The 54,269-nt window shown below is 65.1% G+C and carries 41 protein-coding genes; 16 read left to right on the top strand and 25 right to left on the bottom strand.

Going from position 1 to position 54,269, the window contains the following annotated elements; all coding sequences use genetic code 11:
• The 3 genes from NDO48_RS27090 to NDO48_RS27080 all read right to left on the bottom strand — a co-directional run.
• Positions 1-623: amidohydrolase family protein (locus tag NDO48_RS27090; RefSeq protein ID WP_267322752.1), on the bottom strand; the 623-nt coding region annotated here is incomplete at its 3' end.
• Positions 624-773: 150 nt separating this feature from the next.
• Entirely contained in the window at positions 774-2,024 is a 1,251-nt protein-coding gene (locus NDO48_RS27085; protein WP_267322751.1) for a Zn-dependent hydrolase, read from the bottom strand.
• A gap of 200 nt (positions 2,025-2,224) precedes the next feature.
• Positions 2,225-3,553 carry an aspartate aminotransferase family protein gene (locus NDO48_RS27080; RefSeq protein ID WP_026227330.1) on the bottom strand — a complete coding sequence of 443 codons (1,329 nt, stop codon included), beginning with the start codon at positions 3,551-3,553 and terminating at the stop codon, positions 2,225-2,227.
• A 238-nt stretch (positions 3,554-3,791) separates the two neighbouring features.
• Between NDO48_RS27080 and NDO48_RS27075 the strand changes: the two genes are divergently transcribed.
• Entirely contained in the window at positions 3,792-4,427 is a 636-nt protein-coding gene (locus tag NDO48_RS27075; protein WP_267322753.1) for a TetR family transcriptional regulator C-terminal domain-containing protein, read from the top strand.
• Positions 4,428-4,541: 114 nt separating this feature from the next.
• Here NDO48_RS27075 and NDO48_RS27070 read toward each other — a convergent pair whose 3' ends face one another.
• The 8 genes from NDO48_RS27070 to NDO48_RS27035 form a co-directional block, all read right to left on the bottom strand.
• Positions 4,542-5,135: an EF-hand domain-containing protein gene (locus NDO48_RS27070; protein ID WP_267322750.1), complete on the bottom strand. Its 594-nt coding sequence runs from the start codon at positions 5,133-5,135 to the stop codon at positions 4,542-4,544.
• Between the two features lie 1,077 nt (positions 5,136-6,212).
• Complete coding sequence (locus NDO48_RS27065; RefSeq protein ID WP_267322749.1) at positions 6,213-6,590, bottom strand: DoxX family protein; 378 nt, start codon at positions 6,588-6,590, stop codon at positions 6,213-6,215.
• 69 nt (positions 6,591-6,659) lie between these two features.
• The gene (locus NDO48_RS27060) at positions 6,660-7,118 is read right to left on the bottom strand and encodes a carboxymuconolactone decarboxylase family protein (protein WP_018428653.1); all 459 of its coding nucleotides are present in this window, start codon (positions 7,116-7,118) and stop codon (positions 6,660-6,662) included.
• 4 nt (positions 7,119-7,122) lie between these two features.
• Entirely contained in the window at positions 7,123-7,647 is a 525-nt protein-coding gene (locus tag NDO48_RS27055) for an RrF2 family transcriptional regulator (RefSeq protein ID WP_018428654.1), read from the bottom strand.
• Positions 7,648-7,738: 91 nt separating this feature from the next.
• Complete coding sequence (locus tag NDO48_RS27050; RefSeq protein WP_018428655.1) at positions 7,739-8,146, bottom strand: AprI/Inh family metalloprotease inhibitor; 408 nt, start codon at positions 8,144-8,146, stop codon at positions 7,739-7,741.
• A 92-nt stretch (positions 8,147-8,238) separates the two neighbouring features.
• Complete coding sequence (locus tag NDO48_RS27045) at positions 8,239-8,625, bottom strand: nuclear transport factor 2 family protein (protein WP_018428656.1); 387 nt, start codon at positions 8,623-8,625, stop codon at positions 8,239-8,241.
• Between the two features lie 10 nt (positions 8,626-8,635).
• Complete coding sequence (gene preA / locus NDO48_RS27040) at positions 8,636-9,949, bottom strand: NAD-dependent dihydropyrimidine dehydrogenase subunit PreA (RefSeq protein WP_018428657.1); 1,314 nt, start codon at positions 9,947-9,949, stop codon at positions 8,636-8,638.
• 11 nt (positions 9,950-9,960) lie between these two features.
• Entirely contained in the window at positions 9,961-11,313 is a 1,353-nt protein-coding gene (locus NDO48_RS27035; protein ID WP_267322748.1) for an NAD(P)-dependent oxidoreductase, read from the bottom strand.
• A 268-nt stretch (positions 11,314-11,581) separates the two neighbouring features.
• Between NDO48_RS27035 and NDO48_RS27030 the strand changes: the two genes are divergently transcribed.
• A complete protein-coding gene (locus NDO48_RS27030) occupies positions 11,582-12,358 on the top strand; it encodes a VOC family protein (protein WP_267322747.1) in 777 nt (258 codons plus the stop codon).
• A gap of 495 nt (positions 12,359-12,853) precedes the next feature.
• Positions 12,854-13,672 (top strand): arginase family protein, encoded by an 819-nt coding sequence (locus NDO48_RS27025; protein ID WP_267322746.1) that lies wholly within the window; start codon positions 12,854-12,856, stop codon positions 13,670-13,672.
• Between the two features lie 57 nt (positions 13,673-13,729).
• Here the strand turns inward: NDO48_RS27025 and NDO48_RS27020 are convergent, their stop codons facing one another.
• From NDO48_RS27020 to NDO48_RS26995, 6 genes are all read right to left on the bottom strand, one after another.
• The gene (locus NDO48_RS27020) at positions 13,730-15,850 is read right to left on the bottom strand and encodes an ABC transporter ATP-binding protein (RefSeq protein ID WP_267322745.1); all 2,121 of its coding nucleotides are present in this window, start codon (positions 15,848-15,850) and stop codon (positions 13,730-13,732) included.
• A gap of 222 nt (positions 15,851-16,072) precedes the next feature.
• Positions 16,073-17,230, bottom strand: a complete 1,158-nt coding sequence (locus NDO48_RS27015; protein ID WP_018428662.1) for an ABC transporter permease — start codon at positions 17,228-17,230, stop codon at positions 16,073-16,075.
• 12 nt (positions 17,231-17,242) lie between these two features.
• The gene (locus tag NDO48_RS27010; RefSeq protein WP_026227332.1) at positions 17,243-18,277 is read right to left on the bottom strand and encodes an ABC transporter permease; all 1,035 of its coding nucleotides are present in this window, start codon (positions 18,275-18,277) and stop codon (positions 17,243-17,245) included.
• A gap of 104 nt (positions 18,278-18,381) precedes the next feature.
• Positions 18,382-20,034: an ABC transporter substrate-binding protein gene (locus NDO48_RS27005; RefSeq protein WP_267322744.1), complete on the bottom strand. Its 1,653-nt coding sequence runs from the start codon at positions 20,032-20,034 to the stop codon at positions 18,382-18,384.
• Between the two features lie 352 nt (positions 20,035-20,386).
• Positions 20,387-24,556, bottom strand: coding sequence for a translocation/assembly module TamB domain-containing protein (locus NDO48_RS27000; protein ID WP_323848129.1), 4,170 nt, complete (start codon positions 24,554-24,556; stop codon positions 20,387-20,389).
• Positions 24,557-24,566: 10 nt separating this feature from the next.
• Entirely contained in the window at positions 24,567-26,429 is a 1,863-nt protein-coding gene (locus NDO48_RS26995; RefSeq protein WP_267322742.1) for an autotransporter assembly complex protein TamA, read from the bottom strand.
• Between the two features lie 447 nt (positions 26,430-26,876).
• On the opposite strand from NDO48_RS26995, the gene NDO48_RS26990 reads away from it, so the two are divergent.
• From NDO48_RS26990 to NDO48_RS26950, 9 genes are all read left to right on the top strand, one after another.
• Entirely contained in the window at positions 26,877-32,345 is a 5,469-nt protein-coding gene (locus NDO48_RS26990; RefSeq protein ID WP_267322741.1) for an alpha-2-macroglobulin family protein, read from the top strand.
• A 165-nt stretch (positions 32,346-32,510) separates the two neighbouring features.
• Positions 32,511-34,610 carry a penicillin-binding protein 1C gene (gene pbpC / locus NDO48_RS26985; protein WP_267322740.1) on the top strand — a complete coding sequence of 700 codons (2,100 nt, stop codon included), beginning with the start codon at positions 32,511-32,513 and terminating at the stop codon, positions 34,608-34,610.
• A gap of 141 nt (positions 34,611-34,751) precedes the next feature.
• Entirely contained in the window at positions 34,752-35,138 is a 387-nt protein-coding gene (locus NDO48_RS26980; RefSeq protein ID WP_267322739.1) for a DUF7674 family protein, read from the top strand.
• 288 nt (positions 35,139-35,426) lie between these two features.
• The gene (locus NDO48_RS26975) at positions 35,427-36,455 is read left to right on the top strand and encodes a sulfate ABC transporter substrate-binding protein (RefSeq protein ID WP_267322738.1); all 1,029 of its coding nucleotides are present in this window, start codon (positions 35,427-35,429) and stop codon (positions 36,453-36,455) included.
• An 18-nt stretch (positions 36,456-36,473) separates the two neighbouring features.
• Positions 36,474-37,325 (top strand): sulfate ABC transporter permease subunit CysT, encoded by an 852-nt coding sequence (cysT, locus tag NDO48_RS26970; protein WP_018428671.1) that lies wholly within the window; start codon positions 36,474-36,476, stop codon positions 37,323-37,325.
• The gene (cysW, locus tag NDO48_RS26965; protein ID WP_018428672.1) at positions 37,318-38,202 is read left to right on the top strand and encodes a sulfate ABC transporter permease subunit CysW; all 885 of its coding nucleotides are present in this window, start codon (positions 37,318-37,320) and stop codon (positions 38,200-38,202) included. Before cysT ends, cysW begins: the two co-directional genes overlap by 8 nt.
• Positions 38,203-38,215: 13 nt before the next feature.
• Positions 38,216-39,262 (top strand): sulfate/molybdate ABC transporter ATP-binding protein, encoded by a 1,047-nt coding sequence (locus NDO48_RS26960; RefSeq protein WP_018428673.1) that lies wholly within the window; start codon positions 38,216-38,218, stop codon positions 39,260-39,262.
• Between the two features lie 139 nt (positions 39,263-39,401).
• The gene (locus NDO48_RS26955; protein ID WP_267322737.1) at positions 39,402-40,136 is read left to right on the top strand and encodes a 3-keto-5-aminohexanoate cleavage protein; all 735 of its coding nucleotides are present in this window, start codon (positions 39,402-39,404) and stop codon (positions 40,134-40,136) included.
• Positions 40,137-40,335: 199 nt separating this feature from the next.
• Positions 40,336-41,388, top strand: a complete 1,053-nt coding sequence (locus NDO48_RS26950; RefSeq protein ID WP_267322736.1) for a DUF2806 domain-containing protein — start codon at positions 40,336-40,338, stop codon at positions 41,386-41,388.
• Between the two features lie 101 nt (positions 41,389-41,489).
• Here the strand turns inward: NDO48_RS26950 and NDO48_RS26945 are convergent, their stop codons facing one another.
• From NDO48_RS26945 to NDO48_RS26930, 4 genes are all read right to left on the bottom strand, one after another.
• Entirely contained in the window at positions 41,490-42,662 is a 1,173-nt protein-coding gene (locus NDO48_RS26945) for a Gfo/Idh/MocA family protein (RefSeq protein WP_267322735.1), read from the bottom strand.
• A 79-nt stretch (positions 42,663-42,741) separates the two neighbouring features.
• A complete protein-coding gene (locus NDO48_RS26940) occupies positions 42,742-43,800 on the bottom strand; it encodes a sugar phosphate isomerase/epimerase family protein (protein ID WP_267322734.1) in 1,059 nt (352 codons plus the stop codon).
• A gap of 110 nt (positions 43,801-43,910) precedes the next feature.
• Complete coding sequence (locus tag NDO48_RS26935; protein ID WP_018428679.1) at positions 43,911-44,162, bottom strand: DUF2087 domain-containing protein; 252 nt, start codon at positions 44,160-44,162, stop codon at positions 43,911-43,913.
• Positions 44,163-44,165: 3 nt separating this feature from the next.
• Complete coding sequence (locus NDO48_RS26930) at positions 44,166-45,458, bottom strand: amidase (RefSeq protein WP_267322733.1); 1,293 nt, start codon at positions 45,456-45,458, stop codon at positions 44,166-44,168.
• A 123-nt stretch (positions 45,459-45,581) separates the two neighbouring features.
• On the opposite strand from NDO48_RS26930, the gene NDO48_RS26925 reads away from it, so the two are divergent.
• The gene (locus tag NDO48_RS26925) at positions 45,582-46,688 is read left to right on the top strand and encodes an NADH:flavin oxidoreductase/NADH oxidase (protein WP_267322732.1); all 1,107 of its coding nucleotides are present in this window, start codon (positions 45,582-45,584) and stop codon (positions 46,686-46,688) included.
• A 102-nt stretch (positions 46,689-46,790) separates the two neighbouring features.
• Positions 46,791-47,849 (top strand): succinylglutamate desuccinylase/aspartoacylase domain-containing protein, encoded by a 1,059-nt coding sequence (locus tag NDO48_RS26920; protein WP_267322731.1) that lies wholly within the window; start codon positions 46,791-46,793, stop codon positions 47,847-47,849.
• A gap of 57 nt (positions 47,850-47,906) precedes the next feature.
• Here the strand turns inward: NDO48_RS26920 and NDO48_RS26915 are convergent, their stop codons facing one another.
• Complete coding sequence (locus NDO48_RS26915) at positions 47,907-48,776, bottom strand: LysR family transcriptional regulator (RefSeq protein ID WP_267322730.1); 870 nt, start codon at positions 48,774-48,776, stop codon at positions 47,907-47,909.
• A gap of 148 nt (positions 48,777-48,924) precedes the next feature.
• Between NDO48_RS26915 and NDO48_RS26910 the strand changes: the two genes are divergently transcribed.
• On the top strand, positions 48,925-49,158 hold the full coding sequence (locus NDO48_RS26910) for a hypothetical protein (RefSeq protein ID WP_267322729.1): 234 nt from the start codon (positions 48,925-48,927) through the stop codon (positions 49,156-49,158).
• A 97-nt stretch (positions 49,159-49,255) separates the two neighbouring features.
• Here NDO48_RS26910 and NDO48_RS26905 read toward each other — a convergent pair whose 3' ends face one another.
• The 3 genes from NDO48_RS26905 to NDO48_RS26895 all read right to left on the bottom strand — a co-directional run bounded on the left by NDO48_RS26905 (position 49,256) and on the right by NDO48_RS26895 (position 52,277).
• On the bottom strand, positions 49,256-50,545 hold the full coding sequence (locus tag NDO48_RS26905) for a metal-dependent hydrolase family protein (RefSeq protein WP_267322728.1): 1,290 nt from the start codon (positions 50,543-50,545) through the stop codon (positions 49,256-49,258).
• A 306-nt stretch (positions 50,546-50,851) separates the two neighbouring features.
• Positions 50,852-51,469 carry a LysE family translocator gene (locus NDO48_RS26900; RefSeq protein WP_267322727.1) on the bottom strand — a complete coding sequence of 206 codons (618 nt, stop codon included), beginning with the start codon at positions 51,467-51,469 and terminating at the stop codon, positions 50,852-50,854.
• A gap of 154 nt (positions 51,470-51,623) precedes the next feature.
• Positions 51,624-52,277, bottom strand: coding sequence for a response regulator (locus NDO48_RS26895; protein WP_018428687.1), 654 nt, complete (start codon positions 52,275-52,277; stop codon positions 51,624-51,626).
• 111 nt (positions 52,278-52,388) lie between these two features.
• Between NDO48_RS26895 and NDO48_RS26890 the strand changes: the two genes are divergently transcribed.
• Positions 52,389-54,134, top strand: coding sequence for a hybrid sensor histidine kinase/response regulator (locus NDO48_RS26890; protein ID WP_267322726.1), 1,746 nt, complete (start codon positions 52,389-52,391; stop codon positions 54,132-54,134).
• Positions 54,135-54,269 lie beyond the last annotated feature (135 nt).

Below are 54,269 nucleotides of genomic sequence, written 5' to 3'. Positions count from 1 at the left end.
CCCCCCCCCCCCCCCCCCCCCCCCCCCCCCCCCCCCCCCCCCCCCCCCCCCCCCCCCCCCCCCCCCCCCCCGCCCCCACCCCCCCCCCCCCCCCCCCCCCCCCCCCCCCCCCCCCCCCAGCGCTTGAACGACGAGTACATCTCGTCGTCGTCGACCATCAGGGCGCCCTTGTAGGCCATGAAGTGCTTGAACGAGGTGATGCCCTTGTCGACGACCTGGGCCATCTCGTTGAACACCTGTTCGCCCCACCAGGTGATCGCCATGTGGAAAGAGTAGTCGGAACAGGCCTTGGAGGTCTTGTTGTCCCACATCTGCAGCGCTTCGAGCAGCGACTGCCCCGGCGACGGCAGGCAGAAATCGACCACCATCGTGGTGCCGCCTGACAGCGCCGCACGCGTGCCGCTCTCGAAGTCGTCGGCCGAGTAGGTGCCCATGAACGGCATTTCGAGATGGGTATGCGGGTCGATGCCACCGGGCATGATGTAGCAGCCGGTAGCGTCGAACTCGTGGTCGGCGTGCAGATTCTCGCCGATGGCGACGATCTTGCCATGCTGGATCAGCACGTCGGCCTTCCACGTCCGGTCGGCCGTGACGATGGTGCCGTTTCTGATGACTTTGCTCATTTCAGTTCCCCAATTTCTGCCGCGCTTCTTGTGAGCGCTTCGGCATGGTTCAGATCATGTAAGGACAGCCACTCCGCGCAGGCAAAGCGCAGAAAGCCCTTCCCCAACAAGGGAAAAGGCTGCCGGCGCGGCAATGTCGGTCGAAAAAATTCACTCGACGATCTCCGCCGTCTCGACCACGGCGTGGAACAGCACGTCGCAGCCGGCGGCGGCCCATTCCGGATAGATCTCCTCGGCTTCGTTGTGGCTCAGACCTTCGACGCACGGGCAAAACACCATTGCCGTCGGCGCCACGCGGTTAATCCAGCAGGCGTCGTGGCCGGCGCCCGAGACGATGTCGCGGTGGCTGTAGCCGAGCCGTTCGGCGGCATCACGCACGGCCTTGACGCAATCCTTGTCGAAGGCGACCGGATCGAAATGGCCGACCTGCTCGATCTCGTAGGAGATATCCAGCGCCTCGCAGATGGTGGCGATGCCCTCGCGGATGCGCGCATCCATCGTGTCCAGCACCTCCTTCTCCGGCGAGCGGATGTCGATAGTGAAGACGGTACGGCCGGCGATGATGTTGCGCGAGTTCGGATAGACCTCCATGTGGCCGACAGCGCCGACGGCATCGGGCTGGTAGTCCATGGCGATCTCGTGCACCAGTTCGGTCACCCTGGCCATGCCGAGGCCGGCGTTGCGGCGCTTGGGCATCGGCGTCGAGCCGGTGTGGCTCTCGCGGCCCGTCAGCGTCACCTGCAGCCACTTCAGGCCCTGGCCGTGGGTGACGACACCGATCTCGATGTCCTCGTCCTCGAGGATCGGCCCCTGCTCGATATGCAGCTCGAAGAAGGCTTTCATCTTGCGGGCGCCGACCTTCTCGGTGCCCTTCCAGCCGATGCGTTCGAGCTCGTCGCCGAACAGCTTGCCATGCGCGTCCTTGCGCTCATAGGCCCAGTCCTGGCCGAGCACGCCGGCAAACACGCCCGACGCCAGCATGGCCGGCGCAAAGCGGGTGCCTTCCTCGTTGGTCCAGTTGGTCACCACGATCGGATGCCTGGTCTTGATGCCCAGGTCGTTGAGGCTGCGGATCACTTCGAGGCCACCGAGCACGCCCAGCACGCCATCGAACTTGCCGCCCGTCGGCTGCGTGTCGAGATGGCTGCCGACATAGACTGGCAACGCCTCGGGATCGGTGCCCTCGCGGCGGGCAAACATGGTGCCCATCTCGTCGACGCCCATGTCGAGCCCGGCTTCGTCGCACCACTTCTTGAAAAGATGACGGCCCTCGCCGTCTTCATCGGTCAGCGTCTGGCGATTGTTGCCGCCGGCGATGCCGGGGCCGATCTTCGCCATTTCCATCAGCGAATCCCACAAACGGTCTGAATTGATTCGCAGATTTTCGCCTGGGGCGGCCATGGTGACGTCCTCTCATTCTCTTGTTCTGCCCGGAAATCCCAGCGGTTCCCGGCGCTGGCTTTCCGTTGTCAGGCTTTCGCCCGAAGCCCCGCCCGCAAGGAGCGGAACTCCTGTCCTTGTCGGAGCAAGACCCTGATGACGGCGCCATCAGGGTCCGGGCTCCATGCGCCGCGCGCCCACCAGGGGCGCGCGGGCAAAAATCAGTCGATCATCCTCAGCACTTCGCGGACATGATCGATCAGCTCGTTGATCTGGCCCTTGGTGATGATGAGCGGCGGCGACAGCGCGATGATGTCGCCGGTGGTGCGGATCAGCGCGCCGCGCTCGAACGCCTTCACAAAGGCCGAGAAGGCACGCTTGGTCGGAGCGCCGGCAATCGGCTGAAGCTCGATCGCCCCGATCAGGCCGATGTTGCGGATGTCGATGACATGCGGCTCGCCCTTCAGCGAATGCAGCGCCTCTTCCCAGTAGGGTGCAAGTTCGGCGCCGCGGGTGAGAAGCCCCTCTTCCTTGTAGGTGTCGAGGGTCGCAAGTGCCGCGGCCGAGGCGATCGGGTTGCCCGAATAGGTGTAGCCGTGGAAGAACTCGATGAGATGCTCCGGGCCAGTCATGAAGGCGTCGTGGATTTCCTTCTTCACGAACACCGCGCCCATCGGGATCACGCCGTTCGACACGCCCTTGGCAGTGGTGATGATGTCGGGGACGACGCCGAAATAGTCGGCCGCAAACGGCGTGCCGAGACGGCCGAAACCAGTGATGACCTCGTCGAAGATCAACAGGATGCCGTGCTTGGTGCAGATGTCGCGCAGGCGCTGCAGATAGCCCTTCGGCGGGATCAGCACGCCGGTGGATCCGGCGACCGGCTCGACGATGACGGCAGCGATGGTCGAGGCGTCATGCAGGGTGACGATGCGCTCCAGCTCGTCGGCCAGCTCGACGCCATATTCCGGCTCGCCCTTGGTGAAGGCGTTCTTGGCCGGCAGGTGGGTATGCGGCATGTGGTCGACGCCGCCCAGAAGCGTGCCGAACATCTTGCGGTTGGTGACGATGCCGCCGACCGAGATGCCGCCGAAATTGACGCCGTGATAGCCGCGCTCGCGGCCGATGAGGCGGGTGCGCGCGCCCTCGCCCTTCACGCGCTGGTAGGCGATCGCCATCTTCAGCGCGGTGTCGACCGATTCCGAACCGGAATTGGTGAAGAACACATGGTCCATGCCTTCGGGCGCGATGTCGACGAGGCGGTTGGCCAGTTCGAAGACGATCGGATGTCCCATCTGGAAGGCCGGCGCATAGTCGAGCTCTGCGGCCTGCTTCTGGATCGCTTCGGTGATCTTGGGCCGGCAGTGGCCGGCATTGACGCACCACAGGCCTGCGGTGCCGTCGAGGATTTTGCGTCCGTCGCTGGACGTGTAGTGCATGTCCTTGGCGGCGACCATCATGCGTGGCGCCTGCTTGAACTGCCGGTTCGAGGTGAACGGCATCCAGAATGCACTGAGATCGTTAGGCGTGACTTTCAGCCTGTCGGACATGGACCAAGCTCCCTTTCTTCCCCTGTTAGGTTTGGCCAACGCTTGGTCTTTGGCGCGCTTTCGTGCTACGCAATTTTTTGACCGATTGGACAAACGTTAGCACCGCCGCATCGGCGGTCAAGGGATTACTATCGGAAATGAAGCGTCCGGGGCGCGCTCCACAGGTCGGCAAGAACTGGTCCAGCGGATTGGTCCAGATCGCTCCGGTTTTCCTCCCCCAACACGAAATGTGGTGACCATGGAAGGCTCGACACCCCGCGGCCGCACCCGCATCCAGCAGGAGAAGCGAGAAGTCATTCTCGAAGCGGCACTCGAGGTGTTCTCGGCCAACGGCTTCCGCGGCTCGACCATCGACCAGATCGCCGAGGCGGCGGGCATGTCGAAACCCAATCTGCTCTATTATTTCCGCCGCAAGGAAGACATCCACGAAACGCTGATGCACCGGCTGCTGGAAACCTGGCTGGCGCCGCTGAAGGAGTTCGACAACATCGGCGACCCGATGACCGAGCTCAGGAGCTACATCAGGCGCAAGCTCGAGATGGCGCGCGACTTTCCGCGCGAAAGCCGGCTGTTCGCTAACGAGATCCTGCAGGGCGCGCCGCGCATCATGCCGATGCTCGAAGGCGAACTGAAGGAACTGGTCGACGAAAAGGTCGAGGTCATCAAGGGGTGGATGCGGGCGGGCAAGATCGCCAGGACCGACCCCTGGCACCTGATCTTCGCCATCTGGGCGACGACCCAGCACTACGCCGATTTCGACGTCCAGGTCCGCGCCGTGCTCGGCCCGAACCGCGGCGGCGACGGCCGCTTCGAGGACGCGGCACGCTTCCTCGAGCAGCTGTTCCTCGAGGGCCTGCGCCCGAAGGCGGACTAGGCGCAGCCACCTGCCGGCCGGACCCTGCCCTCGCCGCTTCGAAAACCTGTCGTCCTGAAAAGGCGGAGCGCCGCGCATCCGCCTGGACACGCGGCACAGTCTGTTCCCTCGCCCTTATTCCCTGGGCGCCATGAACTCGTCGCGCGAAAGCCTGCCGTCGGCATCGCGGTCGAAGGCAGCGATCACGGCGGGACGATCGCCGTCGCCGCCGACTTCCCGGGCCGATAGGAAGCCGTCCTTGTCGGCGTCGACGGCTGCAAACGCCCTGTCCACCAGCGCCCGGTGATGCGCCTCAAACTCGCTGAAGTTCAGCCGGCCGTCGCCGTCGAGGTCCATCTGCTTGAATTCACCGGCGCGATCCTGATTTGGTCCGCCTGCCGGCACGCGCAGTGACAGCGCCACGGGCTTGCTGCCCGCTTCGGGGGCAACGCGCATGACGAACATCAGGCCGGGCTCCGCCTTGTCGGCCTTGGGTTCGGCCGGCGGCTCGGCTGCGGCGGTTGCGCCGCGTGCAAACTTGCTGATCAGCTTGCCGCCGAACTCGTCGGGGCTGAGCGCGCCATTGCCGTCGGCGTCCAGCTGCGTGAAGGCAGCCTGCAGGTCGGGCAGCGCGGTTGCCGGCGACACGGCGAGGCCGACGCCGCCGACGGCGACGAGTGTGGCAAACAGGGCCATCGAGGGCCGTGCGTAGAGGCGAAGTCTGGTCATGTTTCTTTCCCATGCTGTCGGGCCCGATCCGGGCTGGGTTGGACATGCCGCTTCGGCCAGATAGGCGTCGATGAAACTGCGCACGACCTCGCTGGCCGGCTTCCCCTCGGCCCGGCTGCGGGCCATCAGAGCCTGCTTGGTCTCATGAGGAATCCGGATTTCCAGCGTTTCGCTTTTCTTGGGGGCTCGGGTCATGGCGCATCTCATCTTCGCCGTCGGCTTGGCGGCCCGCCGATCAGGACAGGCCGCAGCATTCATTGAAACACCAGAGGCGTCCCGATGCAGGCGTTTTCGTGTCCGGACAGGCTGATTTCATCTCGTTTGAAGACACGACCGCTGTGCGAACACCGTCCACGGAAGCAGAAGAAAGTTCTTTGATCAGAGCAACTTGGCAGGCAAGGCTGAATCAACATCTTCGCCGCCGACCGCACCAGCCACCCGCTGCGATCACCGGCGGAAGCCCACCAGCGCCACGTTGCTGACGTCACCGTTGATTCGAGATGTCGCTTCGTCCGTCACCTTCGGGAGAACCAATTCAAGGCTCGACCGAGAGGTCCTGGCATTCTGAGTTGAGGGGAATTGGATGACCGCGTTCCGCCATATCTTTCGAATGCCCAGTTGCCAGCCACAATCTCGAGCGTGTCATCCCGAAAGTAAAACAGGAACTGGCGCGAGTTCGGCGCGTCCGGCGAGATTGTTTCCCAATCGCCGGCCCTGACTGGCCTGGCATCGCCACTCACCTCATAGAATTCGCCCCATTCGGGCGCGGCCCCGCTGAACAATCCCTCTCCCGCGAACCATGCGTGATCGTTCGTGCTGTCCCAGCGCCAACGACTGCAGCTTCCAAAGGCCAGGACGCCAATGTCTCCGGCGCGGGCATCATAGGCCCAATGGTTCAGCAAAAATTCTATTCGGACCGTGTCGCCTTCGACAGATAGCTCGACGCAGGGAGCATTTGGGTCCGCGTTCCAGTCAAGGTTCAGATGCTTGAAGGTCAGTCCCACCATAAGAGATTGGTATTCGAAACATAGCGAGGCTGCCAGCCCGCCGAGCTATAGTTTCTCATCTCCTCGATTTTTAGTTTCCCGCTGCGATCACCAGGAGAAAACTGCCCGCCAGCGCAACATTGCTGACCACGCCGTTGATTCGCTGGGCGCGATCCGCCCCCTGGTGATCCCAGAAATTGTTGAACATCAGCGTTCCGGCGATCAGGAAGACGATCAGGGCCGCCGCCGCATAGACCGCATGGAAGCCGGCCGCCAGCATCAGTCCGGCAACGATCTGCAGCACGATGCCGGCCCACAGCACCAATCGAGCCTGCGGCACACCGCGCGCCGTCATCATTCCCGACAGAAGCCTTGAGTTGGCGATGTTGCGCAGGCCGGCAAAGACGAAGGCGCCGCCGAGCAGGAGGCGGCCGACGACAGCCAGCGCCGAAATATCACTTTCGAACATGACAGCTCCTTGTGCGGCCGCCATCGGCGACCGCTGAAAATGACTCTGATGTTGGGAGAATTGCTAAGGTCAGGCGGCCTTGGCGGCCGCGACGGGGTGCAGGGCGTGGAAAGCCACGCAAAGCCGGTTCCAGGTGTTGATCATGCCGACCGCCAGCGTGAGCTTGACCAGCTCTTCGGCCGAGAAATGCTTGAGCGCTTCCGCATAAAGCTCGGCCGGCACGCCGGCGTCGGCGATGTTGGTCACCGTCTCGGTCCAGGCAAAGGCCATGCGCTCGCGGTCGCTGAACAGCGGCGATTCCTTCCAGGCAGCGACCAGCCACAGGCGCTGTTCGGTCTCGCCATCCTGCTTGGCCTCGCGGTTGTGCATGTCGACGCAATAGGAGCAGCCGTTGATCTGCGACGCCCTGAGCTTGATCAGGTGAAGCAGGCCGTGCTCCAGCCCGCATTCGTTGATTGCCGTGTTCAGCGCCACCACCTGCTTCATCAGTTCAGGCGCGGCGGCGAAGAAATTGAGCCTCTGCTTCATGGTATCATCCTCTTGCTTGTGTCTTGGGTCGGGTATTCTGCGGCCGCTGGTTCGACGCGACGAAGGCGCAGCTGGCGGCGACGATGCGCTGGTCGGTGTTGGCGGTGAAGTCGGCGACGATATCGGAGAGCCGCGTCTCGCCGAGTGCTGTGCGATAGGCGCGCTCGGCCTTGAGCATGGCGACATTGATGCCGCAGGGTTTTACATAGGCCGCAGGCTCGAGTGCGTAGTTGCCCTTCTGCCTGATCTCGCCGCAGCGAAATGCCGGTTCCCTGCCCTCGATCGCCAACACGATGTCGAGCAGCGTGATCCTGTCGGCCGACCGGGCCAGCCGGTAGCCGCCATTGGGGCCCGGCACCGACTCCAGCACCTTCGCCGCCGTCAGCGCCTTGAGATGCTTGAGCAGGTAGCTCGGCGACAGGCCGAAAGCCTCCGCCATGGCATTGCCCGGCAGGGTGCCGTCGCCGTCGACGCCAGCCAGCATCGCCGCGCAATGGATCGCCGCCTCCACGCCGTCACCAAGCTTCATCGCCACCTCCTTAATCGTGGATAATTCATATCGTGGATAAATTTTATCCGCAATAGGCCCATGTGAAAATCTTGAAAGAACGACCGGATGCTCAGTCCTTCGGCAGCTGTTCGATGGTGAAGATGCCGTCGATGTCCTGCATGGCGACATAGGTAACGTCTGGCACTTCGAAGCGCAGGCGCATCTGCCTGACGGCATCGACAAGATCGATCGCCCAGCCCTCCTTGAGGCGCCAGGCGGCGATGTCGTCCATGACAGGGAAAACCTTGGCGCAGGCCGGATCGACCTCGATCTGCATGCCGCCGATGGTCATGTCGCGCTTGAGCACGACGTCGCAGCGCTTGTCGCCGCTCTCGTCGCGGATTTCCCATTTGCCGAGAAAGTCCTCGACCTCGGCCTTGTCGAGCGTATCGAGGTCCAGTGACTTGAGATCGTCGGCCAGAGCCGCGCCGGTCAGCAGACCTGCCGCGACCAGAATTCCCGCCCCCATCAGACGCATTCCAGGCCCTCCCGCCTCACAGCCGGACGATATCGGCATGCGTGCGCCTTTGTCGCGATTGTCGGGCTGGCCGGGATCGGCCCTCGAGACGATCAGCCGGGATCGGGCGCACCTTGCGCCGGCGTCACGTGGCTGAGAACGCAGGTCCAGCCCATATCGTGACGGACGAAGACGTCGGTGGTCCATTCGTCGGCAGAGAACCGCCGGCCGCGAAAGTGGCCGCTGTTGATCACCCGCGCCGTGCAGACCGCCATCGTGCCATGGATCGCCACCCTGGGCTCGCCGACGCTGCGCATCATGTCGTGAGTGAGGTCGCCGGAGGCCACCTGCGCGAGAAAATCCGCCTTCGCGGTCGCGCCGTCGGGGCCGACGATGATCCAATCGTCGGCCATGAAGCCGCCAATGGCGACAGCGTCGTTGGAGACGATCGCACCCGCCCAGGCAAGAGCGAGTTCAACGATCTCGCTCCTGTCGCCCATGGCTCGCTCCCTATTCCGCGGCCACCTTGGCCATCGGGTTGTTGGGATGGGTCGTCCAGTTGGCGTAGTTGGGCGACACAGGCTTGCCGGTGCGCTTGTCCATGGCGCCAACGGCCAGCGGCTCCATGGTGATGCAGCCCTCGACCGGGCAGACATTGACGCACAGATTGCAGCCGACGCACTCTTCTTCGATCACCTCGAAATGCCTGGCGCCGTCGAGCATGCTGGTGATCGCCTGGTGCGAGGTGTCCTCGCAGGCGATGTGGCAGCGGCCGCACTTGATGCAGGCGTCCTGGTCGATATGCGCCTTGGCGACATAGTTGAGGTTGAGATACTGCCAGTCGGTGACATTGGGCGTGGCGCGGCCGACGATGTCGTCGAGCGACTTGTGGCCCTTCTCGTCCATCCAGTTTTCGAGACCGGCGATCATCTCCTGCACAATCTTGAAGCCATAGGTCATGGCCGCCGTGCAGACCTGAACGTTGCCGGCGCCCAGCGCCATGAATTCGGCCGCATCGCGCCAGGTGGTGATGCCGCCGATGCCGGAGATCGGCAGGCCGGCGGTTTCAGGATCGCGCGCGATCTCGGCCACCATGTTCATGGCGATCGGCTTGACCGCCGGGCCGCAATAGCCGCCATGCGAGCCCTTGCCGTCGATGGTCGGCTGCGGCGCAAAGCTGTCGAGATCGACGCCTGTGATCGAGTTGATGGTGTTGATCAGCGACACCGCGTCGGTGCCGCCGGCAAGTGCTGCCCGCGCCGGCTTGCGCACGTCGGTGATGTTGGGCGTGAGCTTGGTGATGACGGGCATGCGGGTGTTTGCCTTGCACCAGCGCACCACCATCTCGATATATTCGGGCACCTGACCGACGGCCGCACCCATGCCGCGTTCCGACATGCCGTGCGGGCAGCCGAAATTGAGCTCGATGCCGTCGGCGCCGGTCTCCTCGACCACGGGCAGGATCGCCTTCCAGGCCTCCTCGACGCAAGGCACCATCAGCGACACGACGATGGCCCGGTCGGGCCACTCCATCTTGGTCTGCTTGATCTCGCGCAGATTGGTCTGAAGGTCGCGGTCGGTGATCAGCTCGATGTTGTTGAGGCCGAGCAGGCGCCGGTCGGCGCCCCAGATCGCGCCATAGCGCGGACCGTTGACGTTGACGACGGGCGGGCCTTCCTCGCCAAGCGTCTTCCACACCACGCCGCCCCAGCCTGCCTTGAAGGCGCGGACGACGTTGTAGGCCTTGTCGGTCGGCGGCGCAGACGCCAGCCAGAACGGGTTGGGCGACTTGATGCCGACGAAATTATTGCGAATGTCTGCCATCTCAGCCTCCCTTAGCTCATCAAGGCGCGGTTGATGGATTCAGCCGCGTCGCGGCCTTGCGCCACCGCCGAAACCGTCAGGTCGTCGCCGCCGAAAATGCAGTCGCCGCCGGCCCAGACCTTGGCCAGCGACGTGCGTCCCTCCCCGTCGACCTTGATGCGGCCGCCTTCCATGGCAACCGAGGGCCCGCTGCCATTGAGCGTCGAGGCCTCGAAGCTCTGTCCGATGGCCTTGAACACCTGATCGGCCACAAGCCGCACCGTCTCACCGGTGCCCGACAGCTTGTCGCCCTTCATGGCGGTGTATTCGAGCTCGATGGCGACGACCTTGCCGCCTTCGGAGACCACCTTCCTGGGCTGCAGCCAGTGACGGATGACGACGCCGTTGGCCGCCGCCAGATCCTGTTCGAAGACCGAAGCGTTCATGTGCTCCTGGCCGCGGCGATAGCAGATCGTCACCTCCTCGGCGCCGAGCAGCTTGGACTGCACGGCGGCGTCGACCGCCGTCATGCCGCCGCCGATAACGACGACACGGCGTCCGACCGGCAGGCTCGCAAGGTCGCTTGCCTGGCGCAGGGTCGAGATGAAGTCGACGGCATTGGCAACGCCATCGGCGTCCTCGCCTTCGGCGCGCAGCGCGTTGACGCCGGCGAGGCCGAGGCCGAGGAACACGGCGTCGTAAGACGCGGTGAGGTCGGCGAGATGGTAGTCGCGCCCGAGCGCCTTGCCGTTCTCGGTCGTGATGCCGCCGATGGCGGTCACGTAATCGACCTCCGCCTGGGCGAAGTCGTCGGTGCTCTTGTAGGCAGCGATGCCATATTCATTGAGGCCGCCGGCCTTGGGCCGGGCCTCGAGGATGGTGACCTCATGGCCATGGCGGGCGAGCCTGTGGGCCGCGGCAAGACCTGCGGGGCCGGCGCCGACGACGGCTATCTTCTTGCCGGTCGCAGCGGCGCGCTTGTAGAACTGCTTGCCCTCCTCCATCGCCACGTCGGTGGCGTAGCGCTGCAGGCGGCCGATCTGCACCGGCTTGCCTTCGGCGACCTCGCGGACGCAGACCTCTTCGCACAGTGTCTCGGTCGGGCAGACGCGGGCGCACATGCCGCCGAGGATGTTCTGGTCGAAGATCGTCTTGGCCGACCCCATCGGATTGCCGGTCGAAATCTGGCGGATGAACATCGGAATGTCGATCGATGTCGGACATGCCTGCATGCACGGCGCGTCGTAGCAGAAATAGCAACGATCGGACTCGACCAGCGCCTCGTGATGGTCGAGCGGCGGGTGCAGGTCGGAGAAATTCTCGGCGTATTGAGCTGACTCAAGGCGGCCGCCGACTATGCCTTCCTTGAAAAGACCTTCTGCCATTCCAGTTCCCCAGTTTTTATTGATTTTGAGGAAGCGTAGCACTTTCTATTTTTTTATCAATTGGTCAATTTTCAAGCTAAGTGATTGAAATCGCCTAAAATTAACATGACTTTTGTTGTCATGATTTGTTCCCAATAGTTGCTGCATCGCAGTAAATTTCACGATCCTGTCGGAATTCCGTCGGGGTCGGCGTCCTATGATGGTCCTGCCGCACCACGGCGATCGATGCGCCGACCAAAGACGGCAGCAAATGCAAGGGAGCCGGATCATGCCGCATACCCCGCAATCCTTCTTCTGGTACGAATTGATGACGACCGACCTGGACGCCGCTGAGGCCTTCTACACCTCAGTCGTCGGCTGGCGCGCCGAACCCTTCGACAAGACGCCGGGCATGCCCCGCTACATCGTCGTCCATGCCGGCGACCGCGGTGTCGGCGGCCTGATGAACCTGCCTGACGAAGCCAGGAAGATGGGCATGCCACCCGCCTGGATCGGCTACATCAACACAGGCGATGTCGACGCCTCGGTGGCGTCGTTGACAAAGGCCGGCGGCGCCGTCTTCAGGGCGCCTGACGATATCCCCGGCGTCGGGCGCTTTGCCGTCGTCGCCGACCCGCAGGGCGCGGCTTTCATGTTCCTGCGGCCAAACGGTCCCGACCAGCCGGCGGTGCCGCTGGACACGTTGGGGCATGTCGGCTGGCACGAACTCTTCACCACCGACTGGCAAAAGGCCCTCGACTTCTATTCGACCGAGTTCGGCTGGGGCAAGGACGAGCAGTTCGACATGGGTGAAATGGGCATCTACCAGATGTTCAACGCCGGCGAAGGCATGATCGGCGGCATGATGAATAAGCCCGAGCAGATGCCTGCGCCGGCCTGGCAGTTCTACTTCAACGTCGCCGCCATCGACGCTGCCACCAAGCGCGTCACCGACAATGGCGGCAAGACGCTGATGGGACCGATGCAGGTGCCCGGCGGCCAGTGGATCGTGCAATGCCAGGACCCGCAAGGTGCCCACTTCGCCTTGCTGGCGCCGGTGAGGTAGGCACGGAGGTGCGCTCTGCTGCCTTCTCCCCTTGTGGGGTGAGGAGTGGTGGCCGAAGGCCAGGAAAAGCCAACGATTTGGCTTTTCCAACAACGAACGCCCGGAGCCTTAGCGGAGGGCCGGGAGAGCCGGCGGATGAGAGGTGCTGGACGGAGTGCCACCTTTGAGGTTGTGCGCCATTCCTGCACTTCCTTTTGCGGCCTCTCATTTCGTCCAGCACCCCTCATCCGTCTCGGCGCTGCGCGCCAATCCACTTCTCCCACAGGGGGGAGAGGGCAAGTGCGCGCACGTCATCCCAGGCGAGACGTCAAGGCAAGGACCCGGCCGTGCTCGATAACGGTCCAGTCAATTGGTCCCTGCCAACCTGCTTCCCTCCTGGTTCCGGGATGACGACTTTCGGTGCTTCGCGGCCCGTCGCGGCTGCTTGCCATAAGCGCCGAAAATGAAGATTGATGGCACCAGAGCGCAACGGGGCGCGGCAGCGAGGATCTACGCTTGGCAACACATGCGGCATATACGGTGTTCCAGGGACGCGCGGGCGATCACAACGATCTTGCCATGCCGGGAGCCAAGGCCATCGGCGATGCCCTGGCGAAGCGCACGGGCGTCTTGCCCGTCGTCATCGGCAAGCCGCAGCCCGCCTTGAATGTGGGCTGGCGCAAAGAGCTGGACGCGGCGATGCCTGCGCTGCAGGCGATGCAGGCGCGGCTCGACGAGGTGTTTTCAAGCGGCGCCTACTCCGTTGCGGCGACCAGCCGGTGCGCCGTTTCGCTGGCCACGCTTCCCGCCGTGGCAAGGCATCATCCGTCGGCTTGTATCGTCTGGTTCGATTCCCACGCCGACCTGAACACGCCCGAGGCCTCGGCGACGGGCTATCTGGGCGGGCTGGCGCTGGCGGCTCCATCCGGGCTCTGGCAATCCGGCCTGGGCTCGGGCTTCGGGCTCGACCAGATCGTGCTCGTGGGCCAGCGCGATATTGATCCCTTCGAGCAGGACCTGATCGACACGCACGGCATCCCGCACATCAAGCCCAAGGACGATCTCGCCATGCGCCTGCGCGCGGCGATCTCCGGTCGGCCGGTCTACGTGCATCTTGATTGCGACGTCCTGAGCCCTGGCATCGTGCCCACCGACTATGTCCATGACGGCGGATTGTCGCTCGACGACCTCAGGGATTGCTGCGACGTGATTGCCGAGCATGAGCTCATCGGCATCGAGATTGCCGAGTTCCAGAATTCCTGGACAGCCGGCGGCGAGCCCGTCTCGCCCGAACCGCTGCTCGATGCCCTGGCGCCGATCCTGTCCAGGCGTTGACACCGCGCCTGCCACTGCGCTGGTCCGACGTCACGTCATGGCCCGGACCGCCGCCTCTCACCTCTCCGACGTCGCATCAGGCGCGCCGCCCTTGCCCAAGCTGATGACCGGCTCCATGGCGTCGAAGGCACTGGGTGGCAGGTGACACTTGATCTGGTGGCCGCTGCCGAGTTCGCGCACCGGCGGCACCTGGGTTTCGCAGAGATTGCCCGGCACCTGGCTCTTGTAGCGGCAGCGGGTCTGGAACGGGCAGCCCGATGGCGGGTTCATCGCCGAGGGGATGTCGCCTTCGAGCACGATGTGCTTTTTCACCACCGACGTGTCGGCGATCGGGATCGCCGACAGCAATGCCTCGGTATAGGGGTGGTAGGGCGGCGAGAAGATCTGGTCGGTCGTGCCCTGCTCGACGATATGGCCGAGATACATGACCACGACGCGGTCGGCGATGTAGCGCACCACGCTGAGGTCGTGGCTGATGAACAGCATGGTGGTCTTGGACCGCCGCTGGATGTCCATCAACAGCTCGGTGACCGCCGCCTGCACGGAGACGTCGAGCGCCGAGACAGGCTCGTCGGCGACCACGACACGGGCATTGCCGGCGAAGGCGCGCGCGACGCCGATACGCTGCTTCTGCCCGCCCGACAGCTGTCGCGGCATGCGCTCGGCGAAAGCGCGCGGAAGCTTCACGAGGTCGAGCAGTTCCAGCATGCGCTGCTTGCGCTCGCCGGCATTGCGGCCGACCTTGAATTTTTCCAGCGTGCGGATGATCTGCGACCCCACCGAATGGCTGGGGTTCAGCGTGTCGAACGGGTTCTGGAACACCATCTGGATCGACGAGACGGTATCGACGTCGCGATCCTCGATGCCGATCGACTGGATTTCCTTGTTGCCGAGCAGCACTTTGCCCGAGCTTGCGGTCTCGAGACCGAGCAGCACCTTGGCGAGCGTCGACTTGCCGCAACCGGATTCGCCGACGATGGCGACGGTCTCGGATTCGCGGGCCTCGAAGCTGATGGTCTCGTTGGCCTTGACCACCCTGCCCTCGCTCGAGCCGAACACCTCGCTGCCGCCGACGCGGTAGTATTTCTTGAGGTCGTCGATCTTGAGCACGGGCGCGCCCGGCTCGACCGGCTCCTGCGCCTTCTTGGCGCCGGGGGGCAGCGCTGCCCAATCGATCTCGTTGAAGCGCACGCAGCGGCTGACATGGCCGTCATGGCCGGCAACCGGGATCATCGGGATCTCGTCGGCGTTGCACAGCCCCTCGACGAAATGGTGACAGCGCGGGCCGAAATTGCAGCCCTTGGGGCGCTGGTGCGGCAAGGGCAGCTGGCCCGGGATGGCGACCAATGGGCGCGAATTCTTGTCTGCGCCCGGCAGCGGGATCGAACGGAACAGCCCCTGCGTATAGGGGTGCCGCATGCGGTCGAAAACGTCCTTGATCGAGCCGGACTCGACCGCCTCGCCGGAATACATGACCGTGATGCGGTCGCAGGTCTCGAGGATCAGGCCAAGATTGTGCGACACGAAGATCATCGAGGTGCCGAACTGCTTACCAAGCCCCTTGACCAGTTGCACGATGCCGGCCTCGACGGTGACGTCGAGAGCGGTCGTCGGCTCGTCGAGCAGAAGCAGCGCCGGCTTCGACAGCAGCGCCATGGCGATGACGATGCGCTGCTGCTGGCCGCCTGACAGCTGGTGCGGATAGGACCGCATCATGCGCTCGGGGTCGGGCAGCTTGACTGAGCGCACCATTTCGAGCGCGCGTTTGTAGGCCTCGTCCTTCGACACCTTGTCGTGGATCATCGGCACTTCCATCAGCTGCTGGCCGACCTTCATGGCCGGGTTCAGGCTGGCCATCGGCTCCTGGTAGATCATGGCGATCTTGTTGCCGCGGATGGAGCGCAGCTCATCCTCGGACATGTCGCCCATGTCCTTGCCCTGGAACTTGATGCGGCCGCCGACGATCCTGCCGATGTTGGAGAGGTCGCGCATGATGCCGAGCGAGACGGTCGACTTGCCGCAACCGCTCTCGCCGACGATGCCCATCGCCTCGCCCGGCATGACGGTGCAGGAGAAGTCCATGACGGCAGGGATTTCGCCGGCGCGGGTGAAGAAGGAGATGGAGAGGTTCTCGATCTCGAGGATGGGTTCGGCGGGAGTTCGAACTGCCTCATTCATGGGTCGCTCCTTCTCGCATTGCCGGTTCAGGTCGCGTTCCTTCGCGCCCCCCTCTGTCCTGCCGGACATCTCCCCCATGTGAGGGGAGATTGGCTGTCAGCTCCGCTCTCGCCAATCCCCAACGTCGCAGGACTGGTGCCAAGACCGCGGCCGGCTGATCTCCCCCCATGTGGGGGAGATGTCCGGCAGGACAGAGGGAGGCAACGTAGCGCGCTGACATCCTCAATCCTTCATCGACTGTTCGCGCAGCGCATCGGCGAGCAGGTTCAGCCCGAGCACGAAGGACATCAGCGCGATCGTCGGCGGCAGTGCGGGGTGGATGAAGGAGCGTAGCAGGCGGCTGGCGTCCTTGATCGCCGTGCCCCAGTCGGGACTTTCGGGCGCGAGGCCGAGGCCGAAATAGCCGAGCGTGCCGAGCAGGATTGTGGTGTAGCCGATGCGCAGGCAGGCATCGACGATCAGCGGCCCGCGCGCATTGGGCAGGATCTCCCACAGCATGATGTACCACGGGCTTTCGCCGCGGGTCTGGGCGGCGGCGACGTAGTCGCGCGTCTTGATGTCCATGGTGAGACCCCGGACGATGCGGAACACGCCGGGGCTGGAGGCAAAGACGACGGCGACGAAGATGTTGAGCTGGTTGGGGTCGATGGCCACGATGCCGAGCGGATCGGCGTTGAAAACGAGGCCGGCATAGATCCAGCCGCCGATGACAAGCGTCAGCCCGACCAGCAGATAGAGCCGCTCCGGCCGTGCCTTGAAGCGCGTGTAGAACAGCACCGTGAAGAAGATGATCGGGAACAGGAAGAACACGCCCGCCAGCGCATAGGGGATCGGCGTGTCCATGATGCCCGGCGTGACCAGCAGGTAGAACAGAAGGATGACCGGGAAGGCCAGCACAAGATTGGCGAGGAACGACAGGATCGCATCGATCCGGCCGCCATAATAGCCCGCCGGCAGGCCGAGCGTGATGCCGACCATGAGCGCGAACGCGGTCGCGGCCGGTGCGATGATCAGCACGATCTGGCTGCCGAACACCATGCGCGAGAACACGTCGCGGGCGAGCTTGTCGCCGCCGAAGAGATAGATCTGCTTGGATGCCGGCTCGATGGCGCCAGGCAGTGCGTCCTTCATGATCGGGATCTGGCTGAGCGGATCGAAGGGCGCGATGCGGGCAGCGAAGATCGCCGTGAACAGCCAGAAGAAGCAGATCAGCACGCCTGATATGCCGACGCCTGAATCATAGAGCTGGCCGTAAAGGCCGAGCTTGCGGCGGAAGTTGAAGCTGGCGCCCATGACGATCGCCATGGCCAGCCACACCGGCCAGAAGCGGGCGAGCACGCCCAGGAAGATCTGGAAGGCGCCGATATATTCGATCTGCATGCGGCGCGCTCCCTATTGAACCCTGATGCGTGGATTGAGGTAGGCGTAGCCGATGTCGGAGATGAGCTGGGTGATCAGGACGATAAACACCGAGACCAGCGAGCAGCCGAGCAGAAGGTCGATGTCGTTGTTGCCGGCGGCCTCGACCAGCGTGTAGCCAAAGCCCTGGTATCGGAACATCACCTCGACGATGACGACACCCGTGAGCAGCCACGGGAACTGCAGCATGATGACGGTGAACGGCGCGATCAGCGCATTGCGCAACGCATGCTTGATGACGACGCTGGAGAAGCTCAGGCCCTTCAGCCGCGCGGTGCGGATGTATTGCTGCGTCATCACCTCGACCATCGAGGCGCGCGTCATGCGGGCGATGTAGCCGATGCCGTAGATGGCGAGCGTCATGACCGGCAGGGTGAAATTGTAGAAGGTGATGCCCTGGCTGGCGGAGGCGGCAGAGCCGTTGAGCCAGCCGAGCCACGAGGCGAAGATGACGGTGAAGATGACGCCCGAGACATATTCTGGCGTCGCCGTCGTCGCGATCGAGGCGATCGACAATGTGCGGTCGGTGCGTGAGCCCTCGCGCATGCCGGCGAGGATGCCGATGAGAAGCGCTATCGGCACCATCGTCGCCAGCACCCAGAACATCAGGATGCCCGTGGCGCCAAGGGCCGGGAACAGTTTCACCGCAACCGGTGTCTTGAACTTGGTCGAGCAGCCGAAATCGCCCTGCAGGATGCCCGAATAGGTCGGCACCGCAGCCTCGTTGCAGAAGCGGAAGCGCGGCACCGCCTGGCCGGAGGCCGGGTCGATATTGGGCTGCTTCTGGACGACGCCGAGCCATTGGCCGTAGCGGATGAAGAAGTTCTGCCGATAGCCGTTGCGCTGCAGCCAGCTTTCCAGCTGGTCGGAGGTGGTGCGCATCTCGGTCTGGCTGATCGCCAGCTTCTTCAGGTTCGGCTCGAGATTGATGAGGAAGAACACCACGAGCGTCAGGCACAGCATGGTGAGTGCCATGGTGCCGAGGCGGCGCATTATGAAGGATAGCATTGGCGTCCCCTGCCTTTGTGGGTTTGGGGTCCGTGGTGGCGATCAACCCTGTTGCGGAAAGGAGGAGGAGCGGAAGCCGCCCCTCCCCGATTGGCCACCCAGGCTTACGCCTTGAGCCACACCTTGCCGTAGTCGTGCTCGAAGGTCGGGTGCATGCCCCCGCCCTGAACGGCTGCGACCGAGTGGTTGTAGAGCTTGCGCCAGAACGGCTGGATGATGATGCCGGAATCCTGCAGCGTCTGCTCGATGTCCTTCATCATCTCCTTACGCTTGGCGACGTCGGCAACCGCGAGCGCCGCGTTGAGCTTCTTGTCCCATTCCGGGTTCGACCAGGCGCTTTCGTTCCAGGCTTCACCGGTGCGATAGGCCAGCGCCAGAACCTGCACGCCGAGCGGGCGCATGTTCCAGTTGGTCATCGAGAACGGGTACTTGGTCCAGTCGTTCCAGAAGGTCGAACCGGGCAGGACGGTGCGCTTGACCTTGATGCCGGCCTCGCGCATCTGCGCGGCGATGGCATCGCCGGTGTTCTTGTGCCAGTCCTCGTCGACCGTGATCAGCTCGTGCTCGAAGTCGGCGTGGCCGGACTCTTCCATCAGCTTCTTGGCTGCCGCGATGTCGCGGGTCTGCTTCGGCAGCTCGAAATATTCAGGATGGATCGGCGCGACGTGGTGGTTTTCGGCGACCGCGCCGGCATTGCCATAGCCGAGCTGCAGCACCACAGCGTTGTCGACGGCCTTGTGCAGGGCCTGACGGACCTTCTGGTCGTCATAAGGCTTGTTGTTGACGTTGGTGCGGGCAACGATGGTCGCAGCGGTGACGACTTCCGACTTCACCAGGCCGAGACCGTCGAGGATCGACACGTAGTCGGCCGAGGTTTCGAAGTTGGTGTGCACTTCGTTGGCCTCGAAGGCGCTGACCATGGCGGCCGGGTCGGTGCCGTAGTCGATCAGCTCGACACCGTCGAGATAGACATCGCCATTCCACCACTTGTTGTCTTCACGGCGCTTGTAGACCACCTTCTGGCCGACATCGTAGGAGACGAGCTCGAACGGGCCGGTGCCGATCGGGCAGGCTTTGAAGTCGCCGCCCTTCTCGTCGAAGGTCTTGTGGACGATGAGGCCGGGATAGTCGGTCAGGTTCGGGATGATGGCGATGTCGGACGTGGTCAGCTTGAGCTTGACCGTCGCGTCGTCGACCTTCTCGATCGAGCCTTCGCGCAGCTTGCCGGTCTTCTCGTCGACCAGGCTGCCGAGGCGGCCCGGCATCGAATTGCCTTCGGCGCTCTTGTCGGCCCAGCGGGTGAAGTTGAAGATCACGTCGTCGGCGGTGAACGGATCGCCGTTCGACCAGGTCACGCCAGGGCGGACGTGCAGGACGTATTCGGTGGCGTCGTCGTTCACTTCCCAGCTTGCGAGCAGATAGGGCTCGAAAGTGTATTTGGCGGTGTACTTGACCAGCGGCTCGAGCGCCTGGCGCTCGGCATTGGCGATTTCGGACCAGTCGGCCTTGCGCGGATCCTTGGGATCCTTGATCCACTGCGCGACCTTGAGCACGCCGCCCTTGGTCGGGGTTTCCTGCGCCTGGGCCTCCATCGGGACGGAGAGGCCGATCATGCCGTAGGCCATTGCCGCGCTGGCGCCGAAGGTGGTCGCCATCGCCAGGAATTCGCGACGGTCCATCTTGCCGTTGACGACCTCGCGCGCCAGCTCACGGATGTGGCCGGGCACAACGTCGGAGTTGCTTTTGTAGAATGTCATTTCCGTCTCCCATTGTTTTGGTCTTTGACGCTACAATTCCGCATCCTATTGCCGTTGTCAAAACGGTTGGATGTCGACGTTCCCGAAGGCAAGTCTGCAATTTTGGGAGAGGTGCAGTTCGCGTGATTCCGACAGGATTGACGCAAAAACGCTAATGGTCGCCGGATTCATCTGAATCTTCGACGCTGCGTAAGCTGAGCACGCCGCAGACCCCGGCGACAGGGCCACGGCCGCGCCGCAATGATGTCAGCAAAGGTTAGAGGTCAGGCCAAAGCGTCGTGGATTGCGGCATAGCTTGCCCAAAAAATGTGCGCTTTCAACGTGTTAAGGCACACGCCAATATGGCGGAAAACTAATATTCTTTTTCGTAGAAGATACCGCCCTTGGCCTCGCCCGCATCGGTCGCCTGGCCGCGCAGCTTGACGCCGCGACCGACACTGAGGTCGATCGTGGCCTTGCCCGAGCCCGGCTGGTCGCCCTTTTCGATGGACAGGTAGGTGCGGTCGTTGAGGTATTTTCCGACAGCGACCGAGGTGTCGCCCTTGTCGTTGGTGCGGATGTCCAGATCGTCGACGCCGAGCGTGGCGCGCAGGCTCGACAGAAGCGACGTCGAGCCGCCGATGCCGGCCATCTGGGCTGCCGCATCCGCGAGCTGGGCGATCTGCAGCGGCGACAGGTTGGACATCGAGCGGCCGAAGATCAGGCGCGCCAGCACCTCGTCTTCCGGCAGCGCCGGCACCGACGAGAAGGAGAATTTCGGATTGTTGGCCTGCCCCGTGATGCCGATGGTGACGGTGGCGTCGCTGGCCGTGGTTTCGGCAGCGAAGTTGATCGTCGGCACCAGCGAACCGGCGAAACCGACCGAACCGGAGGTGAAGTTGAGGCGCTTGCCAAGGATCGACAGGCGGCCGCGCCGAAGCGTGAACTCGCCCATGGCCTGCGGCGATGCCGACGACCCGGTGAGGCGCAGCGAGCCGCCGAGTTCGGCGTCGAGGCCGCGGCCCTGGACGAAGATCTGGTTCGGGGCGTTGACGGTGATGTCGAGGGTCAGCGCGCCGCTGCCGCCGCTGGCCTTTTCGGCCGGGCGCATGGCGTCCTGCTGGACGATGACGGCCTTGGGGGCGTTCTTGTGCTTGACGTCGACCGCGCTCAGCGCGCCCGGGAATTTTTCCGGGATGCTGATGACGGTGCGGGCGAGATTGATCGTGCCCGACAGCACGGGCGCCGAAACCAGCGGCCCCTTGATGGCGATATCGCCGCCGAGATTGGCGGTGACCACGCGGCCGTCGGTGTAGCGGCCGTCGGTCAGCTTGATCGAAATGTCGGCCGGAAAACCCTGCGCGGCATCGGTGCCCACGGTGCCGCTGGCGGTGAGCTGGCCGCCGGTCGAGAGATTGCCGGTCAGGCGGTTGATGCGCGCCACGCCCTGCGCCATCGCGATGTCGAGATTGATGTCGTTGATGGCAAGGCCCATCTGCGCTGCCAGAAGCCGCGCACCCGAGGCGCGGACGCTGCCGCCGATGACGGGCGAAGACGCCGGGCCGCGAACTTGGACGCTGACATCGGCGGTGCCGGTCAGCTGCATGCCTTGCGCCGCCAGCGTGCGGGTCAGGAATGCGAATGGCACGGGGCCGGAGAAATTGAGGTCAAGCGCGACAGGCGCATTGGTGACGACAGTGCCGCCGCCGCGCAGAGCGAGCCCCGTCCCGTCGGTGATGGCAGACTGGAAGGTCAGCCTGCCGCCGGCAAAGGTGCCGTCGGAGGCGATGTTCATCGGCCCGAAGCCGGCGCCCGTGGTCTGCGAGGTCGCGGCATTCGCAACCTTGAGGTCGTAGCCGACGGTCGGATTGGCGGCGGCGCCCGAAACCTTGACCGTACCCGAGATCGAGCCGGCCGCACCGAGGCCCGGCGAGAAGGAATTGGCAAGCGACGCCGGCACATTGGCAAGCGCCACATCGAGATTGAGGGCAGCGCCCGCGGTGCCCGAAACGGTCGCCGTGCCGCCCCCGAGATTGAGCGCCAGCCTGTCGAGCGTGGTGGTGCCGCCTGCAATCTGCACCGTCGTCGGACGGGCGATGGCAGCCTTGATGCCGCGCATGACAGCTTCGCCCGAGGCGAGTTCGATGGTGGTCGTGCCGCCGCCGACCTTGAGGCGACCGGACGCCTTTGCCGGAATATCGGCGACGGTGGCACCGCCGGAGAAGCCGGTCCATTCGCCGTCGCGCTTGAGATCGACGTCGATGCCGGAAATGACGGTCTTGCCCGAGGTGACCGACTTTGCCTTGACCGAGCCGGAGATCGCCGGCGCCTTGAGATAGCTCAGCACGTCGGCGCTGACGGCGACCGAATTGGCGGCGAGGTCGCCGCGCCTGAGCTGCGCCGTGTTGAGCTCGACCTTGACCTGCGGGGTGTCGCCGGAGCGGGTGAAATCGATGCGGCCGCGGATGTCGCCCTCGGCCTTTTCCAGCGCGAGTGCCGCCAGCGGGCCGATGTCGGGCATGTCGATATTGATCGTGCCGATCGGCACGAAACCCTTGTCGAGCACCAGGTCGCCGGACAGCTTGTTCTGGCCGAGCGACAGCGACAGGCCCTTGATCTGGCTGGTGCCGTCTGATGTGGCGAGCACGGCGTTGCCGGCAAGCTTCTGGCCCGCGACATTGCCCGAAAGCGCGACATTGGCCGCCGGACTGGCCGGATCGACCTTGCCCGACGCGGTGAGGTTCAGCCCGGTGATCTCGCGCGCCGCCGCCTCGATGCGGTCGCTGGTGACCGTCAGCGACACGTCGGGCGCGGTGCGCGCGCCCTTGGCGGTCAAGGCGAAGTCGATGGAGCCCTTGGCGTCCTTCGACAGCAGCGAGATGTCGGCGAAGGAGCCCTTGAGATCGGCGTCGATCTCGCTGCCCTTCACCCGCGCCGTGCCCTGCGCCTTGAGCGCGCCTGATGTCAGCTCGATGGCGTTCGCAGCAAAGCTGCCTTCGGCGTCGCGGCTGGCGGTCGCCGAGAACTGGGTGCGGTCGGCGAGCGCGATGCGCACGCCTGAAGGCAGCGCGTTGGAGGCGACGTCGGCCTTGAGGCCGAGCTCCAGCGACATGTCGACCAGATTGAGCTTGGCGTTCAGCGAACCGTTGAGTGCATCGCTGCGGATGGTGCCCTGGTCGACGACGACCTGATCCTTGCCGACGGAACCGGCCATGTCGACGGCGACGCGGCCGGCGACCAGCGGGGCAAGCGTGGCGACATCGGTCTTGAGTTCGGCAGCCCCCAGCTTGATCAAAATCGGACCGCTGCGGTTGGCGATGTCGAAGCCGTCTGAATGGGCGGAGGCTGCGATGTCGCGCAGCTCGGTGTTGCCGGCGATGACCGACACCAGCGAGGCGCTGAAATCGACCGCCGGCGCCTTGCCGTCGCCAAAGGCGCGCAGGCTGGCGGCGTTGACGGCGACGGTGACCGGCTGGGCGTCGCTGCCGAGGCTGAGCACGATCGGCCCTTCATTGGCGTTGACGTTGAGCGACAGGTCGGCCGCTCCCTCGGGGTTGAGCGAGCCCGCCGCATTGGCCGTCAGCGCTGTGCTGGCGACCGTGGCGCGCTCGATGTCGATGCCGCCCGATGTCGTGCGGGTACCGGCGATGTCGAAGGTGGTGTTGCCGGCGAGAAGCGGCTTCAGCATCGCCGGCAGGAAATCCTCGAACGCGCCGTCGCCCTTGGCTGAAATGGCATTGCCCTTGTCGGTCAGCTGGTGCGTACCCGAGATGCGGGTGATGACATTGCCGTCGACGGCGAAGGTGCCGTTGCCGCTCCAGTCGGCCAAGGGCCCCTCGCCCGACACCACCAGCTCGACCGCCGGCTGGTTGGGCAGCTTCAGGATGTTGGCGATGATGCCGCCGGCGGGCTCGTCGGCGCGAATGTTGAGCGTCAGCCGGTTTTCATCGGGCGCAAAGGCGATGTCGGCGTCGACGGTGCCCTGCTTGCCGTCGCTGCGGGCGACGTTGAGCCTGGTCTCGATGCCAAGCGGCGATCCACCGGCCTTGAGCATGCCCTTGGCCGCGAGTTCGGCGATGCCGGTGCCCGCGAGCGCCTCGCCGAGCGCGATCTCGGGCAGGTCGATCTGCCTGATGTCGAGCGCCACCGGCAGCGACAGGCCGCCGCTGCTCGGTTTTGCCGGCTGCGTGCCGGGCTTGGGCAGCCGCGCAACCTCGATGCGGTCGACAGCGATCCGGTCGGCGCGGAAGGTGCGGGTAAGCAGCGCCAGCGGCGACCAGTCGACGGAGACGCCACGCAAGGCGAGCCAGGCCCCCTCCCTGTCCTCGATGACGAGGTTGTCGAGCGTGAGGTTGCCCGACCAGATGCCGTTGAGGCCGCCAAGCCTGATCTTCTGGTCTTCGCTCGAGGCGACCGTCGAGATCAGCCCGGCGAGGTTTTCGCGGCCCTTGGAGGTCAGCGTGAAGACGCCGAGCGCGCCGGCCAGAAGGGCCACGACCACCAGGAGGGCGATGGCAAGAACGCGCAGGATTTTCTTCAGCATGACCATTGGATCAGAAGGCCTGGCCGACGCCGGCATAGATGCCGTAGCGCGGATCGCCCGGTTCCGGATTGAGCGGCATGGCGACGTCGACGCGCAGCGGGCCGAACGGCGTGAGGTAGCGGACGCCGATGCCGGCGCCGACCTTCACCTTGCCGAAGTCGGGGAACTGGCTGGTCGAGACGGTGCCGGCATCGATGAACGGCACGATGCCGATCTTGTCGTTATAGGCATAACGCATCTCGATCGAAGTCTCGGCATAGGACAGGCCGCCGGTCGGCTTGCCGTCGGTGTGTGGTCCGATGCCCTGGTAGGAATAGCCGCGCACCGAGCCGCCGCCGCCGGCATAGAAGCGCCGGTCGGCCGGCACGTCCTCGAGGCCCGCGCCAAGGATCGAGCCCATGGCGACGCGGCCGGCAAGCACGAAGCGGTTGTTGGAGTCGATCCCGTAATAGGCCGAGCCCTCGCCCTTGAGCTTGACGAACATGTTGCCGTTGAGGGCGTCGTAGGTCGGCTCGGCATAGGCGAGCGCGCGGAAGCCGCGCGTCGGGTTCAGCTTGTCGTCGCGGTTGTCGTAGACATATTGCAGCGGCAGGCTGACCAGCAGGTAGCGCTTGCCGTCGGGATTGAGCGCGTCCTCGACCTTGGAATAGTCGATCGCCAGCGAGCCCGAGACGGTCTGCTGCTTGGTCAGTTCGTAGGCCAGGCCGACATTGCCGGCGATGGAGAAGCGGTCATAGGCGTCCGGGTGCTCGGCGACCGCCTTGACGTTGGCGAAGAACTTCGACGCCGGGCCGATGACGCCAGGCTTCTCGAACATGATGCCGGCATTGTAGTTGAGCTTGCCGATTTCGGAGACGTCGCCGATGCGGCCGATGGAGCCGCCGATGCGCAGTTTCTCGGCCCGGCCGAACAGGTTGCGATGGCCCCAGTACCCCTCGATACCGGCACCCTCGGTGTTGGAGAAGGTGGCGCCGGCGCCGAAATAGCGCATCTTGCGCTCGCTGACGCGTACGTCGATGGGGATCTGGCCGGCGGCGTTGAGCGCTGCCGCCTCCGAGACCGTCACGCTGGAGAACACCTCGAGCCCGAGCAGGCGGTTGCGGGCGTCGTCGATTTCCTTTGGCGAATAGGTGCGGCCGGGCTCCAGCCCGGTCATGTAGACGGTGAAATCGCGGTCGACGAGTTCGGTGCCCTCTACGGTGGTCTGCCCGTAGCCGGCAATCGGCCCGGCAGCGACGTCGAGGGTGACGTCGAGCGTCGTCGTCGCATGGTCGGCAACGATGGTGCGGCCGGTGACGGTGGCGAGCGGACGCCCCTCCTCCTTCAGCCGCCGCACGATGCCGGCCTCGGCCTTGAGGATGGCATCGGACGAGGCGTCGCCGCCGGCGATCAGGCCGTAGTCGGCGCCCATGATGCCGGCGGCATCGCCCTTGAGCACGATGTCGCCAAGGGTGAATTTCGAGCCGGGATCGATGGTGACCGTGACCGGGATCGGCTGCTGGCCGGAAAAGACCGCGTCTGGCTGGAGATCGTCGAGGCGCTGGCCGGCAATCGAGATGTTGACGACGCCGTCATAGCGGGCATTGGAGAAGAGCGCGGCGACCAGCCGCTCACGGTCGTTGCGCGCCTTGGCGAGCAGGCCGAGCGAGCCGGACACCGGACGATCTTCCTCACCCTTCAGCAGCGAGGCGTTTTCCAGCGCCTTGGTGAGGCCGTCGTCGCCGCCGACCACCTCGAAGGTGACGGCATAGTCGAGCGGATCGACGACGTCGGGATCCTCCTCGTTCTCCGAGCCCCAGAGCCTGATGCCGAAGATCTTGAAGGCCATGGCCTGCTCGGTCTGCACGGCAAGCAGAGTGGTCGACAACAGCATTGCCGTCGCCGCGCGCCAAAGCACGCGAGCGCTGACAGAACTGTCGAATCCACGCATACGCCGCACAAACATCAAGCCAAACTAACCTCCAATCCTAAAATTGAAATGAAGTTTTCGAGTTTTCGTAAAGCAGCCACAATCGATATGTCAGATTTCGTTGGGTGAATGAATGACAGCCGGGATAGGGATGCGGGTGTATTCATGGGGGCGATCCGCATGGTCGGGCAATACCATGCATGGCTTCCGAAACAAGCGACAACCTTGGCGGGCATGTGCCTGCCGGCTTCCGTATGGCCTTTGCGGGACCGGAGCCGGGCGTCCGAAGCGACGCACAAGAACGTTCTAAACTATTGAATCTGCGCGTCGCTTTCCGAAAACCGATTCCGGTTTCCGGGCCGATGCGCTAGCCTGAGCGCAGGTTGAACAGCGACTGAGCTGTCGGAGGGTATGATGATACGTGCGGCGCGCACTTTTCCATTGTTGGTGATTCTGCTTCTTGCCTGGACCTTCGGCGCCATGGCGCAGAACCGGCATGTGGTGACCAGCGACAATGGCGACTATTTCGGCTTCGACCTGCGCTCGGAGCAGAACGTCACGCTCGACCAGTGCCAGACGACATGTCTCGGCGACCAGGCCTGCCGCGCCTTCACCTACAACACCAAGGCGAAGTGGTGTTTCCTCAAGTCCGACTTCGCCGTGCTCAAGCCCTTTGCCGGCGCTGTCGCCGGCAAGGTCGTGCCGATCAGCGGCGATCCCGACATCGGCGCGCCGGCCGAGCTGTCCTTCTTCCCGGCCTCGATGGTCGAGGAAGCCCGCCAGTTCCGCAACGGCCTGACCGCCAATGGCGTCGTCAACCCGGACCTCGGGCTGGCAGCACTTACGGACGCCGGCGAAACCGCCCTGCAGTCGAATGACGGCCAGACCGCGATGCAGAAGTTCCGCGCCGCAGCCATCATCCTGCCTGACGACACCGCGATCTGGATCAGGCTCGCCCGCGCCGTGCAGATCGCCTCGCCCAACAACGGCGACGAAACGGCTACCCTGCCGCGCGACAGCACCTCGACCGCCTACAACGCCTATCTCCTCTCGCGCACGGCCGCCGACCGGGCCGAAAGCCTGACGCTTCTGGCGCGCGGGCTCGACAAGCGCGATATGTTCCGCCCGGCCCTGCGGGCCTATGAGGCGAGCCTGGCGCTCGACAATTCCGCCTCGGTCCGCGCCGAATACGAAGACCTCAAGGCGCGAAAGGGCTTCCGCGTCGTCGAGCACAGCATCGATGCCGACACCAGTTCGCCGCGCGTCTGCGCCCAGTTCTCCGAGGCTCTCGTCAAGACCGGCGTCGACTACGCGCCTTTCGTCACCGTCGACGACCAGGCGCCCAAGGGCATCGAGGCCAAGGACCAGCAGATCTGCGTGGAAGGTCTTGAGCACGGCAAGCACTACCGCGTCACCTTCCGTCCCGGCCTGCCGGCGGCAATCGGCGAGGTTCTGACCGCGCCCGTCGTGCTGTCAGTCTATGTCCAGGACCGCGGGCAGTCGGCCCGCTTCACCGGCGACAGCTTCGTCTTGCCCTCGACCGCCCGCCGCGGCATTCCCGTCGTCACCGTCAACATGGCCGTGGCCGACATGAAGCTCTTCCGCGTCGGCGACCGCTCGCTGGCCCAGCTTCTGTCGGGCTACCAGTTCCTTCGCCAGCTCGACGGCTATGATCTCTCCAACATCTCCGACCAGATGGGCACGCCCGTCTGGGAAGGCCAGTTGGACATCGCCAACGAGCTGAACAAGGAGGTGACGACCTCCTTCCCTGTCGACGAAGCCCTGCCCAACCGCAAGCCCGGCGTCTATGTGCTGACGGCACAGGCGGTCGACGACAAGAGCGACAGCTGGTCGAGCAAGGCGACGCAGTGGTTCGTCGTCTCCGACATCGGCCTGTCGACCTACACCGGCGAAGACGGCCTGAACGTCTTCGCCCGCTCGCTGGCGACAGCCAAGCCGATTGCCGACACGGAACTGACCCTGCTTGCCCGCAACAACGAGGTCCTGGGCACCGCCAAGACCGATGCCGAAGGCCGCGCCACCTTCACCGCCGGCCTGACCCGCGGTGACGGCGGCATGGCGCCGGCCGTGCTGATGGCGAGCCAGGGCAGTGACGACTTCGTCTTCCTCGACATGACCCGCGCCGGCTTCGACCTGTCGGATCGCGGCGTCGCCGGCCGCGCCTCGCCAGGGGCGCTCGACGTCTATGCCTGGACCGAGCGCGGCATCTACCGCGTCGGCGAGACCGTGCATGCGGCAGCCCTTGCCCGCGACGACGCGGCCAGGGCCGCCGACAGCCTGCCTTTGACCTTCATCTTCACCCGCCCCGACGGCGTCGAGGACCGGCGCATCGTCAGCCAGGGCGGCAATGCGGGCGGCCACGCCGTCGACCTGGCGCTGTCCTCGGCTGCGATGCGCGGCACCTGGACGCTGTCGATCTACACCGACCCCAAGCAGCCGGCGGTGGCCAGCCAGATGTTCCTGGTCGAGGACTTCGTGCCCGACCGCATCGAGTTCGACCTCAGCACCGACCGCAAGGAAATCGCCGTCGGCGAGACCGCCGAGGCAACCGTCGACGGCCGCTTCCTCTATGGCGCACCGGCCGCGGGCCTTGCGCTCGAAGGCGAACTGACCCTGTCGACCAAGCGCCAATGGGACAGCTTCGCGGGCTATTATTTCGGCCTCGCCGACGAGCAGGAAGGCGAAGCGACCCGCATTCCGCTTGATAACCTGCCTGTCGTCGGCGACGACGGCAAGGCGACCTTCCCGGTGGAGGTGGGCCAGGTGCCCTCGACCACCCGCCTGGTCAACGCCGGCCTGACGGTGCGCATGCGCGAGACCGGCGGCCGCGCCGTCGAGAAGAAGCTCGACATCGGCATCCTGCCACAGGGCACGATGCTCGGCATTCGCCCCGACTTCTCCGGCGGCGAAGTGCCCCAGGGCGGCACCGCCAAGTTCAGCCTGATCGCCGCCCAGCCCGACGGAAAGCGCACCGATCTCAAGGGCGCGCAGTGGTCTCTGGTCAAGGTCGAGCGGAACTACCAGTGGTACCGCTCCGGCAATTCGTGGAACTACGAGCCGGTGACCTTCACCAAGTCGGTGGCGTCGGGTCAGGTCGACCTCACCGCCGCAGGCGAGGCAAGCATCTCGACGCCCGTCGACTGGGGCCGCTACCGCCTCGAGGTCGAAACCGCCGACCCCGCCGGTCCGGCCACGAGCTACGAATTCGACGCTGGCTGGTATGTCTCGGCAACCTCGACCGAGACGCCCGACGGGCTCGAAGTGGCGCTCGACAAGGCGACCTACAAGGCCGGCGACGTCGCCAAGCTCAAGGTGTCGCCGCGCTTCGCCGGCGAGCTGCTTGTGACCATCGGCGCCGAGAAGCTGCTGAAGACCGTCTCTGCGTCGATCCCGGCCGAAGGCGGCACCGTCGACATCGCCGTCGGCGACGACTGGGGCGCCGGCGCCTATGTGACGGCGACGCTCTACCGGCCCGGCGAGGCGCAGGAATCGCGCATGCCGGCCCGCGCCATCGGCTTGAAATGGCTGGCGGTCGACCCCGCCGACAAGAAACTGAACGTCGCGCTCGACCTTCCCGAGAAGACCGAGCCGCGCAAGGCGCTGTCGGTGCCGGTCACCGTCACCGGCGCCAAGGCAGGCGACAAGGCTTATGTGACGGTTGCCGCCGTCGACGTCGGCATCCTCAACCTCACCAGCTACAAGGTGCCCGACCCCGAGAACTGGTATTTCGGCCAACGCATGATGGGCCTCGAACTGCGCGACCTCTACGGCCGCCTGATCGACGGCTCGCTGGGTGCCATGGGCAAGCTGCGCACCGGCGGCGACGGTGCGGCCATGGCCTCGCAGGGCAGCCCGCCCAAGGAAAAGCTGGTCGCCTTCTTCTCCGGCATCGTCGAACTCGACGCCGACGGCAAGACGACTGTCGACTTCGACATTCCGCAGTTCAACGGCACGGTGCGCGTCATGAGCGTCGCCTGGACCAAGGACGCGGTCGGCCATGCGACGGGCGACGTGATCGTGCGCGATCCGATCGTGCTGACGGCCGGCATGCCTCGCTTCATGGCCCCCGGCGACTTCGCCGAGATGACGCTCGACGTCGCCAACACCGATGCGCCGGCCGGCGACTACACGCTGTCGGTCGACACGACGGGCGACCTCTCGACCGGTGACGCCGCCCTGCCCCAGAAACTGACACTGGAACCCGGCAAGCGCCAGACGCTGAAGATCCCGCTGATGCCGGTGACGGCGGGCACCGCCGGGCTGACCGTCCGGATTGCCAATGCCGAGGGGCTGAGCGTCGAACAGGAGCTGTCGCTGCCCGTGCGGCCCGGCCAGTTGCCGGTGACGACGCGCATGGTGGTGGACCTCAAGCCAAACGCTTCGCTGCGCATCGACAGGGAGCTTCTGGCAGCAAGCCTCCTGGAAGGCGCCCATGTCAGCGTCGGCGTGTCGCAATCGTCGGCCTTCGACGTGCCGTCGATGCTGATGACGCTCGACCGTTACCCCTATGGCTGCGCCGAGCAGACGACGAGCCGGGCGCTGCCCCTGCTTTATGTCAGCGAGCTCAGCGCTGACGCCGGCATGGCCGACGATCCCGCCCTGCGCGAACGCATCCAGGGCGCGATCTTCCGCGTGCTCAACTACCAGTCGTCGTCGGGCAGCTTCGGCCTGTGGGGGCCGGGTTCCGGCGACCTGTGGCTCGACGCCTATGTCACCGACTTCCTGACCCGGGCGCGTGAAAAGGGCTTCGACGTGCCCCAGCAGGCGATGATGCAGGCGTTGAACAACCTGCAGAACGCCATCGGCTACGACGTCGATGTCGAGGATCGCGGCTCGGAGATCGCCTATGCGCTCTATGTGCTGGCACGCAACAAGAAGGCCTCGGTCGGCGACCTCCGCTACTTCGCCGACACCAAGCTGGAAGCCTTCTCCAGCCCGATGGCGGTGGCGCAGCTGGGCGCCTCGCTCGCCCTGTACGGCGATACGCAGCGTTCGGAAAACATCTTCAACGCGGCACTCCAGCTCGCCAAGGCAACACCCGACTTCAACTGGTATCGCTCCGACTATGGCTCGCGCCTGCGTGACGGCGCCGCCATGCTGGCGCTGGCCGCCGAGAGCAAGCCTGTGCCTTCGGTGGTGCCGGCACTGGTCAAGATGGTGGCGGCCGACCGCGCTTCGGCGAAGTGGACCAGCACCCAGGACGACGCCTGGATGCTGTTGGCGGCGCGCGCGCTGAAGGCCGGCAACGAGGCGATCTCGCTCGACATCGGCGGCACCGCCCACAGCGGCGCCTATTCGCAGCGCATCGACGGCGCCGACCTTCTGGTCAACCCGGTGTCGATCGCCAACAAGGGCAAGAACCCGGTGCAGGCGGTGGTGACCACCGTGGCTGCGCCGGCCCAGCCTCTACCTGCCGGCGGCGACGGCTTCACCATCGAGCGCACCTACTACCGGCTCGATGGCAGCGAGGCCAACGTGACGGAGGTCAACCAGAACGAGCGCTTCGTCGTCGTGCTCAAGGTCACGGAGCTCAACGACTGGCCATCGCGGATCGTCGTCGCCGACATGCTGCCGGCCGGCTTCGAGATCGACAATCCGGGGCTGGTCAACAGCGCCAGCCTGTCGAACTTCCCGTGGCTGGAGCAGACGCAGGCCGCCCATCTCGAGTTCCGCGACGACCGCTTCGTCGCCGCCATGGACAGCGACGGGGATTCGGGCCGTGAGTTCACGCTGGCCTATGTGGTGCGCGCCGTGACACCCGGCACCTATGCCCACCCGGCGGCAAACGTCGAGGACATGTACCGTCCGCAATATTCGGCGCGTACGGCCACCGGCATGATGGAGGTGAAGGCGGAATAGGATGTCTGCTTTCAGCCAAGCGGCAACGTCCCGGACAGGCTTGGCGCTGCCCCTCATCCGCCTGCCGGCACCTTCTCCCCGTGATCGGGGAGAAGGCACAGGCGGTGAGGCCGAGGCCCCCTTCGCCCCGTTGACGGGCAGAGGGCAAGGGTGAGGGCCAGCCCCATGCTCTCCGCAAGGACCACCCGCAGGATCGCCCTCTGGGCAATGGGTGCGACCGGCCTTGCCGCCCTCGCGGTCGGTGGCCTGTTTGCGCTCGACCGCGCCTTCCCGCCGCCCCTGCCCGAAAAACTGACCGTCTCGGCCGAGGTGCTCGACCGCGACGGCCAGTTGCTGCGCGCCTACGCGGTTCCCTCGGGCCACTGGCGACTGGGGACAGGCCTCGACCAGGTCGACCCGCAGCTGGTGAAGATGCTGGTCGCCTATGAGGACAAGCGCTTCTGGGATCATGAGGGCGTCGATGTGCTGGCGCTCGGCCGCGCCGGCTGGCAGTTCGCCAGCAATGGCCGCATCGTCTCAGGCGGCTCGACGCTGTCGATGCAGCTGGCGCGGCTGATCGAGCCGCGCGCCGAGCGCAGCTTCGGCTCCAAGCTCCGGCAACTGGCCCGCGCGGTGCAGATCGAGCGGCGGCTGTCGAAAAAGGAAATCCTCGAACGGTATCTGACGCTGGCGCCTTATGGCGGCAATCTCGAAGGGGTGCGTTCGGCCTCGCTTGCCTATTTCGGCAAGGAGCCGAAAAGGCTGACCGTTTCCGAGGCGGCCCTGCTTGTCGCCCTGCCGCAACTGCCCGAACGTCGCCGCCCCGACCGCAATCCCGGGAATGCGCGGGCCGCGCGCGACCGCGTGCTCGATCGCATGGTGACCGCTGGCGTGCTCGGCGAGAGCGAGGCCGCACGCGCGTCGCTCGAAACGGTGGCGGCGGCGCGACTGGCGCTGCCGACGCTGGCCCCGCATGCGGCAGATCTTGCGCTGCGCAACGCGCCCGGCACAGTCCGGCACCAGCTCACGCTGCGCAAGAGCGTGCAGGCAGGGCTGGAGGCCGTGGCGCGCGAGGCGGCCCAGCGGCTCGGACCGCGCATCTCGGTCGCCATGGTGATGGCTGACGCCTTGACCGGCGAGATCCTCGGCGAGGTCGGCTCGGCCAATTATCTCGACGCCTCGCGTTCGGGCTGGATCGACATGACCCGCACCGTGCGCTCGCCCGGCTCGACCCTGAAGCCGTTCATCTACGGCCTCGCCTTCGAGCAGGGGCTGGTGGCGCAGGAGACGATGATCGAGGATCGCCCCACCGATTTCCACGGCTACCGGCCCAAGAATTTCGACATGAGCTACCAGGGCGACGTGTCGGTGCGCCAGGCGCTGCAGCTGTCGCTCAACGTGCCGGCGATCCGCCTGCTCGATGCGGTCGGGCCGCTCAGGCTGACGGCGCGCTTCCGCCAGGCCGGCGTCACCCTGCAGCTGCCTCCAGGCGAAGCCCCCGGCCTCGCCATCGGCCTCGGCGGCGTCGGTGTCACCTTGCGCGACCTCGTCCAGCTCTACACCGGCCTTGCCAATGGCGGCCGCGCCAAGGTTCTCCGCGACGGTGCGGAGGCCACCACGCCCGCCCCGCTCGCCAACGGCACCATCCTCGAAGAGCAGGCCGCCTGGCAGATCGCCGACATCCTCTCGGGCGTGAAGGCGCCGGAAGGGGCGGCCAAGCGGACCATCGCCTACAAGACCGGCACCTCCTACGGCTACCGCGACGCCTGGTCGGTCGGCTATGACGGCCGCTACGTGCTCGGCGTCTGGGCCGGGCGTCCCGATGCCGGCGCGGTTCCCGGGCTTTCGGGTTATGTCTCGGCAGCCCCTATCCTGTTCGAGGCTTTTGTCCGCTCGGGCCTGCCGTCAATGCCCCTGCCCCGCGCACCTTCAGGCGCCTTGCGCATGGCCCGATCGGATCTGCCGGTGACGCTCGAACGCTTCTCCGCCGCCGGCCAGCTGCCGACGGTCGCCGCAGCCGCCGTGACCGAGCCTGCGCCGCAGATCGTCTTCCCGCCCGACGGCGCCCGTGTCGAGCTCGGCACGGCGGCCGAAGGTGCCGCGCCCCTGGTGCTCAAGCTCCAGGGCGGCCGCGCCCCGTTCCGCTGGCTCGCCAACGGCAAGCCGCTCGACACCGTCGCGCGCCGCCGCGAGGCGACCTGGCAGCCCGACGGGTCGGGCTATTCGACGCTGACCGTCATCGACGCGGCGGGACGGGCGGCGAGCGTCAGGGTGTTCGTCGAGTAGCGGCCCGTTTGCGCGCTGCGGCAAAGGCTCCTGGTCCCCGACAGTTCCGGGCCGGGCTTGCAACCTCGTCTGTTCCCCGCCGACACTGCAAGACATGGCGAATCGAGCAGCCGAGGGCACCAGATGATCACGAACACTGATATGTTTGCCCCGATGCTCGAGGCCGATCCAGGCTTCCAAGATGCGTGGAACACGTTCTCGGATAAATGGCGCGATCACCTGGAGCCGCCCTTTTACCTGGCGCTGAACGCACTGGCCCGGCACCTCATCGCCCGGCTTGAAGCCGGCGATACTGCAAGCTTCGATGCCGTCTTCGACGTGGTGGAGCGCTGGCATGTCGAAGGCGACGACTATGTTCGCGAGGCCGCGACAATAGGACTGCTCGAGGACCTGCAGAACACCAAACTGCATATGTCGACCGATCCGGCGGCGTTACGCCCCTGGTTGCGGCCAGAAAGCCTGCTCTGGTGGGAAGGCGTCGAGGACTTCTGGGCCGGCCGGACGCCGCTCGTCACCAAACGCGCCTGAAAGCGTGGCCGAGCCGGCGGTCGGCGTCGCCGCATGAGCGTGAACGATCCTGAGCTGGACAGATCGCCAAGAGCCCATCGCTATTGCTCCATCTCGCCGCTCCCTCATCACTTCAGCCAAACGAATGGATCGATCCGGCAGCTCAGGAGTTTTTCCGCGAGCAAAATAATTTCGCGACCAGCCGCTGGGTGGCCGAAAATTGCCCATGCGGCGCGAAATTCGGAACATTCGCCGCATCTAATTTCTACCAGTTCGATAGAGTAGAACCATATTCGAACGGAGGCGGAAATGACGACTTCACGCAGATCCATACTGCTGTCGGCCCTGATTGCGGGTGCGGTGCAGTTCGGCGGCCTGGGACTGGCTTATGCCGACACCACGCTGCTCAACGTGTCCTACGACCCGACGCGCGAGCTCTACAAGGACTACAACGCCGCCTTCGCCAAGCACTGGAAAGCCGAAACCGGCGAGACGGTGACCATCGAGCAGTCGCATGGCGGTTCGGGCAAGCAGGCGCGCGCCGTGATCGACGGCCTCGACGCCGACGTCGTCACCCTGGCGCTCGAAAGCGACATCACCGCGATCGTCGAGAAGTCGAAGAAGATCAATCCCGACTGGCGCGCCAGGCTGCCCAACAACTCCTCGCCCTACACCTCGACCATCGTGTTCCTGGTGCGCAAGGGCAATCCCAAGGCCATCAACGACTGGGGCGACCTGACCAAGGACGGCGTCCAGGTGATCACGCCGAACCCGAAGACCTCCGGCGGTGCGCGCTGGAACTATCTGGCGGCCTGGGCCTGGGGCAACACCCAGTTCGGCGGCGACGAGGCCAAGATCAAGCAATATATCGGCAATCTCTATGCCCATGTGCCCGTGCTCGACACCGGCGCCCGCGGCTCGACGGTGACCTTCGCCCAGCGCGGTCTCGGCGACGTGCTGCTGGCCTGGGAGAACGAGGCCTATCTGGCGCTCGACGAATTCGGCGCCGACCAGTTCGACATCGTCATCCCGCCGTCGTCGATCCTGGCCGAACCGCCGGTCGCCGTGGTCGATGCCAATGTCGATGCCAAGGGCAGCCGCAAGGTGGCCGAAGCCTATCTCTCCTACCTCTATTCGGCGGAAGGCCAGACCATCGCCGCCAAGCACCACTACCGGCCGTCCAAGCCGGACCTGGTTCCGGCAGCCGACCTGCAGAAGCTGCCTGAACTCAAGCTTGTCTCCATCGACGATCCGATTTTCGGCGGATGGGCAAAGGCGCAGCCCTATCACTTCGGTGATGGTGGTATATTCGACCAGATCTACAAGCCGGCCCAGTAAACCGAAGACCAGGACATCATGAGTATAGCTCCCGCTCAGGCGGGGTGGCGGTTCAAAAAGCCGAGCGTCATTCCGGGTTTCGGACTGACGCTCGGCTTCACGCTTGCCTACCTCACCCTCATCATTCTCATCCCGCTTGCCGGGCTCGTCTGGCGTTCGGCCTCGCTCGGCTGGACCGATTTCTTCGCCATCGCCACCGACCGCCGCACGCTGAAGGCGCTCGAGATCAGCTTCGGCACAGCCTTCATCGCGGCAGCCATCAACGTCGTCTTCGGCACGCTGGTCGCCTGGGTGCTGGTGCGCTACCGCTTCCCCGGCCGCCGCATCGTCGATGCCATGGTCGACCTGCCCTTTGCCCTGCCGACGGCCGTCGCCGGCATCGCGCTGACCACGCTCTATTCGCCGAAAGGCTGGATGGGCGCCCTGCTGGCGCCGCTCGGCATCAAGGTCGCCTACACCCCGCTCGGCATCATCATCGCACTCGTCTTCATCGGCCTGCCCTTTGTCGTGCGCACCGTGCAGCCGATCATCGAGGAGATCGACAAGGAGGTCGAGGAAGCCGCAGCCACCCTTGGCGCCAATCGCTGGCAGACCATCACCAAGGTGCTGTTTCCGGGACTGGCGCCGGCCGTCACCACTGGCTTCGCCCTGGCCTTCGCGCGTGGCGTCGGCGAATACGGCTCGGTCATCTTCATTGCCGGCAACCTTCCTTACGTGTCGGAAATCGCACCGCTTCTGATCGTCATCCGGCTGGAGGAATACGACTACGCCGCAGCCACCGCGATTGCCGCGATCATGCTGGCGCTGTCGTTTGCCATGCTCTTCGTCATCAATCTCATTCAGGCGTGGACCCGCAAACGCTATGGCTGATCCAGAGCTCTATCCCGCCGACCAGACCCACGAGCATGCCTCGCTGGCCACGAGCGAAAGCCCGTTGGCCCGCTTCCTTGTCATGGCCGTGGCCTTCGCCTTCCTCGGCATCTTCCTGGTGGTGCCGCTGGTGGTGGTGTTCGAACAGGCTTTCGCCAAGGGCATCGGCGCCTTCCTGACTGCTGTCGGCGACCCCGACACGATCTCGGCGATCAGGCTGACGCTGCTGGTCGCCATCATCTCCGTGCCGCTCAACCTCGTCTTCGGCGTCGCCGCCGCCTGGGCCATCGCCAAATTCGAGTTCAAGGGCAAGGCCTTCCTGATCACCCTGATCGACCTGCCGTTTTCGGTCTCGCCCGTCATCTCGGGCCTGGTCTATGTCCTGCTGTTCGGGGCGTCGAGCCTGCTCGGGCCATGGCTCAAGATGCACGGCATCGTCATCCTGTTCGCCGTGCCGGGCATCGTGCTGGCGACGATCTTCGTCACCTTCCCCTTCGTCGCCCGCGAGCTGATCCCGCTGATGCAGGAACAGGGCACCGGCGACGAGGAGGCAGCCCTTTCGCTCGGCGCCAATGGCTGGCAGACCTTCTGGCATGTGACGCTGCCCAACATCAAATGGGGCCTGCTCTACGGCGTGCTTTTGTGCAACGCGCGCGCCATGGGCGAGTTCGGCGCGGTGTCTGTCGTGTCGGGCCACATCAGGGGCCAGACCAACACCATGCCGCTGCATGTCGAGATCCTGTACAACGAATACAATGCCGTCGGCGCCTTTGCCGTCGCGTCCGTGCTCGCCGGCCTCGCGCTGGTGACGCTTGTGCTCAAAACCCTTCTCGAGCTCCGCTACGGCGCCGAGATCGCCGCCTCGCGCGGACACTGACAGAGGCAGATTGATGGAAGTTCGCGTTTCCAATGTGCGCAAGGAATTCGACCGGTTCCCGGCACTTCACGACGTATCGCTCGACATCCGTTCGGGCGAGCTTATTGCCCTTCTGGGGCCGTCCGGCTCCGGCAAGACGACGCTTTTGCGCCTGATCGCCGGCCTGGAACGGCCGACCCGCGGCACGATCTTCTTCGGCGACGAGGACGCCTCGGGCAAGACCATCCAGGAGCGCAATGTCGGCTTCGTGTTCCAGCACTACGCCCTGTTCCGCCACATGACCGTGGCCGACAATATCGGCTTCGGCCTCAAGGTGCGTCCTTCGGCCAAGCGGCCAAGCAAGGCCGATATCCGTGCAAGGGCATCGGAGCTGCTGAACCTTGTGCAGCTCGGCGGCCTGGAAAAGCGCTATCCGGCGCAGCTGTCGGGCGGCCAGCGCCAGCGCGTGGCGCTCGCCCGCGCTATGGCGATCGAGCCGCGCGTGCTTCTGCTCGACGAGCCCTTCGGCGCGCTCGACGCCCAGGTGCGCCGCGAACTGCGCCGCTGGCTGCGCGAGATCCATGACGCCACGGGCCATACGACGATCTTCGTCACCCACGACCAGGAAGAGGCACTCGAACTCGCCGACCGCGTCGTGGTCATGAGCCAGGGCCGCATCGAGCAGGTCGGCACCGCCGACGACGTCTACGACACGCCCAACTCGCCCTTTGTCTACGGCTTCATCGGCGAGTCCAGCTCGCTACCGGTCAAGGTCGAGGACGGACAGGTGTGGATCGCCGACCGGCCGATCGGGCTTTCGGCCCCCGATGTGCCCGATGGCGAGGCGACGCTCTATTTCCGCCCGCACGACATCGATCTGCTCGACGAATGCGGCGGCTGCATTGCCGGCACGGTTGCGGCGAGCCGCCGTGTCGCCGGCACCCGCCGCGTCGAGCTGGAGATCGGCGGCAGCCGCGAGCGCGTCGAGATCGAACTGCCCGTCAACCACCCCGCCGCCCAGAAGAGCCGGGTGACCTTCAGGCCGAAACGCTGGAAGGTGTTTCCCAAGGCAGAAAGCTGAGTGCCGGAGGGGCGGAAAACGCCCCTCGCCCGCGCGCACTGACAGGTGCATGACACCAGTTATCCGATGCGCCAGTTCCTTCACTTGAGACGGCGAGATAGGGTCAAAAACCGGACATGGTCATTTCTGCGGATACGAGGTGAAAGTGACCTTCCTGCAAGTAGCCCTGAACGGCGACCGCCGCCATGAGGCGGTCCCCAAAAGTGCCGAGGCCATCGGCCGCGAAGCCCTCGCCTCGGTTCGAGCAGGCGCCCATTCGGTGCATGTCCACGCCTTCGACGCGGCCGGCCGCGAGACCCTGAACGCGGCCGAATGCGACGCCGTCGTCACCGCGATCAGGGAAAGCTGCCCCGGCGTGCCGATCTCGCTGACCACTTCGGCCACGATTATCGCCGACCCGGCCGCGCGGCTGGCCGCCGTGCGTGGCTGGACGGTGCTGCCCGATCTCGTCACCGCCAACCAGGGCGAGGACGGCATCACCGAACTCTGCCAATGGTTCCTGGCCAGGGGCGTCGGCATCGAAGCCGGGCTGCTGTCACCCGACGATGCCCGCAACTTCGTGGCCTCCCCCATCCGCGCGCACTGCCGGCGCGTGCTGATCGAGCCGCTGAACCCCGATCCCGCAACCGCGCTGCGCGATGCCGAGGAGATGGAGGCGATCGTCCTCGGTGCCGGCATCACCCTGCCGCAGGTGCATCACGGCTATGACGGCTCCTGCTGGGCCGTGAACCGCCGCGCGCTCGCCCGCGGCCACGGCATCAGGACCGGGCTGGAGGACGTGGCAGCCCTGCCGGATGGGGCGGCTGCCAGGAGCAATGGGCAGCTGGTGGAGGCGGCGCGGCGGATGATTGCGGAGGTGAAGGCCGAGCGGTGAGCGCGACGGCAAGCTACGGCATCTCGCCGGACGACTGAGTCGAAGGGCGCCTGCGTGAGCGGGCGGAACATGAGTGTCTGTCAGGGTAGATTAACACCGTAGTCCGTCAACCTAATAAGCTGGAAATTGGAGAAGCGTGGCCATTGAATGGATCGTTATCCCTCCTTTATGATTACTACCTATAACTTGGGGGATGATCTTGGGCGACAGCAATGAAGTTGAGGAAATCGGCGTTTCGACTGAACTGACGCCCAACGGTTTTTCGGCGAAGGTCAAGTCTCGCACAGCGTCGGCCTGGGATCGACTGTGGGGCTCGAAGGTCGAGAAAAGGAGCATCCCAATCGAGGCCGAAAACGCCGAGGCCAAGGCAATTTCAGACGGGAGGGTCAAGATGATCAACGCGCTCAGCGAAATCGGCGTTGAGCGCTTGAAAAGCGACCCTGAGTTCGCAGCTCGTGCTGTGGAAAATATGTTTCCGTCTCTCCTTCGTCGGCAAGACAACAAAGATGCTGTGCTCGAAGTGGCCTTGGAAGATCTGCGACAAAATCCACGTTCTCCCGGGCAGGATTCTAGTGGCAGCGAAACTCTCGATGACTCGTTTCTGAATCGCTTTGAGCGCTATGCAGAAGAGGCGACCGTGGATGTCTTGAGAGCGAAGTGGGGTAAAGTACTTGCCGCCGAAATTAGGGCGCCGGGCACCTTCAACGCTAAGGTGCTCCGCGTCGTAGATGAACTCGACGCTCCAACGGCTTTGCTGTTCGAGCGTTTTTGCCACCATAGACTCCGCGACGTAGTAGTTAAATGCTTGGCTGGGGCGTTGTCATTTGAAGACCAGACACGCCTTGTTTCTTCAGGATTGCTCGTAGACCCCGGTCTTCTGGGGCAGCAGCGAATGTTTGCTGAAACGACTGACAACCGCGGAACGCCGTTGTGGATCATGAACTTCGACATCGCTTTGGTCGCCATTTTACGCGAGACCAGCATCCCGAAGGGTGAACTAACACCGATAGCGAGTGGGGACGGTGTGCCAGGCGTGCCTGTCTATGTCTTGACGGACGTCGGTTATGCAGTCTCATCCATATTGCAAGACCGCCAGGAAATGGCGTTCGCTACTTACTTTGACCAATTGGCCGCATTCTTGGCCCCTGCAGAAGTACGAGAGTACCGAAACAATGGAAATGACCAGGCGGAACTAATTAGAGCGTTGAAAAACGAAGTCTCTTCCTCCGTTTCATCTGACGTGTCGGAGTGAAGAGGTTTTCTTCGCATTTGAATTGATCAAAGGACAAGCCAGACGTAGCGCCAATTGACAGCCACCAGTTGCCGTCATGACGCACCGCGATCCCTACCCCCTCACAACTTCGTCCACGCCGCGTTCTTCTTCGACGAGCGCACGCAGGCCTCGACGAAGGCCACGCCCTCGACCCCGTCCTGCACCGTCGGGTAGATGACGTCCTTGGCCGGCTTGCCGCCCTTCTTGCGGGCGGCGCGGATGGCGCGGGCGGCTTCCTGGTAGATGTTGGCGAAACCTTCGAGGTAGCCTTCGGGGTGGCCTGAGGGCACGCGGGTGACGCGCGCCGCCGCCGGGCCGGCGCCGACGCCGCCGCGGGTGATCAGCTGCTTGGGCTGGCCGAAAGGCGTGTACCAGAGGTAGTTCGGGTCGGCCTGCACCCATTCGAGACCGCCTTTGGAGCCATAGACGCGCAGCTTGAGCCCGTTTTCGTGCCCCGGCGCCACCTGGCTTGCCCAGATCATGCCCTTGGCGCCGCCCTTGAAACGCAGCATGACGTTGACATTGTCGTCGAGCAGCCGGCCCGGCACGAAGGCATCGAGATCGGCCGACAGGCTGTCGAGCTCGAGGCCGGTGACGAAGCGGGCGAGATTATAGGCATGGGTGCCGATATCGCCTGTCGCGCCGCCCACACCCGACTGTTTGGGATCGGCGCGCCAGGACGCCTGCTTCTGGCCGGTCGCGGCAAGGTCCTCGGTCAGCCAGTCCTGCGGGTATTCGGCCTGGACGACCCTGATGTCGCCGAGCTGGCCTTTGGCGACCATCTCGCGCGCCTGCCGGATCATCGGATAGCCGGTGTAATTGTGGGTGAGCACGAAGACCTTGCCGGTCTTTTCGACCAGGGCTGCGAGCTTCTTCGCTTCGGCCAGCGTGGCCGTCAGCGGCTTGTCGCAGATGACGTGGATGCCCGCCTCGAGGAAGGCCTTCGCTGCCGGGAAATGGACGTTGTTGGGCGTGACAATGGCGACCGCCTCGATGCCGTCGGGACGCCTGGCCTCGGCCTTGGCCATCTCGGCATAGGAGGCGTAGCTGCGTTCGGGATCGAGGCCGATCTCGGCGGCCGAAGCCCTGGCGCGCTCAGGATTGGACGACAATGCGCCCGCCACCAGCTGGAAGTCGCCGTCCATGCGGGCAGCGATGCGGTGGACCGCGCCGATGAAGGCGCCCTGCCCGCCGCCGACCATGCCGTAGCGGATCGGACCAGCGCCGTCTCCGGATTTCGATGCACCGACCATGTGTGTCCTCCCTTGATATGTTGGCGCTGCCCCTCATCCCCCTGCCGGGACCTTCTCCCCGTGAACGGGGAGAAGGAGGCTACGCGATCCCCATCATCTTCCTCAGCATCGCCCGATCCGTCGTCCCGCCGGCGAAATCGTCAAATGCCTTGTCGGTGACACGGATGATGTGGCTTTCGATGAACGGCGCGCCTTCGGCGGCGCCGTCCTCCGGATGCTTGAGGCAACATTCCCATTCGAGCACCGCCCAGCTGTCGTAGCCATATTGCGCGAGCCTGGAAAAGATACCGGTGAAATCGACCTGGCCGTCGCCGAGCGAACGGAAGCGACCGGCACGATTGAGCCAGCCCTGGTAGCCGGAGTAAACGCCCTGGCGGCCGGTTGGATTGAACTCGGCATCCTTGACGTGAAACGCCTTGATGCGCTCGTGATAGATGTCGATGAAGGCGAGATAGTCGAGCTGCTGCAGCAGGAAGTGCGACGGGTCGTAGTTGATGTTGCAGCGCTTGTGGCCGCCGACCGCATCGAGGAACATCTCGAAGGTCGCGCCGTCGAAGGCGTCCTCGCCCGGATGCAATTCGAAGCAGAGGTCGACGCCGGCCTCGTTATAGGCGTCGAGAATGGGCGTCCAGCGCTTGCCGAGCTCGGCGAAGGCCTCCTCGATCAGGCCTGCCGGCCGCTGCGGCCAGGGATAGAGATAAGGAAACGCCAGCGCGCCGGTGAAGGACACGCAGGCCGTGAGCCCGAGATTCTGCGACGCCTTGGCGCCGAGCTTCATCTGCTCGACCGCCCATTGCTGGCGCGCCCTGGCATTGCCGTGCACGGCGGCCGGCGCAAATCCGTCGAACTGGGCGTCATAGGCCGGGTGGACCGCGACCAGCTGCCCCTGCAGGTGCGTCGACAGCTCGGTGATCTCGACGCCGGCATCGGCGCAGATGCCCTTGATCTCGTCGCAATAGGTCTTCGACGTCGCCGCCTTGCTCAGATCGAACAAGCGCGCATCCGGCGTCGGGATCTGCACGCCCTTGTAGCCGAGATTTCCGGCCCAGGATGTAATCGATTTCAGCGTGTTGAACGGCGCTGCGTCGCTTGCGAACTGGGCAAGGAAGATCGCGGGCCCCTTCATTGTCGACGGCATGGCAAACTCCTCGTCCGATTCCGGCCTGAAACGTTGTAGAGGCCCAGATGACCACTATTTGCGCCGGCTCCGCAAGAGGCCAGCAGGCGTCAGACCGACCACCAGACCGACTAGCCCCCTGCGCGGCGATAGATGGCGGTGAGAGGGTCGCGCCGGAAGCGGCCGCTCTCGAACAGTTCGCGCCTCAACAAGGCCCAGTCGCCGAAGCTGTGATGGCGCTTGAGGATATCGTTGACCTCGCGCTCGCTGTAGTCGCGGCCCGTCTCGAACTTCGCAGCCAGGAAGTCGAGCACCGCAACGCGATCGGCGGCCTTGGCCGGCCAGCGCGTGACGACGCCGTCGGCAGTGATCAGTGCCGTCATCGCCTACCCCCTCAGCATCTCCTCGACCGCCAGCCCGGCCGACAGCGTCAGACGGTCGTGGCCGTGGCGGCCGACCAGCATCAGGCCGACAGGAAGTGCAGCGCCAGGCACGGGCAGCGACAGCGCGCAGAGATCGAACTGGTTGGCGACCTGGGTGTTGCGCAACAGAAGGCCCTCGATACGGTCGCCATGGCGCTCGTCGGCCAGAATGTCTGATATTGGCTGAGCGACGACCGGCGTTGTCGGCAGGAGCATGAGATCGAGCGACGACAGCCGCTCGTCCATCGCCGCCGCAAGTTCGGCGCGCCGGCGCATGATCCTGATATAGCCGACCGCCGGCACCTGCAGCGCCCGTCCGAGACCGCCGCTGACATGGCGGTCGACCTCGACCCGGGCGCCCGTAGACAGCCAGTCGGCGTGGATCTCGGCGCCCTCGATTGCCGCGATGGAGGCAGTGCGCGTCGCCTCGCGCATCGATATCAGCAGGTCGTCGATGGCGATTTCCTCAACGCGGGCGCCTGATGCGGCAAGGCGCTTCAGAGCCTGCTCGAAGGCGGCGGTGACGGTCGGGTCGCAATACTCCATCAGCCGGCCGCGCGGCACGCCGATGCGCAGGCCAGACAGCGACAGCGGCGCGAGCGCGGAAAACTCCTTGCCGGCCATGATCGCATCGGTGGCGATGCAGGCCTCGACCGACCTTGCCAGCGGACCGAGCGAATCGAGCGACGGCGACAGCGGGAAGGCGCCATCGAGCGGCACGCGCCGCGCCGTAGGCTTGAAACCGACGATGCCGTTGAGGGCTGCCGGAATGCGCACCGAGCCGCCGGTGTCGGAGCCGATGGAAATGTCTGATGTGCCTTCGGCCGCCGACACGCCCGCGCCCGACGAGGAGCCACCGGGGATCAGCGCCGGATCGGCGGCATTGCCCGGCGTGCCGTAATGCGGGTTGATGCCGAGCGCGGTGAAGGCGAATTCGGTCATGTGGGTCTTGCCGATGATGACGGCCCCTGCCCGCCTCAGGCGCCGCACAACGAGCGCGTCGGCCTGGGCGGGTGCTGCCTCGCGGCGCATCAGCGAGCCGGCCAATGTCGGCTCGCCCGCGACATCGAGCAGATCCTTGATCGAGACGATGGCGCCGTCGAGCGGGCCGAGCGTCACCCCTGCCCTGGCCCGCGCATCGGCTGCGTCGGCGGCGTCGCGCGCCGCTTCGACATAGAGCTTCATGAACACGCGCTCTTGCCCGGCGCGGACAAAAAGTCGCCCAAAAATCTCTTCGAGCCGGTGTCGCGTCGTCATTCAGTCACCCGTTGCTGGCAAGCCATGTTCGCCGCGACTGATAACACGCGCTGGCCCTATGCAAATATGGTTGTCGGAAATCGCGAAGGCCGTACATTCGCAGTGACCGATATCGGAGCCGCCATGACCGCCCATCTTTTTTCGCCGATCAAGCTCGGCACGCTCGAATTCCCCAACCGCATCGCCGTCGCCCCGATGTGTCAATATTCGGCCGACGACGGCTCGGCGACCGACTGGCACCTGCAGCACTGGATGAACCTTGCAATGTCCGGCGCCGGCATGATCACCGTCGAGATGACCGACGTCGAGCGCCGCGGCCGCATCAGCCATGGCTGCATGGGGCTCTATTCCGATGCCAACGAGGCGGCGGCAAGGCGCGCGCTGGACGCGGCCAGACGGGTGGCGACACCCGATGCCAAGTTCGGCGTGCAGCTGGCCCATGCCGGCCGCAAGGCCTCCAATCACCGCCCGTGGGACGGCTCCGGCCCGCTCAAGCTGGAAGAAGATGCATGGCCGGTGGTGTCGAGCTCGGCGCTCGCTTATGCCGACGGCTGGCAGGTGCCGCACGCGCTGACAGAGGAAGAAATCGAGCAGACAATCGGCCATTTCGTCGACGCGGCGAAACGCGCCGAGCGCGCCGGCTTCGACTTCATCGAGCTGCATTCGGCGCATGGCTATCTGCTGCACCAGTTCCTGTCGCCGCTGTCCAATCACCGCACCGACCAATGGGGCGGTTCGCTCGAAAACCGCATGCGTTTTGCCACCGAAATCGCCCGCCGCGTGGTCGCGGCCGTGCCGAAGCTGATGGTCGGCGCGCGCATGTCGCTGACCGACTGGGTCGACGGCGGCTTCACGCTCGAGGAGGCGATCGAAGTGGCGAAGGCCTATGGCAAGGCTGGTATCGCCTATATCTGCTGCTCGTCAGGCGGCAACTCACCACATCAGAGCCTGCGCACCGGCCCCGGCTACCAGGTGCATCTCGCCGAGGCGGTGAAACAGGCGACAGGCATCCCCGTGCGGGCGGTCGGCATGATCGACCAGCCTGCCCAGGCCGACGCCATCATCCGCGAAGGCCGTGCCGACATGGTCGCGCTTGGCCGTGCGCTGCTTGCCGACCCGCGCTGGCCCTGGCGCGCCGCAGCAACGCTGGGCCACGAGTTCCACGCTGCCCCGCAGCTGGCGCGCTCGGCGGCCTTGATGAAGCAATGGGGTGCGGCGGCCGCGTCCTGACCTGCCCGGGCTCTGGCGTGGCGGACGCCTCCTGCTGGATCAGGACGACATCCGCTCCAGACTGTTCTATCCCTCGCATCGGAAGATTCGGGGGAACAAAAAATGCAGAAAAGCGTCGAGACGATCAGGGGCGACCGCGACGGCATCGCTTATGAATTTGCGGTGCTGCGCCTCGCCGGGTCCGAGCCGGACGCCCCTTCGGCCTATATCCAGGCTGCCCTTCATGGCGACGAGTTGCCGGGCGTGGTCGCCATCGACGCGCTGATGCCGCGCCTGCGCCAGGCGGAAGCCGAAGGCCGCATTCGCGGCAACCTGACCATCGTGCCGCGCGCCAATCCCATCGGCGGCACCCAGCAATTGTTCCATGGCGCGCAGGGCCGCTTCGACCTGGGCACCCGCGTCAACTATAACAGAGACTTCCCGCTGCTCGACCGGCCCGACACGTCGCTGCTAGCAGGCGACGACGTGCCAATGACGGCCGACAAGCGCCTCAAGGCGCGGCTGCTGAAGCTGTCGGTCGGCCACGAGATCGTGCTCGACCTGCACTGCGACGACGAAGGTGTCGCCTATCTCTACGTGCCCGACGAGCTGTGGCCGGCGATGTCGGATTGCGCTTCGGCCATGGGCGTCGACGCCGTCATCCTGTGGGGCGGCCAGTCGGGCGCCTCCTTCGACGAAGCATCGCTGCATCCCTGGCTGAAGCTGCCGCGCAAGGAAGCCAAGCTCGAGACCCGCGTCGTCACCACGGTCGAATATCGCGGCACCTCCGACGTCCATACAGGCATTGCCGAATACGACGCCGAGGGCATCTACCGCCTGCTGGTGGCGCGCGGCGTCGTTGCCGATGCGGCTCTCGCAGCACCCCAACCCTTCACTGGCGTGGTCGCGCCCATCGACCATATCGAGATGGTGCCGGCCCCCTGCTCCGGCGCCATCCTCTACGACGTCAAGCCCGGCGACCGGGTCAAGTCAGGCGACAGGCTGGCAACCATCGTGCGCGCTCCCGGCGAGGACGGCGGCCGCGTCGAAGTCTTCGCGCCCCAGGAGGGCTACATCCTCACCCGCCGCTCCCACCGCTTCACCGGCGCCGGCGACGACCTCGTCAAGCTGGTCGGAACGGCGCCGAGCAAGGACGCCCGGTCGGGCGCGCTGGAGGCGTAGGCGAAGAGCCGGAAGCCCCGGCGCCCCACTCATGATCTGAGCTCATCATTCCCGGCGCTATCGCGACGCCGCGCGCAGCCATCGGGTCAGGCTCGTGAGCGCCGGCTCCTGGCTGCGGCTGAACTTGATGGACAGGTAGTAGCTCAGCCCTGTCGGCATCGGCTCGCCTGGCAGCCTTTGCAAGGCGCCTTCGGCAATGCCGCGCTCGCCGAGGAAGTCGGGAACAAGGGCAGCGCCGATGCCGACACGGGCCATGTCGAACGCCAGCTGATAATGCGTGCACAGCTTCCAGCTTTCCTTCTGGAATGTCGAAAGCTCGAGGCTGTTCTGGCGGCAGAAGTCGATCCAATCGGCCCCCACCGAAGACGGCGACACCTCAGTGGTGATCAACGGGCACGGCCACTCCCCGATGTTGGGCGACGCGACCGCGATCAGCTGCTCGCGCCTGAGCAGGATGCTCCTGTATCCCCGTTGCGACGGCGTGCAGGTGATGAAAGCGTCGGCGAGCCTGTCGCTCAGCTCGTCCTCGTCGGTGACCGTGATGAGCTGCAGATCGATGTCGGGGTGCCGGGCGAAAAACGCCGGCAGCCGCTCGATGAGCCAGCCGCTGGCAAAGGAGCCATAGACGGCAAGGCGTACCGTTCCACTGGCCGCTCCAACCACCTGCGCGGCCGAGCTTTCGATGAGGTCGAATGCGCGGTCGAGCTCCGATGCGAGGCGACGCCCGGTTTGCGTCAAGACGAGGCCGCGTCCCTGCCGCTCCACCAGCCGCTCTCCGAGCTCCTCGCTCAGCCGCCGGATCTGGTGGCTGACCGCGCTCTGCGTCACGCCAAGTTCCTGGGCCGCATGGGAAACGGAAAGATGCCGCGCCACGGCTTCGAAAGATTGAAGCGCCCGCATCTGGGGCATCGATCGCTTTTTCGTCATGACATATGAATTCCACTCAAGTGAGCTGACTGGAATTCATTATGTTCATCTGTGTCAACGCCTTAGATCATTGTCCCACGGTCGATCGGCTTGCCCGGGAGACACAGCGATCCGACTTCGCATCTGTTGCTGGACTGGAATTCGTGAAATGACGCCCCCTGACACGCCGATGACCAAGCACTTGCGCATCAACAGCCCGACCCTGGAGCCGCAGGACGTGGAGTATCTGGCTGAGTGCCAGTTCGCCATCGAGCCTTCCCTGGCCAAGCTTCTCAGCGTAGCCGAGCTGGCGGGATGGGACCGGACCCACGTCGTGCTGGCGGCGTTTTCGCTTTGCGCGGAATTCGCCGGACAGCCCCAGTATCCGCACACGAAGCAATGACCTGCCTTTTGAGACAGGCTGTCGCTTGAGGCCACGGGCCAGACGCAGCCCGCCCGCACAGCCCGTCAGACGAGCCGCCCTATGTGTCCCGACGCGCTCAGTTCGGCATGGTGTCCTTGTAGACGCGGCCGTCCTTCATGATGACCAGGAAATTCTTCTCGGGATCGGCGACCAGCTCGAGGTTCTCGAGCGGATTGCCGTCGACCAGCAACAGGTCGGCCAGCGCGCCCTCCTCGACCACGCCCAGCTTGCCCGGATAGGGATTGCGCTTGCCCGACAGCTTCAGCAGCTCGGCATTGGTGCTGGTCGCCATCGCGAGCGCTTCGGCGGGCGTGTACCAGCGGATGAGCGAAGCCAGGATCGCGCCCTGCTGCCGCGCCAGTTCGCGGGAAAACAGCACGTCCGTCCCCCATGCCGTCTTGATCTTGTATTTCTTTGCCAGTTCGTAGGTCCTGGCGATGCCCGGCCACACCTCGTCGGCCTTGGCGCGCTCGACAGTGCCCTCCCGGAACCCCTGCCTCAACATCTCCGGAAGCGGCTGCAAGCTCAGCCAGATGTCCTTCTCGGCGATCAGCCTGGCGGTGTCCTCGTCCATGAGGAAGCCGTGTTCGATGCATTTCACCCCGGCCGCGATCGCCTTGTTGATCGAATCCGTCGTGAAGGCATGCGCAATCACATAGGTGCCCCAGTTGTCGGCGATCTCGACCGCGGCCCGCAATTCGGCCTCGGTGAAGGTGGTGACGTCGAGCGGACTGAAGGGCGACGACACCCCGCCGCCGGCGGTTATCTTGATATGGGCGGCACCCTGCATGAACTGCTCGCGGGCGCGCAGACGCACCTCGTCGGGGCTATCAACGACAATGCTGCCGCCATTCCGCTCCATGGGTGTGAACGGGCCGCCGATCTGCCGCGGCAGGTCGCTGAACTGCCGGAAATCGCCATGGCCGCTGGTGACCGTGATCATGGCGCCGGACGGGTAGATGCGCGGTCCCACGACGATCCCGTTGTCTATGGCGCGCTTGAGCCCGAACACCGGCCCGCCCACATCGCGAACGGTGGTGAAGCCGCGCATCAGCGTGTGCGTCGCCTCGTCGCCGGCAGCGAGATTGGCGAAGCCGACATCGCCCATCGCTTCCGCAGGCGTCGATGCGATCAGCATCGCGTGCCAATGCGCGTCGATCAGGCCCGGCATCAACACGCGCCCGCCGCCCGCTATGACCTCGGCGCCCGCAGGCTCGATGACCGCGGTCGAGATGCGCTCGATGACATTGCCCTTCACCAGCACATTCGAAGCGGCCGAGAGCGCGCTCGCCTTGCCGTCGAAGATCCGGACGTTTTCGAACAGGATCGCGCCGCTCGGGGCGGGCAGCGGCTCGCTCTCCGCCATGACCACCTCCGCGCCCGGGTCATGCGCTCGGCTTGTCCCGCCGAGACCGGCAAGGAAAACAGGTACGAGCAAAAGAACGCTCGAAAGGCAGCTTCGTATGCCCGTCATCTGAAAGTCCCCCCAGGCGGATTGTGGCTATCTGCAACTGCAATCTTGCCGTGAGAGTGGCACGCCGGGGGCGAACTATCCAGCCGCGATGATGGCGGACGCCAACGATGCCGGGGCCTGGCCTTGGACGCCGCAACACTGGCTCGGCAGGCCGCCCGCACCTGACATCAAACGTCAAGCGGCGGGCCGCAAGCCACATCACTGATGCTGGCTGGCCAGAACCACGCCAAGGCCGATCAGGATCGAGCCGCAGGCCTTGGGGATCATCCACTCGGTCCTTGAGCTGCTGATCCGGCCAAGCGCCAGGGAAGCGATGCCCACCGCCGCCACGTCGGCGAACGAAAACACCAGATTGACGATCATGCCGAGGATCATGAACTGCAGCCACAATGGCATGGCCGCGGCCGGATCGACGAATTGCGGCAGGAACGTCAGGAAGAACAGTGCCGTCTTCGGGTTGAGCACCTCGACCACGATGCTATCGCGCAACGTGCTCGACCCGGCGTCGTTTTTGTCGCCGCAGGTCTTGTTCCAGCCGAGGAACATGGTGAGCCCGAGCCACACCAGATAGGCAGCGCCCATGAGCCTGAACGCCTCGTAGACGACAGGCGCATGGGTGACGAGCGAAGCAAGACCGACGGTCGCCGCTGCAATGTGCACATAACAGCCGAGATGAATGCCGAGTGCCGCCATCAGGCCGGCCTGGCGTCCATGCGCCAGGGTCTGCGCCGTCATGTAAAGGATCGCCGGTCCCGGCATGCAGGCAAAGACAAGCGTTGCGAGAGCAAACGGAACCAAGAGTTCCAGCGACAGCATGACGGCTCCTCCCCGTGCGATCAGGTCGCGGGGAGGAATAGGCGCGGCGCTTGCGCGGAAACATACGGCAGGTGTCGTATTTAGTTCGCGGGCGCTTTCGCCCAGCTTGGGGATGGTTAAGGCATTGCAAAGGGGCGGCTGCGGGCGCTGCCGGTCAGCCGGCGGGCAGTCCCAGGCGAACCGCATAGGTGGTGAGTTCGGCGACGCTATGGAGATCGAGTTTGCGCATCAGGTTTTCCCGGTGCTTGCGGGCAGTCAGCGGGCTGATGCCCAGCCGCTCCGCCACCTCGCGCGCCGTCATGCCCTGCGCCACGAGCGCGAGGATCTGGTGCTCGCGACGGGTGAGCGGGATCGGCGAGACGACGTCCTGCACGGGTGCTGCGCTGCGGTTCGGTTCGCTGAAAGCAAAACGCACGGTTTGCGCCAGATAGGTTGCGCCCTTCTTCACCGCCTCGACGGCCGCGATCAGTTCCTCGGGATCGCCGTCCTTGGTCAGATAGGCGCTGGCGCCCGCCTCGATCGCCGCGCGCACCGTCCGTGGCTCGATATTTGCGGTCAGCACCAGGATCTTCAGGCGCGGCGCCAGCTCCCTGATGTCGGAGATGAACTGGATGCCGGCAACGCCGGGCATGCCGAGATCGAGGATCAGAAGGTCAGCGCGCGTGTCGCGGACATGCCGCAAAAGGGCCTCGCCATCGGCCGCTTCGGCGACGATTGTGATGTTGTCCACCGCCGAAAACAGCAGCTTCAGGCCCTCGCGGACAATGGCATGATCGTCGGCGAGGATGGCGGTGAGCGGGCGATTCATGGCGCGATCATAGCAGGCTTGCCTGCCCGGTCGCCAACCAGTCTGAAACAAGTTGTCGATAGATCATCGCGTTATGCTGCCGCAGCGCATGCAGAATATTAGGAAAACAGCATGCAGCAAGACAAGATAAGTCGCGAGCTCATCGAGCTTCTGTATCGCAATTCCTATGGCGTGGTCATTTCCAATATCGTCATCTCGATGGCGGCGATCTATGTGCTCAGCAGCGCGGTTTCCACCACCTGGCTCGCCGCATGGCTGAGCGCGCTGTACCTGCTCACCGCCACGCGCGTCTTTGCATCGCGCCAGTTCGTCCGCCGCAGGACGGATTCCGGATCGCTCATGCCCTGGGCCTGGCTGGCGGCGGGCTTTTCGTGGGTGTCGGGGCTGTTATGGGGCGCGCTCGGCTGGGCCGGCTTCCTGCCCGAGGAGCCGGTCGTTCTGTCCTTCACCGTCATCGTTCTGACCGGTCTCGTCTGCGGCACCGTGCCGTCGCTCTCGGCGTTTCCGCCCGCACTCATCGGCTCGATCCTTGCCACCGTCATTCCGGTGGCGCTGCGCTGCATCACCTCAGGAAGCGATTTTTCGGGCGCCTTCCTGTTCCTGTTGACCTCGCTGGTCGCCATCAATTTCTACTATTGCCGCATCACCTATCGCATGCTGCGCGAAACCATCAGCCTGCGCCTGCAGAACGACGATCTGGTCGTGCATCTGGAAGAAGAGCGCGACCGGGCGCAGACGGCCGACCATGCGAAAACGCGCTTCCTCGCCGCCGCCAGCCATGACCTGCGCCAGCCGATCCATGCGCTCAGCCTGCTGGTCTCGACCCTTGCGGTGCTGGGTCAGCGCGGCGACGTGCCGGCGGGCAACGCCCGCGACCTGGCAGGCCGGGCGAAATCGGTGGTCGGCAATCTCAGCGGGCTGCTCAACGCGCTGCTCGATATCTCCAGGCTCGACGCCGGCATCGTTACCGTCGCCAACGAGACCGTGTCGCTGCGCGAGATGTTTCGCGATCTCCACAGTGAATTCGCCGGAGAGGCAAGGCAGCGCGGCCTGGAATGGCGCGTCATCGACACGAGCCTGCGGGTCGAAAGCGATCCGATGATGCTGAGGCGCATCCTCAACAACCTTTTGTCGAACGCCTTTCGCTACACCACCAGTGGCCGCGTGCTGCTCGGCTGCCGCAGGCGGGGCGACAAGGTCGAGATCGAGGTGCTGGACACCGGTCCCGGAATTCCCGGGGACCAGCAGGGCATGGTCTTCGAGGAGTTCGTGCAGTTGCAGAACCCGGCGCGCGACAGGACGCAAGGGCTGGGACTGGGGCTCGCCATCGTCCGCCGCACCGCTGGACTGCTGAAGCATCCGCTCAGGCTGGTTTCGAAGCCAGGCAAAGGCTCGATGTTCTCGGTCACGGTACCGATGGTGCGCACGGCGATGACACCCCGGCCCCTGGAAAGGCCGGCGTCCGCCGCCGTCGCTGCCGGCCTCATGATCGTCGAGGACGAAGGAGACATTCTCGACGCCATGGTGCAACTGCTGACGCTGGAGGGACACAAGGTCTATCCCGGCCGTTCGGCCGCGGAGGCCCTGGCCGCCCATGCCAGGGCATCGACTGCCGGCCACGCCCCGGTCGACCTCGTCGTCGCCGACTACCGTCTCGCCGACGGCGTCACCGGGTTCCAGGCGATCCAGGCGATCCGCGCCCGTCTGGGACGCGCAGTCCCCGCCGTCATCGTCACCGGCGACACCTCGCCGGAACGGCTGAAGGAGGTGACGTCAAGCGGCGCCCGCATCCTGCACAAGCCCATTTCAGGCGAGGATCTCAGGGACGCGATCGAGGCGGCATGTCGACGGCGCTAGAGGCTGTGCCGCGTGCCATCAGGACGCGCGGCACGGAGCCAATCAGCCATAGACCAGCTTGTCCTGCCGTGCCCTGAGCTCGGCGATCTTCGAGTTTGGCGCAACCGCGGCATTGGCCGTGGTGATCAGCTCACC

Source organism: Aminobacter sp. MET-1, assembly GCF_026521175.1.
Lineage (GTDB): Bacteria > Pseudomonadota > Alphaproteobacteria > Rhizobiales > Rhizobiaceae > Aminobacter.
The sequence above is the reverse complement of the archived record's forward strand: the minus strand, read 5'-3'. Positions and strand labels throughout refer to the sequence as shown.

What these genes read in the sequence shown, in the direction of transcription:
- NDO48_RS26975 (WP_267322738.1), top strand. Translation starts at nt 35,427, where the DNA reads ATGACGACTTCACGCAGATCCATACTGCTGTCGGCCCTGATTGCGGGT.
- NDO48_RS26925 (WP_267322732.1), top strand. Translation starts at nt 45,582, where the DNA reads ATGACCGCCCATCTTTTTTCGCCGATCAAGCTCGGCACGCTCGAATTC.
- NDO48_RS27085 (WP_267322751.1), bottom strand. Translation starts at nt 2,024, where the DNA reads ATGGCCGCCCCAGGCGAAAATCTGCGAATCAATTCAGACCGTTTGTGG.
- cysW (WP_018428672.1), top strand. Translation starts at nt 37,318, where the DNA reads ATGGCTGATCCAGAGCTCTATCCCGCCGACCAGACCCACGAGCATGCC.
- NDO48_RS26940 (WP_267322734.1), bottom strand. Translation starts at nt 43,800, where the DNA reads ATGCCGTCGACAATGAAGGGGCCCGCGATCTTCCTTGCCCAGTTCGCA.
- NDO48_RS27070 (WP_267322750.1), bottom strand. Translation starts at nt 5,135, where the DNA reads ATGACCAGACTTCGCCTCTACGCACGGCCCTCGATGGCCCTGTTTGCC.
- NDO48_RS26945 (WP_267322735.1), bottom strand. Translation starts at nt 42,662, where the DNA reads ATGGTCGGTGCATCGAAATCCGGAGACGGCGCTGGTCCGATCCGCTAC.
- NDO48_RS27015 (WP_018428662.1), bottom strand. Translation starts at nt 17,230, where the DNA reads ATGCAGATCGAATATATCGGCGCCTTCCAGATCTTCCTGGGCGTGCTC.
- NDO48_RS27010 (WP_026227332.1), bottom strand. Translation starts at nt 18,277, where the DNA reads ATGCTATCCTTCATAATGCGCCGCCTCGGCACCATGGCACTCACCATG.
- NDO48_RS26910 (WP_267322729.1), top strand. Translation starts at nt 48,925, where the DNA reads ATGACGCCCCCTGACACGCCGATGACCAAGCACTTGCGCATCAACAGC.
- NDO48_RS26915 (WP_267322730.1), bottom strand. Translation starts at nt 48,776, where the DNA reads ATGACGAAAAAGCGATCGATGCCCCAGATGCGGGCGCTTCAATCTTTC.
- NDO48_RS26920 (WP_267322731.1), top strand. Translation starts at nt 46,791, where the DNA reads ATGCAGAAAAGCGTCGAGACGATCAGGGGCGACCGCGACGGCATCGCT.
- NDO48_RS27030 (WP_267322747.1), top strand. Translation starts at nt 11,582, where the DNA reads ATGCCGCATACCCCGCAATCCTTCTTCTGGTACGAATTGATGACGACC.
- NDO48_RS26990 (WP_267322741.1), top strand. Translation starts at nt 26,877, where the DNA reads ATGATGATACGTGCGGCGCGCACTTTTCCATTGTTGGTGATTCTGCTT.
- NDO48_RS27020 (WP_267322745.1), bottom strand. Translation starts at nt 15,850, where the DNA reads ATGAATGAGGCAGTTCGAACTCCCGCCGAACCCATCCTCGAGATCGAG.
- NDO48_RS26935 (WP_018428679.1), bottom strand. Translation starts at nt 44,162, where the DNA reads ATGACGGCACTGATCACTGCCGACGGCGTCGTCACGCGCTGGCCGGCC.
- NDO48_RS26980 (WP_267322739.1), top strand. Translation starts at nt 34,752, where the DNA reads ATGTTTGCCCCGATGCTCGAGGCCGATCCAGGCTTCCAAGATGCGTGG.
- NDO48_RS27050 (WP_018428655.1), bottom strand. Translation starts at nt 8,146, where the DNA reads ATGCGTCTGATGGGGGCGGGAATTCTGGTCGCGGCAGGTCTGCTGACC.
- NDO48_RS26905 (WP_267322728.1), bottom strand. Translation starts at nt 50,545, where the DNA reads ATGGCGGAGAGCGAGCCGCTGCCCGCCCCGAGCGGCGCGATCCTGTTC.
- NDO48_RS26890 (WP_267322726.1), top strand. Translation starts at nt 52,389, where the DNA reads ATGCAGCAAGACAAGATAAGTCGCGAGCTCATCGAGCTTCTGTATCGC.
- NDO48_RS26900 (WP_267322727.1), bottom strand. Translation starts at nt 51,469, where the DNA reads ATGCTGTCGCTGGAACTCTTGGTTCCGTTTGCTCTCGCAACGCTTGTC.
- NDO48_RS26995 (WP_267322742.1), bottom strand. Translation starts at nt 26,429, where the DNA reads ATGCTGTTGTCGACCACTCTGCTTGCCGTGCAGACCGAGCAGGCCATG.
- NDO48_RS27045 (WP_018428656.1), bottom strand. Translation starts at nt 8,625, where the DNA reads ATGGGCGACAGGAGCGAGATCGTTGAACTCGCTCTTGCCTGGGCGGGT.
- cysT (WP_018428671.1), top strand. Translation starts at nt 36,474, where the DNA reads ATGAGTATAGCTCCCGCTCAGGCGGGGTGGCGGTTCAAAAAGCCGAGC.
- NDO48_RS27060 (WP_018428653.1), bottom strand. Translation starts at nt 7,118, where the DNA reads ATGAAGCAGAGGCTCAATTTCTTCGCCGCCGCGCCTGAACTGATGAAG.
- NDO48_RS27075 (WP_267322753.1), top strand. Translation starts at nt 3,792, where the DNA reads ATGGAAGGCTCGACACCCCGCGGCCGCACCCGCATCCAGCAGGAGAAG.
- NDO48_RS27035 (WP_267322748.1), bottom strand. Translation starts at nt 11,313, where the DNA reads ATGGCAGAAGGTCTTTTCAAGGAAGGCATAGTCGGCGGCCGCCTTGAG.
- NDO48_RS27000 (WP_323848129.1), bottom strand. Translation starts at nt 24,556, where the DNA reads ATGCTGAAGAAAATCCTGCGCGTTCTTGCCATCGCCCTCCTGGTGGTC.
- NDO48_RS26960 (WP_018428673.1), top strand. Translation starts at nt 38,216, where the DNA reads ATGGAAGTTCGCGTTTCCAATGTGCGCAAGGAATTCGACCGGTTCCCG.
- NDO48_RS27080 (WP_026227330.1), bottom strand. Translation starts at nt 3,553, where the DNA reads ATGTCCGACAGGCTGAAAGTCACGCCTAACGATCTCAGTGCATTCTGG.
- preA (WP_018428657.1), bottom strand. Translation starts at nt 9,949, where the DNA reads ATGGCAGACATTCGCAATAATTTCGTCGGCATCAAGTCGCCCAACCCG.
- NDO48_RS27005 (WP_267322744.1), bottom strand. Translation starts at nt 20,034, where the DNA reads ATGACATTCTACAAAAGCAACTCCGACGTTGTGCCCGGCCACATCCGT.
- NDO48_RS27065 (WP_267322749.1), bottom strand. Translation starts at nt 6,590, where the DNA reads ATGTTCGAAAGTGATATTTCGGCGCTGGCTGTCGTCGGCCGCCTCCTG.
- pbpC (WP_267322740.1), top strand. Translation starts at nt 32,511, where the DNA reads ATGCTCTCCGCAAGGACCACCCGCAGGATCGCCCTCTGGGCAATGGGT.
- NDO48_RS26930 (WP_267322733.1), bottom strand. Translation starts at nt 45,458, where the DNA reads ATGACGACGCGACACCGGCTCGAAGAGATTTTTGGGCGACTTTTTGTC.
- NDO48_RS27055 (WP_018428654.1), bottom strand. Translation starts at nt 7,647, where the DNA reads ATGAAGCTTGGTGACGGCGTGGAGGCGGCGATCCATTGCGCGGCGATG.
- NDO48_RS26895 (WP_018428687.1), bottom strand. Translation starts at nt 52,277, where the DNA reads ATGAATCGCCCGCTCACCGCCATCCTCGCCGACGATCATGCCATTGTC.